This window comes from Ruegeria sp. YKSF070, assembly GCF_059612725.1.
On record NZ_JBXWRD010000039.1, the window covers coordinates 1 to 45032 of the forward strand.

A 45032-nucleotide genomic window follows, 5' to 3' on the forward strand; every position below is an offset into this window, starting at 1 on the left:
GCTTATCGTCTGAAATGTCGGGAAAGAAACTCGCCAGAGAATTCCAGAGGAGAACCAGACACATGAAAACCTACTTCAAATCCAGGACTGCCGGTTTGGCGGCATTGTTGCTGAGCGCGTCGATCGCGCTGCCTGTCGCCGCGGCCGAAAGGGTCACCGTCGACAACTTCGAGCGCGCCGAAACCGACAGAACCATGCGCGACTATGTCGAGTTGGGCGGTTTCGGGCAGTTCTACCACATCCGCAACCCGGTCCCGATCGACGCGCAGGCGGTGGTCCGGATGCAGGTCGACACGCTCTATTCCTTCGGCGTGTTCGATCTGACCAATCCGGTCACGATCACGCTGCCGGATCCGGGTGAGCGCTTCATGTCGGCGCTGATCATCAATCAGGATCATTCGATGATCCCCGTCGAATACGCGCCGGCGGAAATCACCCTGACGCAGGAACAGATCGGCACCCGCTACGTCATCGTCGCGCTGCGCACCTTCATGGCCGCGACCGACCAGGAAGACATCGCCAAGGCGAACGCGCTGCAGGATCAGGTCAAGGTGAGCCAGGCTGACGTGGGCAACTTCGATGTGCCCGAATGGGACATGGACTCGCTTCTCAAGGTTCGCAACGCTCTCGCAGTTCTGGCTTCGACCGTATCGGACACCAAGGAGTTCTTCGGCGACCGCTCCAGGCTCGACCCGCTGAAATTCAAGATGGGCACGGCGGCCGGCTGGGGTGGCAACCCGAAGGAAGCCGCGATCTACTTCTCGCATTCGCCTACCGTGAACGACGGCACGACGCCCTATTCTGTGACGGTCAAGGACGTTCCGCTGGGTGACAAGGGCTTCTGGTCGATCACGATCTACGGCGAGGACAACTACATGAAGCCGAACGATCTAAACCGGGTTGCCCTGAACAACATCACCGCCGAGAAGAACGCGGATGGCAGCATCACGATCAATGCCGGCGGCTGTGAAGACGGGCGCATCAACTGCATCCCGATCACCGAAGGTTGGAACTACGTGGCACGGACCTATCGCCCCATGCCCGAGATCATTTCGGGTGAATGGGTCTTTCCGGAAATGCAGCCCGCTGAGTGAAATTCGTATTTCCTTGTTTGGCTGCACGTTGCTCTTGACCTACAACGTTCAGCCCGTCTGCCATCGGTAAAACATGAAGAACTATTCCATGAAAACAGCGCTCGTGTTGCTTCTCGTAACGATGTGTACCGCACCCGTATGCGCGCAAGGCCTTCTGGACAGCGTCAAGAAAGGTGCGGACAAAGTTGGTGAGGTCGCGAAAAAGGGAGCGGATGCCGTCGGAGACGCCGTGGAGTCAACCAGCGACCTCGTGCGCAATGAAGAAACGCCTGAAGCGACAAGAGCCAAACTTGATACGATGGCAAGCGAGGTCCTGGCGCAATTGCTAAGTGAAAACGCTGAAGCTGCCAGAGCCTACGAAATCAGTGCCGGCCATGCGGTTTTTGATATGCGTCGCGTTTCCGTTTTCCCGCTCTCGGCTGGCTATGGCCGCGGTGTTGCCGTTTCGCCGGAGGGCGGCCGGACGTACATGCAGATGGGAACTGGAGGTGTTGGCGCTGCTTTCGGGATTGGCGGTTTTGAATCGCAATTCGTTGTCATGTTTGAGACACCGGTCGACTTCGAACGGTTTGTAAAAAATGGTTACGAGGCGTCAGCAGATGCGGGCGCAATGCAAGGAGACCAACGAACGACGACTGAGGCCAATTTCACGGACGGGCGGTCGTTCTTTGTGCTGAGCAAAACAGGATGGCGCATCAACGCCAATGCTTCGGGAACAAAGTATTGGCAAGATGAGGAGCTGAACTGAGTACAGTTTTCCAACTCAGATCAAGGCTGCTGCATCCGTGAGAAGCACAGAAAGAGCGCTTCCGGTTCGGGGTCGTTGCCTCCACCTGATAGTTTTCGTCAGATTTTGGTGGGGTTTAGAGGGGTGAAGCCAAGGCTTGAACCCTTCGGTTTCGGGCAGCAAAGATGTCGTCGGGTTTGGCACGCCCGACGAATGGCTTGGCCTCGGTTGTGCTGCGTTAGGTGATGAAGCGGTTGAAGGCGGCCTGCAGGTCGACGACCAAATGGAACACGCCATGCTTGAGCCTGCGTCGCCACAGTTTGGCGAAGACTCCCTCGACCACGTTCAGCAAGGAGGGCGATGTCAAGACTAAGTGAAACGTCCAGCGCGGATGCCGCGCCAGACGCAGGTCTTGGACTTGGCCGTGATTGCCATGATCGAAGTTGTTCCGGCACCATCGGCGTTCAGAAGCACGTTGCGGCAACGCAAGACATGCATTTGCGGCGAGGGCGGGTTCGAAATGACCGCCTCAAGTCAGGACCTGTCCTCGCTTGAGACTTTGAACGAATTTCCTGTGCGCTTCAGTATGCCTCGCACAGCCAATGCCGGAACGGACTCCCAATTCGGGCTCCTTCGTCGCATTGGCTCCACTAGATCCTGAACAAAGGTTGCAGCAGCCTTGGCACCAGTGCGTTGAACCGCAAGGGCGCATCCGTCGCAGCAAGGCAGATGCACGGGTCTCCGGCATCGGCAACAGGTGTGTGCTCCAGATCCTCGTCACCGATCTCGACGTCGCCCACGGCAAAACGCCCGGCTTCGTCGCTGAAACTGCCCTGCAGGACAAGCGTCAACTCCAGCCCGTTGTGGCTGTGATCCGGCACCGCCTGTCCGGCCGGAATATATAGCAGCCGCGCCGATCCGCCATCGCCCTCGAACAGGATGCTTTGCCTGACACCCATGCCAAGCGTTTTCCACCGGGGTGCTCCACCTTTGAGGGCTTGCATCACGGGGCCGGGGTAAATCCCGGTGGCATCATAGACCGGTTCAGGTGTGACCGGCTCATCCAGCAGGGCCAAGACATTTGCCTTCAGGTCGCCTGTAATGCTGGCCCGTTCGGACTGTTCCAGCAAAGCGCCACCAGCGCTTTGATGCGCGCCCAGAGCCGCCTGGCATTCGCGACAAAACGACAGATGGCTGGCCACGACCATGGAAAACGCATGCGATAGGTTGCCAGCCGCATAGGCGGCGATCATCGAGTCGGGGATATGGTGGGTGATTGCAGACATTCAGCGCAATCCTTTCAATTCTTTCCGAAGCTGCCCCAGTCCAAGCCGAATGCGGGATTTGACTGTCCCAAGGGGAAGCCCGGTCTGCGCGCTGATCTCCTGATGAGTCAGTTCGCCGATATAGGCCTTTTCGATCATTTCTTTCTGATCCGGTTGAAGCAGCGCGATCGCCTGCTTCAGCTTTTCGGTTTCCTGTTCGAGCGCCAGGATCTGGCTTGCATCATCCTCGGGTTCGGGCGCTTCGCCCAGCTCGTCCGGGATTGGACGCTGCTCTTTCCTGACAATGTCGATATGCCGGTTCCGGGCAATCTGATAGATCCAGGCCGAGGCTTGTGCCTTGCGCGGATCGAATTGTGCCGCCTTCCGCCATATCGTGAGCATTACATCCTGCACGATTTCCTCTGCCAGCGCAGAGCTTGCACCGGAGCGCATGACAAAACCCTTTAGCCGGGGCGCAAGATGGTCGAACAGGTCGCCGAACGCGGCCCGGTCCCGCTGGTCTCGGACCGCAAGCAGCCAAACGGTCAACTGTGAATAACTGGTGTTGTCGGACAATACTGCCTTGCCTCTCGGGAACACCCTTTTCAGAGCGCCCGTGCCGGTTTCTTTTTTCACGTCCAGTGTCACCATGGAAGGGATACGGGTAAAGCCCCAAACTGGATCAGCCGCGTCGCGAAAATTTTCGCGCCACCATGTCAGCACGGATGTCACCCCTGCTTGAGGGTGTCCATACCGGCTCTGTCCGCGGTCACGTTTTCACGGGCGCAGCTGTCCGCTCGGCCCGCAGGCGCGTCAGGAAGGTGCTGACCCGTGCCAGCCCTTCGGTCAGGATCCGGGGGTCGTTGGCATAGCCGATGCGCAGCCAGCCCTCGATATGCAAGGCCGAACCGGGGGTCAACATCACCCCGGTCTCCTCCAGCAGGCGGACGCAGAAATCGCGCGAAGGCATGTCGAAATCGTATTTCAACAGCGCGGTGGTGCCGGCGCGCGGGCGGACCCAAGAGATATCGGGCTCGCGGTCGACCCAGTCGGCCAGAATCTCGATATTGCCACGAGTGATGCGGTGGCTGCGTTCAAGGATTCGATCCTTGGCCTCGAGCGCCATGGCGGCGAAATAGTCGTCCAGCATGCCGACGCTGATAGTGTTGTAATCGCGATGGATCGACACGGCCGAGATCACCTCGGGGTTGGCGGCGATCCAGCCCAACCGCAGACCGGCCAGAGAAAAGGTCTTGGACATGCCGCCGACGCTGATGCCGCGTTCGTAGAGATCGGCGATGGCCGGGGCAAAGCCATCACCCTGATGGTTGGTGCCGCGATAGACCTCGTCGCACAGGATCCAGGTGCCGTGCGGGCGGGCCAGCGCGATGACCTCTTGCAACAGGTCATGTTCCATCAACGCCCCGGTGGGGTTGTTGGGGTTGGCGAAGGCGATCAGCCGGGTTTCGGGCCGGATCAACGCGGCCAATTCCGCCATGTCCGGGAGAAAGCCGTTCTCGGGTCGCAGATCCAAGATGTCGACCGTGGCACCATAGCTTTCGGGGATCGAATAGTGCTGTTGATAGGTTGGGCGGATGGCGATCACGTGATCGCCCGGTTCGACCAGGGTTTCATGCACCAGCGCATTCGCACCGATGGCCCCATGGGTCACCACGATGTTCTGGCGTTTCTGGTTGCGATAGAGGGTCGAGATCGCATCACGCAGCCGGTCGGAGCCTTCAATGGCGCCATAAGTCATCTTCATCGCGCGTAGGTCGCTCATCACGTCGTCATTGCGACCGGCCAGTTCCAGCAGTTCGCCGATGTCGAGCGACGCCACGCAGGTTTCGGCCAGGTTATAGGCGCAGTGGTTTTCGAATTCGTTCATCCAGATTTCGACGCCAAAGGGGTCTATGCGCATGGCTGGCCTTTCTTTCGGTCTGCTCGGCGGTCCGGTCCGCAGGACAGAGTTCCCAGATTTCGACGCCGCTGGCAATCTCAACCAGGGTCGGGATCAGGGTCAGACCGTTGACATAGGGAGAGGGGTTCCGTTTTCCGGGCCGGAAAACGGAACGGAAAATTTGCAATTTTCCGATGCCTCGCCGAAAGGTCGATCAGCTTTCGGCCTCGTCCAGCAGGCGCCGCAACCAGCGTCCGGCCAGCCAGCTGGCCGGAATACCCAGCGGCAGCGACCAGAGGAGCGCTGCCACCGGCCCCAAGGGCGTGCCCCCCAGCACGCGCAGCATCAGCGCCGCCATGAACAGGTTGATCGCCACCGTGGCCGTCACCGCCGGCCACAGCAGCAGCGCCAGTTTCCAGACCGGCCAGCGGCCCTCGATGCCCGGCTCAGTGGCTAGTGCCTTCGGAGAAGGTGATCTTGTTCCAGACATTGTATTTCCCCGAGGGTTTCTTCATCGGCAGGCGGAGCAACTCTTCAAGCGTCGTCGCATCATAGACGATGACCGCGCCATCCTCTTCCCAGACCGAAACAAGTGCATGTTTGCCGTCACGGGTGAACTCCACATGTGCCACCGTCTTGCCCGGCGCCGGGCGCAGGGTGCGCACGATCTCGAGGCTCTGCTTGTCGATCACATGCATCGCGTCCTTGTTGGGGCCAAAGAACACATCGGCCCAGAAATAGGGGGTGTTCTCGTGACTGCGCAGGAAAAATCCGGGACCTTCGGTCTGGATCGTCGCGATGCGGGTCCAGTTTTCGGTGTCGATGACGCTCAGTTTGCCCTCTTTCAGATGCGGCGTGGCCATCACCCGGCGCCCGTCGCGCGCCCAGCTGATGCCCGAGCCCAGATGCGGCATGCCCTCCAGCGGCAGTTCGGCAATCTCGCGCCCGACGTTCAGGTTCACCACCACCCCGCGCACCCCGTCGCGCGCGGCGCCGATCAGGTTGCGGTAATCGTCGGAGAAAAAGAAATCGTCGAGCGGTTCGGATATCTCGATCCGGCGCCGGGCGAACAGGCCCTCGGAGGAGGCGATCGCCTCGACCATCCCTTTTTCGCGGGAATGAATGAAGCCCTCGTAAACCGGGTCGGCGTTGGGGTCGGTCGCCACCTCCCAGATCTCGGGCGCGTCCTTGAGCGCCAGGATAAAGCTCTGGCGTTGCGGCGCCTGATAGACGGCCGAGACCCGGCTGGGCGTGCCATCCTTGGCGGTCACCTTCATGACCCTCGCCACCGACAGATCCTCGGTGCTCAGCAGCGTCAGCGACATCGGCAGGTAATTGGCCACGGCCAGCCATTTGCCGTCATGGCTCATGGCGATGTTGCGGCTGTTGAGCCCCGCGCGCACCCGGCCCACCTGTTGCAACGACCAGAGGTCATACTTCTGCACCCAGCCGTCGCGCGACATGATGAAGACATAACGCCCGTCCGGGCTGAACTTGGGCCCGCCATGCACGGCAAAGGGCGTCTCGAACCGGTCGAGAATGTCGAAGGTGTCGCCATCCAGCACGCTGACATGATGATCGCCGGTTTCCACCACCAGGGTGATGTTCATCGGATCGGCGTCCCAGACCGGTGCGGCAGCAGTCACATAGTCGCTGTCGAGCGTCCGGCTTGCCATGATCTCACCCTCGCCCCAGGCGGGGATATCGGCCAGCGGCTCTTTCACATACTCCGCCAGCGCGGCGATAGCCGCTTCGTCAAGCGTGTCCGAGAACCCCGGCATCTGGGTCGCTGTTCGGCCCTCGCGGATCACGGTGGCCACTTTCGGCCCGCGCATCCGGCCCAGCGTCTCGGGGATCAGCGCCGGGCCAAGCCCACCCAGCCGCCCCGCGCCATGGCAGCTGGCGCAATGCTCTGCGTAGTCCTCGGCCGGTCCCGCCGCCAGCGGACCCGCCAGCAAAAGGGCACAGACCCCATATTTCACTTTGCTCCATATACTCCCGCCGGAGGCTCCTTCGCGCGCGGCAGGCACAGCGGATGCGGCCCCGCATATGCGGTTGTCAAAAGAACTGATGCGCCGGGTCATGTCTCTTTCCTCGGAACGGGGTGACGGTCAGGCGGTCCGAACCCGTCACGCCGATCTCGGCATCCGACAGGTAGCAGGCCGGGTCCTCGGCCCAGGGATCGCCGGTCAGCTGCAAGGCGCGGATGCGGGTATTGCCGCCGCAGACATCCTTGAGCGTGCAAGCGCCGCAGCGGCCCTTGAGCGGGCGGGGGCGGGTGCGCAGCAGCGCCAGCATCGGGTCATCCCCGGTCCAGAGCTGAGAGAACGGCGCCGTCTTCACATTGCCGACGGTGTAGTCGGACCAATAGGTATCGGGATGCACCCGGCCCAGATTGTCGATATTGGCCACGCCCAGCCCGCTGGAATTGCCACCCCAAGCGGCCAGATGGGCGCGGATATGCGCCACTTTCGCGGCATCGAAATTGCGCCGCACCCAGTCCAGGAAATAGCCCGCGTCGGCGTCGTTGTTGCCGGTCACGATATCCAGAGGCATATCCTCGGCCGCGGCCACCCAGGCGCGGTCCAGCAGCAGGTCCATCGCGTGGCGGGTACGCAGATGCGCGGCATCCTCGCGCCGGTTCTTGTCGCCGCGCCCGGCATAGACCAGATGGCTGAGATAGAACTTGTCCACGCCCTCGTCATCGCAGAGCTGAAGCAGATCGGGCAGATGGTGCTGGGTGCCCTCGGTCAGGCAGAAGCGCAGGCCAACCTTGATGCCGCGCTTCTTGCATTCGCGCACCCCGCGCAAGGCATCACCAAAGGCGCCCTCGACGCCGCGGAACCAGTCGTTGGTGGCGCCGATCCCATCGAGCGAGATACCCACATAGCTGAAGCCGACATCGGCGATGCGGTCGGCGGTTTCACGGTGGATCCGGGTGCCGTTGGTCGACAGCGCCAGCATCGGCACCAATTGGCGCGCTCGGGTGGCGATGTCGAAAAAATCGAACCGGTCCAGCGGCTCGCCTCCCGACAGGATGATCGCGGGCACCTTGAACCGGCCCAGATCCTCCAGCGTCTCCATCGCCTGTTCGTGGGTCAGCTCGCCGGGAAAATCCACATCCGCCGATACGGTATAACAGTGGCGGCATTTCAGGTTGCAGCGCCGGGTCAGGTTCCAGATCACCACCGGTTTCACCGGGCCGGGACGGCGCTGGCGCACCGGGGTTGGTGCGATCAGCTGGTGCATGTATTCGGTGAGCCGGAACATGTCAGTTCCTTTCCTTCAGACGCAGCCCGGTCTTTTTCAGGATGCGGGTGGAATAGAGGATGTCATGCCCCCGGCAGGCGGTGCCCAGCAGGGCGGCGATTTCGCTGCGCTTGGCCTCGACCTCGTCCCGGTCGGCGCCATGCACCATGGCAAACAGGTTATAGGGCCAGTCGGGCAGGGCGCGGGGGCGTTCATAGCAATGGGTGACAAAGGGCAGCGCGCCCACGCGCGCGCCCAGATCGGAGATGCGGGCATCGTCCACGTCCCAGACGGTCATGCCATTGGAGGTCATGCCCAGCTTGTAGTGGTTGGGCGCAGCGGCGATGCGACGGATCACGCCGCGCGCCTTCAGGGCGGCGATACGTTCCATCAGTTCGGGTTCGGGCAGGGCCAGGTCGGTGGCGACCCGGGCAAAGGGGGCGGACACCAGCGGCAGGCCCTCCTGCATGGCCGCGATAATGCGTCTGTCTGTCTCGTCGATCATGCCGCCACCCGGAAGCCGATGAAGAATTCCTGAAATTTCGGAAAGCGCAGGACCGCAATCCCGGTTTCCGTCTCGATCGCATCGGCGGTGGCCGCGATCCCCTGGGGGGTTTCGGTGGCCAGCACGAACCACATGTTCAGCCGGTGCGTGCGTTCATAATTATGCGCCACCTCCGGGTGGGCATTGACTTTGGTCAGGACACTTTCGAGTTCCGCCTCGGGCACCGCCATTGCACACAGGCAAAAGGCCCCGCCCATGGCGGCGGCGTCGAAAAACGGGCCGAAACGGGTGATCAACCGTGCCGCCTTCATCCGGGTCAGCCGCTCCAGCAATTCACCCTCGGCAAGACCCAGTTCGGCGGCAACGGCGGCATAGGGATGCGCCGTCAGCGGCAGATCCTCCTGCATGCGGTTGAGGATGCGGCGGTCGGTTGCGTCGGGGGTCATGCGGCCTCCTCCTTGCGGGGTTTGATCAGCGCGCCGGTCTGTTTGAAACAGCGGGTCGAGAACAGCACCTTGTGCGGGGCACCGACCAGTTCGGGCAGGGCCATGGCGCTGTCCAGCACCGCCAGCGCCTCGCGGCGCGAGCGGGCGTGGATCATGGAATAGAGCCGGTAGGGCCAGACACCCGGTACCGGGCGTCGCTCGTAGCAAAGGGTCACGCCGGGATGCGCGGCCAACACCGGACCGGCGAGATCAACACTCTCGGAGGGCAGGTCCCAGACTACCATCGCGTTCGACGACCATCCAAGCGCCCGATGCCGCACGATGACCCCAAGGCGCGAGATCACCCCGGCCTGCTGCAACAGTGCGATCCGCTCCATTGCCTCGCCCGGGTTCAGGCCCAGCCGGGCCGCAAGCCCGGCATAGGGTGTGGGAACCAGCGGCAGGCCCTGGGTCAGCGCCTGCAACAGGTCGGTATCGCCGGGTCGCAGCACGCTGGCATCTACCACCCTTCGTGTAGGAACACGTGGCGTTCTGGCGCCCATGCGAAAACCCAGATCGACGTTGAAGGGCCGCAGCAAGGGCAGATCGAGCACCCGCAGCCCGCTGGCCGCTCCGATCCGCGCCAGTGTTGCGTCCACATGCACCCGGTCGGGTCCGGTGGCGACGAACCAGAGGTTCCAGTCATCCTCGCGCTGGTAATTGTGGTTCACTCCCGGCTCGGCGCCGATCATCCCGGCGATCTCTTCGATCCGGTCCTCGGGGGCGGCAACCGCGGCGAGGGTGCTGGCAGAGGCGCTGCCGGGCGCGATGGTGGCACCCACCCGCGTGATCCGCCCCGCCGCCTGCATCCGGGCAAGGCGGGTGATGACCTCGTGCTCCGAGACGCCCAGCTGTTCGGCCAGGCCCAGGAACGGGCGGTCGGTGATGGGAAAATCGCGCTGCCAGTCATCCAGTAGGGCGCGGTCGACGGGATCGGTGATCTGGCACATGCGCGTCACAGCCCCGTCCGATGGGCGCGCGCGGTAAAGAAGATGCCCGACGGGCTGTCTGCCTCGATTTCGCGCAGTTTCTCAAAGGTGCGGGTGTCGTAGACCATCACCTTGCCCGCGTCGCGAACGCTGATCCAGACCTCGTGCCCGCGCGGCGTGAATTCCATATGCAGCACGGCGGGGCCGGGTTTGAACTGGTGGATCACCTCTTTGCTGACCGTGTCGATAACCTGAATGGTGTCGTTCAGCGGATGGGCAAAGTTGACCCAGACCTGCCGCCCGTCGGGCCGCGCCATGGCGAATACCGGCTGGCCATGGGTGGTGGTGCGCCCGGTCTCGGTCAATGTGTCGGCATCGACCCACAGGACCTGCGCGTGGCCCACGGCGGGCAGCACGAATTCGCGGCCTGTCAGCGCCCAGCCTTCGAGATGCGGCATCTTGTAGACCGGCATTTCCTGCTCACCCCGGCCATAGCCGGGTAGAACGCGGATCGGCTGGGGCGTCTCGTCCCACAGGTCAAGCGCGGTCAGCCCGTCCTCGCCAAAAAGGCCGGTGATATAGGTGCGGCCATTGCCGGTGATCAGCGCGTCATAGGGATTCTTGCCCATGCCGGGGATGGTGGTGATCTGCGGTGGCGTTTGGGTGAAGTCGGTGATCCATGTCTCGCCCGTATCCCAGACGGTAAATACGAACCGACGGCCCGGCGCATCTACCAGCCCGATGGTCTTGCCGCCAGTGGGGATGTCGGCAACCATCTCCAGCGTGTCGGCGTCAAAGACGCGCACGCCGCCCGGTTCGTAGTTGGACACGGCCACCAGTCGCCCATCGTCGGATATGGCGCCGCCGATGGCATTGCCCGATTGCAGGACACGGTTCACGATCTGGCGGGTGGTGATATCGAGTTTGGTCAACCCGCCGTCGCGACCGAACACATAGGCGAAGCGTTCGTCGGGGGAATAGACCAGCGAGGCATGCGAGAGATCGCCCAGCCCCTCGATCCGGGCGAGCGCGGCGCGGTCGGACTGATCGACCAGCAGGACCGAGCCGGTGGCCCGTTCGATCACCAGGCCCAGATCGCCGGTGGCAACTGTCTGGGCGCCGGCGGTGCCCGCCATCAGCGCAGCGACAAGGGTCAGGACAAGCGGTTTCATCTGGCCTCCGGGTCTTGCAGGTAACGGGCGATCCATTCGGCCTCTTCCTCGGTCAGAAGCGGGCGCCAAGGGGGCATGGCGGTGTCGGGGATGCCGTCCAGAATGACGCCGGTCAGCACCTCGCGGTCGAAATGGCCGAGCGCCTCGGGCCGGATATCGGGGCCAAGCCCGCCCTTGAGGGTCAGCCCGTGGCACGAGCCGCAATCCTGCTGCACCAGCCGCCTGAGCGCGTCCGGGTCGAGGGTTTCGGCGGCAAAGGCGGTGGTGGCCAGAAATGCGGCAACGGTCAGCAGGGCCCTGCCCGTTCCGACTGCGGTACCGCTCTGAAAGCGGGGGAAGAAGCTGGTGTCAGCCATGGGCCACCGCCTGTTCCAGCAGATCGGTAACCGGCTGCTCGGCATAAAGCGAGACCACCTTGCCGATGATAAAGAGGGTCGGCGCCTCAAGCGCCGCCGTGCGCGCATCCGCCGCGATCCGGTCAAGCCGCGACAGCAGGCGGCGTTCACCCGGCGTGGTGGCGCGGCTGATCGCCAGAACCGGAGTAGTGGCGGGCAGGTTCTCGGTCATCAGTCCGATCGCGATCTGGCCAATATTGGCCACGCCCATATAGACCACCAGCGTGGTGTCGGGATCGGCCAGGCGTTTCCAGTCGAGGTCTAGCACCTGACCCGCCTGCCGGTGGCCTGTGACATACTGCACGCCTGTCGCCAGACCACGATGGGTCAGCGGCACGCCGCTCGCGCTCGAGGCCCCCTGCGCGGCGGTGATACCGGGAGCGTAGTCGACCCGCACCCCGTGGGCCATGAGAAAGGCCGCCTCTTCCGAGCCGCGGCCAAAGATCATCGGGTCGCCACCCTTGAGCCGGGCCACCACATGGCCCGCACGGGCCTCTTCCAGCAGGATCCGGTTGATCCGGTCCTGCGGCACGGGATGGCATTTGGGCGACTTGCCCACCGGGATCATCCGGGCCCCATTGGGTGCCATGGCCACGATGCGGGGATCGACCAGCCGGTCATAGACCACCACCTGGGCCTCTTGCAGCAGGCGCAGGGCGCGCAGGGTGAGCAGTTCGGGATCTCCTGGTCCTGCTCCGATCAGGTGGACATGTCCGGTGAGTGTCATGGCGTGCTCCGTCAGGTTGGGGCTGGCGAGAGAGGGGAAGGGGATGGGCGGGCCCCGGGACGCAACCGGGCCCGCCCGACGGACCGGCGTCAGTAGACGTCGGACCGGGTGTTGTAGACGTTGAACTTGCCGGTCGGAGTGATCAGGCGCGGGTCCTTGATCACGGCCTTGAGTTCCAGCGTCTTGTCGTCGACAACGACGATGGCGCTTTCCAGGTCCTTGGCGTTCCAGACCGAGAACCAGATCTCGTTGCCTTCCTGGTTGAACTCGCCCTGCACGACGCGGGGCTGGCCCTCGCCGATCTCGGCCCATTCCACGATCGGAAGAACGGTGTATTCCGGCTCTTCCTGTGCCAGATCACCCAGTTTGAAGACCGCGACCGAGCCCGAGATTTCCGCATCCGGGTTCAGCGGCGCATCGACATAAAGGTGTTCCGAGGTCGGGTGCGATTTCACGAAGAGCGAACCGCCGCCCTGGGCATAGAGGGTCTGCACGACCTTCCAGGCGTTGTCCGGATGCCCTTCGGGGTCGGTGCCGATCAGCGCGACGGTCTCATCCCCCAGGTGCGAGGTTGCCCAGACCGGACCATAGGTCGGGTGCATCAGGTTGGCGCCCCGGCCCGGGTGCGGTGTCTGGCCGCCGGTCTCGACCAGCGCGGTCAGGGTGCTGTCCTTGGTGTCAACCACGGCCACCTTGCCACGGGCGTTGGCCGCAACCAGGAAGTACCGCTTGGAACTGTCGAACCCGCCATCATGCAAAAAGCGTTCGGCCTCGATCTCGGTCACCTTCAGGTTCTTGATGTCCGAATAGTCGATCATCAGGATCTTGCCGGTTTCCTTAACGTTGACGATGAACTCGGGGTTGTAGTGCGACGCCACGATGGAGGCCACGCGCGGTTCGGGGTGATAGCTTTGATCGTCATAGACCATGCCGCGGGTCGACTTGATCTTGAGCGGCTCAAGCGTATCGCCGTCCATGATCACGTATTGCGGCGGCCAGTAGGAACCGGCGATGGCATATTTGTCCTCGAACCCCTTGAACTTCGAGGTCTCGATCGAGCGCGCTTCGGAGCCGACCTTGATCTGGGCCACGGTGGCGGGGGTTTCCATCCACAGGTCGATCATGTTCACAAGCGCGTCGCGCCCGATCACGAACAGATAGCGGCCCGAGGCCGAGATCCGGCTGATATGCACCGCGTAACCGGTGTCGATCACCGCGTGGATCTTGTAGCTGGCACCGTCGATCAGAGCAACCTGACCCGAGTCGCGCAAGGTGACCGAGAACAGGTTGTCGATGTCGATATCGTTCATCTTCTCGGTCGGGCGATCCTCGGGCGCGACCAGCACTTTCCAGGTCTCGCGCATCTCGGCCATGCCGAATTCCGGCGGCGAGGCCGGATCGAGCAGGATGTAGCGCGCCATGATGTCGATTTCTTCTTCGCTCATCTCACCCGACGTGCCCCAGTTGGGCATCCCGGCGGGCGAGCCGTAGGTGATGAAATCGCGCAGGTATTCATAGCCCACGTCACGGGTGATGTCGGTGGTCAGCGGCTTGCCGGTGGCACCTTTGCGCAGCACGCCGTGGCAACCGGCGCAACGTTCGAAATAGATCTTGTTACCGATGTTGTATTCTTCCTGGGTCATCACCGGGTCGCCTTCGCGACGGCCAGGAATTTCCAGGTTCAGGGCACCAAGGGTGGTCATGCTGGGCTGATAGGCGGCGCCGGCATCCGACCCGTGGCTGTCCTGAGCGGCAACCATGGGTGCGGCCAGGCCCAGGGCCATGGCGGCACTGGTCAGAAGCAGGGTTCTGCGAATGGCGGGGGTTGGTTTCATAACGGTATCTCCGTCGAAGGCTGGTGAGGCATGACCGACTCTGGCAGCCCTCGCAGGGCGGCTCCTTGACTTTCGTTAAGGTCACGCATTGTCGTCGCCGCTAGCGTGGTGGAACTGAGCGAACGGATCCCGCGCGCAACGCATGCGGGCAGGAGGCAAGAGATGACCGCGCTGGCGCGACTTTTTTCCGAAGGGTTTCGGGTATTTTTCCTCGCGGCGGGCCTTTACGGCCTGTTCGCCGGGGCGATCTGGGTTCTTTTTCTTGCAGGCGACGGACCTGCGCTGGCGCAGGTGCCCAGTCAGTGGCACGCCCATGAGATGGTGTTCGGCTATGCCACCGCCGCGCTTGGGGGGTTCTTTCTGACAGCAGTGCCCAACTGGACCGGCGCGCCCGGCGCGCGTCAGAGCTTCATCGCGCTGGCGGCGGGGCTGTGGCTGGCCGGGCGGTTGGCGGTCTGGTACGCGGGCGCACTGCCGCCGGTCTGGGTGGCATTGCTTGATCTGGCCTTTCTGCCGGTGCTGTCGCTCAAGATCGTGACCCAGCTGCTGAAACGACCCAAGCCGCAGAACCTGATGTTCCTTTTGTTCCTGGCCTATCTGTGGGCCGCGAATCTGTGGTTGCATCTGGACTGGATCGGCACAGGCTATGGCGATGCCGAAACCGGGCTGCGCGCCGGTCTGGCGGTGCTGTGTGCGCTGATTTCGGTGCTGGGCGGGCGGATCACCCCGGCCTTTACCCGCAACGCGATGAAACGCGCAGGCGTGACCGAAACGCTTTGGCCCGTCAGCCGGGCGCTGCTCGAACGGGCGGCGGTGGTGTTGGCCCTGCTGCTGCCGGGCATGGTGCTTGGCGGCGCGCCTGCGGGGCTGAGTGGCAAGGTCGCGCTGGCCTTTGGCGTGGTGCAGGCGCTGCGGCTGATGCGCTGGGGCGGACTCTGGTGCCTGTCGCAGCCGATCCTGTGGGCGCTTCACCTGGCGCTGGCGATGCTGGCGGCGGGCATGATCCTGTGGGGGCTGGCCGGGCTGGGCCTGGGCAACGAACTGGCGGCATTGCATCTGCTGGGCATCGGCTGTGTCGGCGGCATGACGCTGGCGGTGATGAGCCGCGCGGCGCTTGGTCATTCCGGCCGTCCGCTGGTGGCGCCGGGACCGATGGTGCTGGGCTATGGGCTGATGGCGGCAGCGGCGCTGACGCGTTGGGCGGGCTCCGGCGTCGAAGCGCTTTACCTTCCGGCTATGCTGCTCGCGGGGTTGTTGTGGACGGCCGCGTTCACTACCTATCTTGCGGCGATGTGGCCAGCGCTGATTGGTCCGCGCGCGGGTTCCGCCGGATAAGGCGGTCGGCTCACAGCCATCTCAGCAGCCGGAACAGCAACACGATGGCAAGGCCCAGCAGGGCCGAGGCGCCAGCCAGCAGCCAGAAGGCCAGCGGTGATCCGGTGCCCGGCATACCCGCGATATTGACCCCGAAAAGACCGGTGAGAAACCCAAGCGGCAGGAACACGGCGGCCACCACCGACAAAACGAAACTGTTGCGGCCCAGCAGACGCACCTGTTCCGAGGCGATCTGATCCTGCACCGCGGCCAGCCGGTCGCGGGTCGCATCCAGTTCCTCGATGGTGCGACGGGTGCGATCGACAGCTTCGCGCAGCAGAACCAGCCCGGCGGGATCGAACAGCCCGGCCTCATTGCGCAAGAGCGCATCCAGCGCCTCGCGCTGTGGATGCAGATAGCGGCGCAGCTTGATTGCCTCCAGTCGCAGCGCGCTGAGCTTGTCATTCACGTCACCGGCGCCTTCCAGCGCCTCTTCCTCAATCCCGTCGGTCCGGTCGTCCAGTTCCAGCGAAACGATCTCGATCCTGTGCGACAGTCCGTGCAGCAACTCGGACAGAAACAGGGCGATACTGTCCGGCCCGCGCCCGCTGTCGGATTGCTGGCGCAATTCATCCGTGGCGCGGATACGGCGGATGCGGGCGGTGACGACAAGAGAGGGCGTCACCCAGAGCCGCAGCGAAACCATGTCTTCGCGCGCCGATCCCGGGTTCAGGTTGACGCCGCGCAGGTTGAGCAGGATGCCATCGGCCAGCGGGTCGCAGCGGGGACGGGTCTCGGTCTGGGTCAGTGCGCTGGCGGCAACCGGTGGAAGATGCGCACGAAGCCAGTCGGCGCTGGCGGGGTCCGAAAGGTCGAGATGCAGCCAGCGAAACCCGGTGCCCGCGACGGGCGCAGGCGCCGGCCAACTCTCGGTGACGGGGCTGGCATGACCAGCGTCGAAATCGAACGCGTGGATTGGGGCGAGGATTTTTGCGGGCATGGTGATCGGCCTGTTTTGCACCAAGAGTGACCCGCACCCGCACCCGCTGTCCAGCGTAAATGCGGGCAGTTTCTCCGCCATTTCGGGCGCCCTCGCTGGGTGTCACAACGAGGCCCGCAAGGGCCGATGAGCCGCATTCGGCGCCAGTCTTGACTTTGGTTAAGGCATCTTTCTCCCCGCCCGCCATTGTCGCCCCATCAGAAACGCGGCGCAAAGGAGAGCGCGATGCGCGAAGTCATGACCAAAAGCATGGCCCGCAACATATTCTATGGCGGGTCCCTCTTCTTCATCCTCATCTTCCTGGCCCTGTCGGCCCATTCCCACCTGTATATCAGGTCGACTTCGACCAATGCCGAAACGCTGACCGCCAGTGTCGCCGACGGCAAACATGTCTGGGAGAAACACGCCTGCATCAACTGCCATTCGATCCTGGGCGAGGGTGCCTATTTCGCCCCGGAACTGGGCAACGTGATGACGCGCTGGGGGGTGCAGGACGATCCCGATGCCGCCTTTGAGATGCTCAAGGGCTGGATGGAGGCACAACCCACCGGCATCGAAGGCCGCCGCCAGATGCCGCGCTTCGACCTCAGCGACACGGAGATGCGGAACCTGTCCGATTTCCTGCTGTGGACGAACACGATCGACACCCAGGGCTGGCCCCCCAACGACGCCGGCTGAGAAGGGAGCACAGAGATGAAATACGAATCCCAGAAAATCGCCCTCGTCTACTTTGCCGTAGCGATGGGCCTGTTTGCGATCCAGGTGCTGGGCGGTCTGCTCGCCGGCTGGATCTATGTGGCCCCCAACACGCTGAGCGAGCTGTTGCCGTTCAACATCGTGCGGATGCTGCACACCAACTCACTCATCGTCTGGCTGATCCTCGGATTCTTCGGGGCGGCCTATTTCCTGATCCCCGAAGAGGCCGAGCGCGAGATCCACTCGACCAAACTGGCCTATATCCAGCTGGCGATCCTGGTTCTGGGCACGCTGGGCGTGGTTGTGACCTATGTGTTCAACCTGTTCGAGGGCCACTGGCTCTTGGGCAAAGAGGGGCGCGAGTTCATCGAACAGCCCAAATGGGTCAAGGCGGGCATCGTCGTGGCGGCGCTGATCTTCCTCTTCAACGTCTCGATGACGGTGCTGAAGGGCAAGAAGACCGCGATCACGAACATCCTGCTTCTGGGCCTCTGGGGTCTGGCGCTCTTGTTCCTGTTCAGCTTCTACAACCCGTCGAACCTGGCGCTGGACAAGCAGTACTGGTGGTACATCGTGCACCTCTGGGTCGAAGGCGTGTGGGAGCTGATCATGGCCTCGATCCTGGCCTATCTGATGCTGAAACTGACCGGCGTAGACCGTGAAGTGGTCGAGAAATGGCTGTATGTCATCGTCGCCGCCGCGCTGTTCTCGGGCATTCTGGGCACTGGCCACCACTATTACTGGATCGGGACGCCGGGGTACTGGCAGTGGATCGGGTCGATCTTCTCCTCGCTCGAGGTCATCCCCTTCTTCGCGATGATGGCCTTTGCCTTTGTCATGGTCTGGAAGGGCCGCCGGGACCACCCGAACAAGGCCGCTCTGCTGTGGTCGCTGGGATGTGCCACGCTCGCCTTCTTTGGCGCCGGGGTCTGGGGCTTCCTGCACACGCTGCACGGGGTGAACTATTACACCCACGGCACCCAGATCACCGCCGCCCACGGGCACCTGGCGTTCTTTGGGGCCTACGTGTCGCTGAACCTGGCGATCTTCAGCTATGCGATGCCGATCCTGTTGAACCGCGATCCCTATAACCAGGTGCTCAACATGGCGTCCTTCTGGCTGATGAGCAGCGGCATGGTCTTCATGACCTTCGTGCTGACCTTTGCCGGCACCATCCAGACCCACCTGCAACGGGTCATGGGCGACTACTTCATGGACGTGCAGGACCAGGTGGCGATCTTCTACTGGATGCGCTTTGGCTCTGGTCTGGTGGTGGTGATCGGTGCGCTGCTGTTCATCTATGCCATGTGGGTGCCGCGCAAGGAAATCATCGCACGCGGCGCAACTGAAGCACCGGCCGAGTAATGGATATGGATGGAACAATGAACATCGGAACGGGGGCGGCAGACGCCCCCTTCTACCTCGCCCAGGGTGATGAATGCGATATCTTCACTGCCGCTTATGACAACAATCTGCCGGTCTTGCTGAAGGGGCCGACGGGCTGCGGCAAGACCCGGTTTGTGGCCCATATGGCGGCAAAACTGGGGCGGCCGCTTTACACCGTAGCCTGTCATGACGATCTGGCCGCCGCCGATCTGATCGGGCGCTATCTGCTCAAGGGTGGCGAGACGGTCTGGGTCGACGGGCCGCTGACCCGCGCGGTGCGCGAGGGGGCGATCTGTTACCTCGACGAGGTGGTCGAGGCCCGCAAGGACGTGACCGTTGTGCTGCACCCGCTGACCGATGATCGCCGCATCCTGCCGATCGACCGTACCGGCGAAGAGCTGGAAGCCGCACCCGGCTTCATGCTGGTCGCATCCTACAACCCCGGTTACCAGAACATCCTCAAGACCCTGAAACCCTCGACCCGGCAACGCTTTCTGTCGCTGGAATTCGACTTCCCCGCGCCCGAGTTGGAGGCGCGCGTCGTGTCGCAGGAAAGCGGCCTGTCGCTGGAGCGGTGCAAGCCGCTGATCCGGTTGGCGGGCAAGCTGCGCGGGCTCAAGGGTCAGGATCTGGAGGAAGGGGTCTCTACCCGCCTCGTTGTCTATGCCGCGACCCTGATCGCGCAGGGCATGCCGACCGAACGCGCCATCCTGGCCGCCATGGTCGAACCTCTCACAGATGACGAGGATATCAAACGCGGGCTCCTCGATCTGACCACCGCCGTCTTTGGGTGAGGCCGGCGATGGTCCAGATCGACTTCGAGCCATGGGAACCCGAGGAGACAATCGGGAAACTGTGGCATAGCCTTGCCAGCCGTCTCGACGCACCATTGGTGCACGAAGGAGCCGCGGTCGACCTGTCAGAGGTCGCGGGACGGCTGGCCGTTCTTTTCCGGGGTCTGGGTGGCAGCGCCGGGGTCGAGCTGCGCCCGGTCTCGCCCGAGATCTCGCGCCACCGGTTGAGTTGGCGCCGCCGTCTGGGCACCGAGGCCGAGGCGCTGCCACGTGCCAGTTTCGACGGCGAGGTGCTGCGCCTGCCGGACCGGCTGGCGGTGTTCCCGATGCGCGCGGCCAACGGGGCGCTTTATGTCTGGTTGGCCGCCGCCACCGCCCATGCCGGCACCCGTGTCGAAGAGGATGACCCGCTACGCGCCGATCTGCGGACGCTGTCAGCGGCACAGGCAATGGTGGCGGCAACGTTATCCGACGCACCCGGCCTGCGCCCGCTTTACGCCGAACTGTGCAAGGGCCTGTTACAGCAGCGCGACCTGCCGAACCTACCCCCTGCCGAGGCCGCGGTCGAAGAGTTGATCCGCCAGATGCTGGGCGACCCGCAACCGCTCTCGACGCGGGCTGCGCAGTTTCAGGCGATGGACGAGACCCTCACCGCCCCGCGCGGCTATCAGCCATTTCGCCCGGTGCCGCTCTGGCCCGAGCTGCGCGCAGTGGCCCTGTCCGAACATCACGAGGCCGAAAGCCGCGATACCGAGGGGCCGCCCGAGGAATCGGGCGAAAAGACCCACCGCGCCCGGCGCCGCAAATCCGACATGGCCGCGCGCCACGACAGTTTCATCCTGCACAAGTTCGAAGCGATCCTGAGCTGGGCCGAGTTCCTGAACCTCAACCGCCGGGTCGATGACGATGATCCCGACAATGCCAAAAAGGCCGCCGACGATCAGGACGAGATCGGTTTGGGTCAGATTTCCAAGGCGCCGCCGACGCGGCTGAAACTGCATCTGGATCTCGCACCCGAAGATGTGGACCGCGAGCGGCTGTCGGGCCGGGTGCTTTATCCCGAATGGGACGTGCGCACCGGTGCCTATCTGCCCGACCATGTCAATGTCCTGACCTCCGAGGCCGAGATCCGTGGCGGTGTCGAGGCCTTTACCCATGATCCGGCCACCGCGCGCCGAATCCGCGCGGTCAAGCGCCAGTTCGAGGCATTACGCCCGGGCCGGATGATGACGCGCGGCCATCTGGACGGCGACCAGCTGGATGTCGAGGCCGCCGTGCGCGGCCACCTGGACCGGCTCGCCAATGGCGAGGGCAGCGAGCGCATCTGGATGCAGTCGCGCCCGGTGGCGCGCGATCTAGCGGTGTCGATCCTGCTCGATGTCTCGCGCTCGACCGAAAGCGCGGTCTCGGGCCGCGCGGTGATCGACATCGAACGCGAGGCGCTGGCGGCGCTGGCCTGGGGGCTGGATGCCTGCGGCGACGATTTCGCCATCCACGCCTTCAGCTCGCTGAAACGCGCGCGGGTCTATGTGCAGCGCTGCAAGGGATTCGGCGAGGCGATGAGCACACAGGTCGAGGCGCGTATCGCCTCGCTGCGACCCGGCTTCTACACCCGGCTTGGCGCCGCGATCCGCCATGCCTCGGCCGATCTGGCCGGGCAGGGGCGCAAGCGGCGGCTGCTGTTGGTGATCACCGATGGCAAGCCCAACGATCTGGACCACTACGAGGGCCGCCACGGCATCGAAGATACCGCCATGGCGGTGCGCGAGGCGCGCCGCGCCGGACAATCGGTGTTTGGTGTCACCATCGATAAATCCGGTAAAAGCTGGTTCCCCCGCATGTTCGGGCAGGGCGGATTTGCCGTGATCCCCGACCCCCACCGGCTGACACTGGCCCTGCCGCAGATCTATCGGCATCTGGTCGGGGCATGAACGAGCGTTCGCTGATCGACGAGTTGCCGGGCGAACTCATGATGTGGGTTCTGATCCTGTCCGAGCTATTGGTGTTCGGTGCCGGGCTGGTGGCGTTGCTGGCGGTACGGCTGAGCGATCCGGCAGGCTTTGCCGAGGCGCAGGACCATCTCCACCGCACTGGGGCCGCTCTCAACACCTTGGTGCTGGTCACGTCGGGTTACCTCGCGGCTTGTGCGCTCCATTGGCGCCGCGCGGGTCTGCGCGCACGGCCGAGGTGGGCCTTGGCGGGCGCGGCGGCGCTGGGGGCGCTGTTTCTGGTGATCAAGGGCGCGGAATATGCCGGCAAGGCGGCCCAGGGGATCAGCTATGACTCTCATCCGTTTTTCATGTTCTACTATCTGCTGACCGGGTTTCACGCGGCGCATGTTCTGGCCGGGGTCGCGATCCTGCTGCTGGTGGCCTGGCGCGATGCGCCTCGCAATATCGAGGCGGGCGCGCAGTTCTGGCATATGGTCGATCTTGTCTGGGTCTTGCTCTACCCGGTCGTCTATCTGGCAGGGTAAGGGGATGCGCGCGTTTCTCTCCGACCCATTGAACCGCGCCTGGCTGGCGCTGCTGGCGTTGAGCCTTGCGGGCGCGCTTCTGACACTGGCGCCGGTGCCGCAGGCGCTGATCGGCGCAGGTGTACTGATGCTGGCGCTGGTCAAGGCCCGTCTGATCCTGTCGCGCTATCTGGAACTGGGGCAAAGCCCGGCCTGGATGCGCGGCATCGGAACAGTCCTGACCGGGTTTGTACTGCTGTTGCTGGTGCTATCCTTACTCTGATCGCCATTTCGTGACCGTCTTTGCCCGGAAAATACCGGTTTTGTGGGTTTGGCCATTGCACGTTTGCGCAAACAAAGGCAGCTTGGGTCAATTCTGGACCCCGGCCTGTTGAGTCTCACATCTTTCCGAGAGCGGCGGGGGCCACTCGGACACAAGACAAGGAGCCCGCCAAGTTGAACCGCCCCCTGCACCTCCGCGCGACCTGCCCCGAAGGCTGAGCGATGGCGATCTTTTCCTTTCTGATCAGCCTTGCGGGCGCGACGATGCTGTTGCTGTTTGCGGTGCGGATGGTGCGCACCGGGATCGAGCGCGCCTATGGCTCGTCGTTCCAGCGGGTGATGACCGGCAATAGCGGCGTGATGCGGGCCGGGGCGGTGGGACTGGTCATGGCGGTGGTGCTGCAAAGCTCGGCCGCGGTGGCGCTGCTGACTTCGGGCTTTGCCGGGGCGGGGCTGATGGGGTTCGGTCAGGGGCTGGCGATCGTGCTGGGCGGCGATTTGGGCTCGGCGCTGGTGATCCAGATCCTGTCCTGGCGGCTGGACTGGCTGGTACCGCTGCTCTTGGCGGTGGGCGGCTGGCTGTTCGTCAAGACCGAACAGCGCAAGGCGCGTCAGTTCGGGCGCATCCTGATGGGTATCGCCTTTATCCTGATCTCGCTGCGGTTCCTGCGCGAGGCGATGGACCCGATCCGAGACAGCGCCTTTCTACCCGCCATCGCCGACTATCTGGCGCGCGACTATGTCACCGCCTTTATCGTCGGTGGCGCGCTGGCCTTTGTTATGCATTCGTCGGTTGCGGCGATCCTGATGTGCGTGACGCTGGTTCAGATCGGCGCGATTCCCTTTGCCGCGGGCCTGTCGCTGGTGCTGGGGGCAAATTTCGGCAGCGCCTTCATCCCGGTCTGGCTGTCGCGCGGCATGACGATGCCCGCCCGGCGCATCCCATTCGCCAATCTGGCGCTGCGCGGCACCTGGGCGGTGCTGTGCCTTTTTGCGGTCAACCTGGCGCTGCGCAACGGTCTGGGCGCCGGTGAGCATGGCGGGCAGGAGCTGGTCTATGCGCATCTGGCATTCAACGCGTCGCTGTTGGTGCTGGCGCTGCCATTCTGCAACCTGCTGGCCGCGCCCTTGACCCGGCTGTTGCCGGACCCGGCGCAGCCGGTCGATGCGGACACACTGGCGCGCCCGGCCTCCAGCCTCGACCCCGCCCATATCGGCAGCCCGGCGCAGGCGGTGTCGAGCCTGAAGCGCGAATTGCTGCGCATGGCCGATCTGGTCGAGGCGATGTTCCGCCCCGTTCTGGGCCTCTATCGCGATGGCGACAAGACCCGGATCAAGGCGGTGCAATCGCTGGACAAAGAGGTGAATGCCTGCCTGTCGGGCATCCGCCGTTATGTTGCCGCGCTGCCCGCCGATCAGATCGGCAAGGACGCGGCGCGCAGCGCGCGTGACATGCTGGAATATGCGGTGCGGCTGGAAACCGCCGGTGACGTGGTGGCCGGGCGGCTTTGCGTTCTGGCGGGCGATCTGCGCAAGACCGGCAACCAGTTCTCGAAAGAGGGCTGGTCGGAGTTGCAGCAGATGCACGAGACCATTCTGGCCAACATGAAACTGGCCTCGAACGTGTTGATCTCGGACGATCTGGAAAGCGCGCGCCTGTTGAGCCTGGAAAAGACCGAGCTGAAACGCGCCGAGCGCAGCAGCCGCAAGCGGCATTTCCGGCGCTTGCAGAATGGCGAGGTGCAGAGTTTCGACACCAGCGACTGTCATCTGGAAACCCTGCGTGCCCTGCGCGAATTCAACAGCCATATCTCGGCCGTGGCCTATCCGATCCTCTATGCCAACGGTCAACTGCTAGAGACCCGCCTGATCGAAACCCTGCCAGCAACGCAGGACGAGGACTGAGATGTCGGCGGGCATCGTCGCCATCATCCTGTCGGCGGCCCTGTTGCACGCGATCTGGAACGCCATTGTCAAAAGCGCGGCGGACCGCACCACGATGCTGGGCCTTGTCGCCTCGGGCCATGTGCTGGCGGGCGCGGTCATGGTTACGCTGCTGCCACTGCCCGCGCCCGAAAGCCTGCCCTATATCCTGCTCTCGACGGTGATCCATTTCGGCTATTACTACATGCTGGGGCAGGCCTATCGTCACGGCGATCTGAGCGTGGTCTATCCCATCGCGCGCGGCATCGTGCCGGCGCTGGTGGCGCTTTGGGCGCTGCTCTTGCTAGGTGAAACCCTGCCGGTCCAGGCCTGGGTGGGCATCGCCACCATCGCCGCCGGTATCCAGCTGAGCAGCTGGTCGGCGCTGCGCCTCGGGGTCGGGCGCGCGGCGCTGGGGTTTGCGGTGGGCACGGGCCTGTGTATCTCGGCCTATTCCGTGGTCGACGGGATTGGGGTGCGGCTGTCGCAGAACACGCTGTCCTATTGGGCCTGGGGGGCGTTCCTGCATCTCTTCATCGCGGGTTTTGTGGCGATCCGAAAACGGGACACGCTGGCCGGGTTGAAGCCAAAGGTCTGGGCCACCGGCATCCTGGGCGGGTTGGTGTCGATGGCGGCCTATGGGCTGGTCCTTTATGCCAAGAACTTTGCCCCCCTTGGCGCGGTGTCCGCGCTGCGCGAAACCTCGGTGATCTTTGCCGCCCTGATCGGCTTTGTCTTTCTGGGGGAAGGCAACTGGAAACGCCGTCTGGGGGCGGCGGCGCTGATGGCGGCAGGGGTGGCGCTGATCGGCACGGCGGGCTGAAATAACAGGCGTTCAAAAATTTGATCATATCTGGCAGGCCTCTGAATTTGCTGCTATAGCAGGCTTTGAAACAGGGGATGAGATGATGGACCTGCTGACCGTAAACGACCGCCCCGGCGAATACCCGCCGTCATACTACGCCGCGCAGGCAAAAAAGCTGGACCCGTTCCCTCAGGCGAAGGGCGCGCTGACTTGTGATGTCTGCGTTGTGGGCGGCGGGTTCACCGGGCTGTCGGCGGCACTGCACTTGGCGCAGCGCGGTTATGACGTGGTCCTGCTCGAGGCGCAGCGCGTGGGATTCGGCGCCTCTGGCCGCAATGGCGGCCAGGTGGGGCAGGGCCAGCGGCTGGAACAGGAAGAGTTGGAAAAGTTGCTGGGCCGCGACCATGCCCATGCCCTGTGGCAGGTGGCGCGGCAATCGGTCGATCTGGTGCGCGACCTGGCGGCCTCGGATCTGGTGCATGCCGATTTCCATCCCGGCATCATCCATGCTGATCACCGCGAACGTTTCGTGTCGCACAGCCACGACCATGTCCGCCACATGCGCGAGGAATACGGCTATACCGCGATCCGGGCGCTTGACCGGGAGGAGATGCGGCACCTGGTGGCCTCGGACGCCTATCACGGCGGGTCGATTTACGAGGATGCGGGCCATATCGACCCGCTGGAACTGGTGCTGGGTCTGGCCCGGATGGCGGTGGCCGCAGGCGCGCGTATCTTCGAGCGCTCGAAAGTGACCGCACTAACCGAGGGCGATCCCGCCTATCTGCGCACCGATCAGGCCGAGATCACAGCGCGCCATGTGGTGTTGGGCTGCAACGGTTATCTGGGCCGTCTTGATGACCGGGTGGCGGCGCGGGTCATGCCGATCAACAACTATATCATCGCCACCGAACCATTGGGGCCCGAACGGCAAGAGGCACTGATCCGCAACAATCACGCGGTGGCCGACAGCAAGTTCGTGATCAATTATTTCCGGTTCTCCGACGATCACCGGCTGCTGTTCGGTGGCACCGAAAGCTATGGCTATCGCTTTCCCTCCGACATCGCCGCCAAGGTGCGCAAGCCGATGCTCGAGATCTTTCCGCAACTGGCCGATGTGCGGATCGACCATGCCTGGGGCGGGACGCTTGGCATCACCATGAACCGGATGCCGCATTTCGAACGGCTGTCGGGCAATGTGCTGAGCCTGTCGGGCTTCTCGGGTCATGGTGTGGCGCTGGCGACGCTGGCGGGGCAGATCGCGGCGGAAACCATCGCCGGACAGGCGGAAAGGTTCGACCTGATGGCACGCGTGCCCGGGCGCCCGTTTCCTGGCGGCCCGGCACTGCGCACACCGCTGCTGATCCTGGCGATGCTGTGGTTCAGCCTGCGCGACCGGTTGTGACAGAGACATCTCAGGGGTAGAGCCGGTTCAGATTTTTCGACCTAAGCGAGAGAACCGATTGCAAAATACGGGGCGGCTCTCTTACGATACCCCCAGATATTCTCTGTTTAGGACATAGCCGTGCTTTGGTATGATAGTCGTGCGCAACGTTTGCGCGAAAAATCCGCAGTTTGGGCCGTAAATCAAAAGACCGACCCCAGTTTTCAGGGGCTTCCGCCGAAATACGCCAAAGAGCTTCAAAAGAACATCCTGGGCACCGTGGTGCTGCCCGGCGACCCTGAATACAACGCCGACCGGATGCTGTCGAACCCCCGGTTCTCGGCCTATCCGCAGGTCATCGTCTATTGCGAGGTCGAGACCGACGTGGCCGAATGCCTGCGGGTGGCGCGGGCGCTGTCGATGGCGGTCGTGGTGCGCTCGGGCGGGCACAGCACGGCGGGCTTCTCGTCGCAGAACGGGTTCCTGATCGACGTCAGCCGGATGAACGATGTCTGCATCAGCCCCGAGGCGCTGCGCGCCTGGGTCGGGCCGGGCACCAATTTCGGCAAGTTCAACGCCAAGCTTCTGGTCTATGATCTGCACACGCCCGGTGGTGCCTGCCCCGATGTCTGTGTCGGCGGCTACATGCAGGGTGGCGGATACGGTTTTACCGCGCGCATCTTCGGCATGAACTGCGATCAGGTCGAGGAAATCCGCGTGATGATGACCGACGGTCGCATCGTGCATGCCAATGCCGAGCTGAACCCCGATCTGTTCTGGGCGGTGCGCGGCGGCACAGGCAGCAACTTTGGCGTACTGCTGGGGGTCAAGTACCGGCTGTATCGCGGTTCGACCTTCTCGGGCTTTTCCGTGCGCTGGTCGATGCAGACCGACGCGGGCGTGCAGGATACCGCGACCTCGCTGGCCTGGCTGCAAGAGAACTTCATGCGCACCGGCGCGCCCGACACCATGGGTTATCAGATGATCTGGGCCTTCGAGGGGCCCGAGGGGCAGACCAAGGAACCGGTGCTGCTGATGCGCGGGATGTATCGCGGCACCCGCGAGGAGTTGCAGGAGAAACTGGCCCCGGTGCTGGCGCTCCCCGGCGCCACCTTGCAGGCGCTTTACGATCCGCAGCAATATATCGACCTCAACCGTATCCTGCTGAGCGAACCCTACGAGGTGCCGGAATTCCCCGCCGACATGACGCCGATGCCGCCTCCCGAGGCAAAGATCAGCCGTTATGTCGCCAAGCCGATCGACGCTGCAGGCTGGAAGGTACTGCTGGACTATTTCCGAACCTCACCCAGCCCCTATACGATCGCCGCGATGGAGATCTATGGCGGCGCCATCGCCCGCATGCCAAAGGGCGAAAACGCCTTCTTTCACCGGGATGTGTATTGCGACCTGTTCTTTGACGTGTTCTGGCTGACGGAACAGGAGAAGGAAACCATGCTGGCGTTCATCGCGGGTTGGGAGGCAGCCTTTGCCCCGCATTGGACCGGGCAGAGCTATCAGAACTATCCCAGCCCGGACAATCCCGGCTTTGCCGACGAATACTGGGGCGATACCTATTGGCTGCTGCGTTTGATCAAGCACAAATACGACCCGCTCAACCTGCTGCGCTTCCCGCAAAGCATCGAGCCGCTGGAATGGCATCCGCCGGGGCCGGGATTCCCGCCGGGTTTCCATGGCTTCGAGGAACCGATCAAGGCGATCACCGGATAACGGAGAAATGACTGAAATGTCCCGAACCATCGGCTCTGTCACCTCATGGCTGGCCGATATCGGCCTGGAGGTTTATGCCGAGCGGTTCGAACAGGCCGATATCGACCTGGAGGTGCTGGAGCATTTGTCGGATCAGGATCTGACGGATCTCGGGGTGATCTCTCTGGGACACAGGCGCAAGATCCTGGCACGCATCGCCGACCTGCGCGATGCGCCTGACGTCGTTGTGCCATCCGCCCCGGTCGAGGACCAGAGCGAGCGCCTCTATCTGACCGTGGTGTTCTGCGATCTGGTCGGATCGACCCAACTTGCCCATTCTCTGGGCGAGGAACGGTTCACCGACCTGCTTGGCGAATTCTACCGTGCGGTGGACGGCGCGGTAGATCGATATGGCGGCCATGTGGCGCAGTATCACGGCGACGGAGTGCTGATCTATTTCGGCTATCCGCAGGCACTGGAGGATGCGGCGCTGCGCGGCGTGATGGCCGCCTGCGAGTCCTGCCGCCGCGTCGGCGCCATCGCGGTGCCGGGGGCGCGGCCGATGCAGGTGCGGGTCGGGGTCGCCTCGGGGCCGGTGGTGATCGGGGACCGGCACCTCAGCCAGCACGCGCGGGGCGGGCGGGCCTATGGCGCGGTGGTCAATCTGGCCGCGCGACTTCAGGCCGAGGCGCAACCGGGCGGTGTCGTGGTCTCGGACACCACGGCGGCGCTCATCAAGCATCATTTCGAGTTGAATTTCCTGGGCCTCAGGCAGCTCAAGGGGATCGACGAACCCGCGCCGGTCTACGCGGTCGAGGCACGCCGGACCCCCGATCTGGGCGTGGCGCTGTTGGCCCGTCCCGACCGGGTGCCCTTTGTCAATCGGAAAGCGGAACTGGCGCGGCTGTCGGCCTGCTGGAACGCAGTCGCGATGGGGGCGTTCAACCTGATCACCGTGGCCGGTGAGCACGGCATCGGAAAATCGCGGTTGGTGGGAGAGTTCCTTGACCGGCTGCGGCACGAGGACCGGCCGGTCCGCCATGTCAACTGTCCCCAGCAGGGCCGCGACACACCCTATGGCGCCTTCCGGCTGCTGTTGGATCACGATCCCGATCTGCCTGCCGCAACGACCCTGCGGGCCGAGCTGGAGGCCGTTCCCAGAGCAACCCAGGCCGAGCGCCGCCAGCGCCGGGCACGTGTGATCAGCCTCTTGGCGGATCACTTCGGCAGAACCGAATCCGGGCCCAAGGTTTTGTGGATAGACGATCTGCAATGGGCCGACCCCTCGACCATCGACGTTCTGCTGACACTGGCCTCGCGCCGCCCGCCGGGCCTGATGCTGATTGTCAGCGCCCGCAACGCGCTGCCAGACCAGCGGTTGATGCATGTGGACGGATCGGTGCCGATTTCGCTGGGGTTGATGTCGCCGGAACATACCAACAGCATCGTGCGCGAGGTCCTTGGAGATGCGAAGGGCGCCGAAGCTCTGGTGGCGCCGCTGGTGGCAAGGGCCGAGGGCATCCCCGTCTTTGCCGAGGAACTGGCGTTGGAGATGCGGGCGCGGCTGGCGGGACCCGAGGATGTGGATGCCGACAACCTGCCGGACATGTCGGTACCCTCCAGCCTGCAACAGAGCCTTCAGGCACGTATTCGTCGGCTGGCGCGCGCGCGTCCACTGCTGCGGCTGGTGGCAAGCATCGGGCGCGAGGCGCCCTTGCCGCTGCTGCGCGACCTCTGGCCTGGCCCCGGCTCCATCGAAGAGGCGCTGGACGAGCTGATCGCGGCGGGGCTGGCGGAACTGCACCTTGCCCGCGACAGCCAACACGAAAACCGGCTGATCCTGCGTCACCAGCTTCTTCAGGATTGTGCCTATGACATCATCCTGACCCGCGACCGCGAGCGCATCCACACCGCTATCGCCGAAGCGTTGGCGCGCCGCCGCGCCGAAGGGCAGGCGGTGGAACCGACGTTGATGGCCGATCAGCTTGAACGGGCCGGGCGGTTGCGTCCTGCCGCAGAACTGTGGGCCGAGGCCGGGCGTGGCGCCGCCGCACAATCGGCTGATGCCGAGGCCGTGGCCCTGTTCCGCCGGGCGCTGGCGCTGGTGCCCCGGATCGGCGCCACCGAAGGCGACTGGAGCGACCAGTTCGAGGCCGACACCTTGCTGGCGCTGTTCCCGGCGCTGATCGGGGCCAAGGGCTATCGCGCAGCGGGCGAGGATGTGCTGGGCCGGATCAACGCGCTGATCGAACGTACTGGTGGCAGCCAGCGGGTGTTCTCGACCATGTTCTTTCGCTGGATCGACATCTGCGTGCAGGGCGATATCGACGCGGGCCACGAATTTGCCGTGGGGCTGGCCGATATCGCGCGCTCGGATCCGACCGGCCTGCATGCGCTGGTGCTCGACCGGATGCTGGGCTCGAGCCACATGTTCCGGGGGGAGTTCGACGACGCGCGACAGTATCTGGACCGGTTCCTCGCCACCTATGACCCGACCCTTCATGCCGAGCCGTTGCGGCCGTTCGGCGCCACCGACAATCACGCCACCGTTCTGTGTTGCATTGCAGCGATCGAGGCCTTCACCGGCACCCCCGAGGATACCCGCGTCGCCACGGCGGCGGCGCTGGCCTCAGCACGCGCCTCCGAGATGACCCACACGTTGTGCCACACGCTGACCTTCGGCGCCGCCTTTCCGGCGGCGATCCGTCGCGACTGGGGGGCATTTCGCGACCACGCCAGCGAGTTGAAGCAGCTGGCCCAGAGCAGGCAACTGGCCTTTTGGCTTGTCTATGCCCGGATGCTGACCGGCATCGGGGATATTGCCGCGGGACGGGTCGACGAGGGCCAGGCCGAGTTCGCCTATGGCAGCAGGGTTCTGGGCGAGCAGGGGTTCGAATTCCTGCAACCCACCTTTCGGGTGATCCATGCCATGGCTGAGGAAACCGCGCTGCGGGACGGGCCAAGCGGCGATCTGGCTGCGCTGGAGCGCGCAATTCGTTCGGGCGAGCGCTGGATGCTGCCCGAATGCCTGCGGCTCAAGGAGCGCTGGGGCAGGTCATAGCCCTTCGAACAGCTGCTCGATATCCGCGATTTCGAGCCGCCGTCGCCCGGTCTCGATCACTCCGGCGGCGGCAAGCCGCGCCATCACGCGGCTGACCGCCTCGCGGGTGGCACCGATATAGTTGGCGATCACGTCATGCGTGGGGCTGGGATCGAGCACACCGCCCGGTTTGAGTTGCTGCGCCGCCTGCGCTTGCTGAATCAGCAGCGCCCGCACCCGCTTGTCCACGTCGTGCACCACCAAGCCAAACACTCGTTCGGTCAGCGCCCGGTTGCGCTCGGCCAGGTCGATGGCCAGGTTATGGGCCAGCCGCGGTTCCCGCGCCATCCATTCAAGCAACCGCTGCGCTGGCATCCGCGCCAGAATCGTGGTTTCGGCGGCAGAGATGGTGAGCGAGCGCGGCCGCCCGTCCAACGCCGACAATTCCCCGAAATAGCGACCTGAGGTGATCTCGGTAAACGCCACCTCCTTGCCGTTGGGCGACAACAAAAGACCGACCAGACGACCTCGCACAACCACGTACATCTCGGTCGAGGTTTCGCCCTGCTCCATCACGGTCTGGCCGGTATAGACAGTGACCAGCTCCAGATCGGCCGCGAATTCGGCCAGAACCTCGGTCTCGAGCCCGGCCAGCAGCGAAACGCCCGTCAAGACGGTTTCAAGTGGCGGAATGGTTTTTCGGTTCGTGGGGCGCACGCGCTGCCTTCCTTCTCGACCGAGACTTGTAAATCCAAGGGGTTATAACGTCTATCTGGACAGAGGAGTACTGCGTCGACGCCCGATTGCCAAGTCCCGTGCGCGGGGCGGTCCGAGAACCGATTGCACAACGCAAGGTAATGCCCGCGCCCCATATGCCCGCAGGGCGCGAGGGTTTTTCTTCAAATCACGGGGCGTCGGTGCTATTGTTGCGGAATATTTGAGACCTGATTTCCCATTCGCATATTGAAGGAGACCGCCATGCTGGACCTGTTGAAAGCCGCGGCACGGGTTGCAACACCCACGGGGCGAGAGGCGCTGCCGACCGATATCCTGTCCTTTACGCTGGAATATCCCGAACCGGTCACCGCCGAGGCCGCGCGGGGCGCCATCGCGACGCTGCTGGAAGGGGACCGGTTCGACCTGTTCCGCGCGACCCAGGCGGATGAGGACATGCTGGTCCTGCAATTCCCGGGCGTTCCGATCGAGCAATCGCCCGGATACCTCTTTGCCGAGGCGGCGGCGTTGAAAGAGGCGCTGGGTCTGGTTTCGGTCACACCCGATATCCTGCCACCCTTCACCGATGCCGAAAGCGTGCCGCCCCCGGTCGAAAACGTGGGCGATGTGATCTGGGACCTGTGCCGGGCGCATACGCCGCCGCTGGCGGATCGCAACTGGGCGCTGCGGTTGATCCGGGCGGACAGGGCGATGTCGCGGTTCGGGGTTACCGGCGCCGGTCAGCGGATCGGCCAGCCCGATACCGGCGTGGCCGCCCATAACGAACTGGATCACGGTATCGACATGGCGCGGGGCTACAATTTTGTCGACAACACGCCGGACCCGACCGATCCCCTGTTGCCCTCGATGGGATCGCCAGGCCATGGCACCGGCACCGCATCGCTGGTGATCAGCCGCCGGTCGGGCCGGGTAAACGGCAGTGCGCCGCGCGCCTCGCTGGTACCGTTGCGGACCAATAACGCGGTCGTGGTCGGGTCCTGGGTTCCGGTGGCGCGCGCGCTTGATCATGCGCGAGCCCAGGGCTGCCGGATCGTGACCATGAGCTTGGGCAGCGGCTTTGGCCCACGGGTGATGCGCCGGGCTGTGGCGCGCGCGGTCTCGGCGGACATGATCGTGATGGCGGCGGCGGGCAATTGCGTGCGTTTCGTCACCTATCCCGCCTTTGACCGCAACGTGATCGCGGTGGCCGGGGTCGACCATGCCGGGCAGCGCTGGCGCGGCTCGTGCCGGGGCCCCGAGGTCGACGTCTCGGCCCCGGCCGAGAACCTGCATGTCGCTCGCCGTCGCCCGGGCCAGACCGATCTGAGCGATGTGACCGATACCGGGCAGGGCACCTCCTTTGCCGTTGCACTGACGGCCGGGGTGGCGGCGCTGTGGCTGGAGCATCATGGCTGGAGCGCGCTGCGGCAGGAGGCGCATCGTCGTGGCTGGCCGCTGCAAGAACTGTTCCGCGCCGCGCTGCGTCAGACCGCGCACGCGCCCGCAGGCTGGGATCACGGCCTGATGGGCGCAGGCATCGTCGATGCCGAGGCGCTGCTGGCACTGGACCCAGCCGACATCGTCGCGGGTGCGGTCTCGGAAAGCGCAGGTCCCGCCGAGCTGCTGTTCGGCGCCGATTTCAACGCAGGCGGCTTGCAGGCCGAGGCGGAATACCTGGCCTTCGACTGGCGGCTGCGCGAACAGCCCGAAGCCTCGGTCACGGTCGAGAACGCGATGCGCGAAATGCCGTCTCCGGCGCTGGCTGCGCTGCTGGGTGATCGCCAGCCGCTGGGTGAACCGGGGCTGGTGCTGGCCCCCGCCGCGCCACCCGCGCCGCTGGACCACGCCTTTCGCCGCTTGGCTGCCGGGCGCGGCGGCACGACTGAGAGCGCCGCTGACCTCAGCTATGAGGCCTCGGTCGACCGGCTCAGGGGCGAGGGGCTGGAAACCGTGATGGAAACGGTCAACGACTTGTTCAAGGCGCGGGCCGAGTCCGCGCCCGATCTGGTCGATACCGCCATGCAGGCCGAAGCGGCAGACAAGATCCGGCAGGCGGTGCAATCGCATCTCGACCCGGACCGCGATGTTCAGCTCAGTCCGGGCGAGGTGGGTTTTGCGCTCGAGGCGCTGGTCAAGCTCAGCGGCCGACCCGCGATCCGGGTTCAGGCGGACGGGTCCGAACTGTTCGATCCGCTGCTGGGCAGTTGGCGCGCCGATCTGTTGACGGCGGTAAACCGCTGGCAACCGCTGGTCCGCGCAGTGGGCCGTATCGACGCCCGCAACCCGCAAGGGGTCTGGGTGCACGTGGGCACCGGGTTCCTGCTGTCGGACGGGCTGGTGATGACCAACCGTCACGTGATCGACGCCTTTGCCGAACCAATGCCCGAGGAAAACGGCCGGCGCCCGTTCAAGCTGCGCTTTCCGGTCTCGATCATCTTTGATCCCGAGGCCGCCGACGAGACCACCCGCTATACCCTGACCGAGGTGGCGACGGCGGGCGCGGCGCGTATCGGGCGGACGGTCAACATGGCGCGGCTTGACATGGCGCTTATGCGGATCGAACCCAACAATGGTCATGCGCCCCCACCAGATCCGATCGACCGGGGCCTGATCTCGACCACTGATCCGGCGCTGACCAAGATACTGGTCGCGGGTTATCCGGCCGAGCCGCGCAATGTGCGCGGACCCGATCCGCGCGAGGACCAGGACACCTATCTGGCCTTCTGGGCGCGGCTGGGCGAGCTTTATGGCGATCGCTACGGGGTGAAATACATCAGCCCCGGCATGATCGAGGCGCGCCCCGGCGCGGTGGCGGGCGATCCGCGCGGCTGGGCCTTCAGCCATGATGCGACCACCTTGCCCGGTAACTCGGGTTCGGCCATCCTGTCGCTGCACAATCCGGGCCAGCTCTGCGGGCTGCATTTCGGCGGGCAGACGATGGAGACCAACCTGGCGCATGATATTCAGGCGGTGCTGGGGATGGGCGACGGGGCTTTTGCCACCGGATTGCTGAACGGGCAGGGGGAATGACGGAACAGGACTGGACCGAAGAACGGCTGATCTCTTGCGTGTTGGGCGTGGTGCGGGGGCTGCATTTCGCCCGCCCGCAATTGCGCGGCTGGTACGATAGCTGGCTGTCCGCCCGGCGTCTGCCGGGGGCACCGGTCAGCTTTGCCCATGCGATGGTGGTGACAGGGCGCGGCGGCGGGTTGGACCCGGCCCGCGACGCCGATGCGCTGTGCCTGGCGCTGGCCGCACTTGGCGGGCCGCAAGCGGTGGCCGACTGTTTCGCCGCCGCCGTGTCGGCGGGCCTTTTCGATATCGGAGCCGAGGCGCCCTTGCCGGTGCACCGTCGTCAACTGGCGCAAAAGATGATCAGCGCGCTGGGGTTGAAGCGCGCCCATGCCACGCTGCAACGGGCCAATACCGAGTCCCTCGTGAACGAAACCGCGTTCTGGACCGATCCCGGCAACATCCTGCCCGGCATCATCCTGGGACGCAGACGGCTTTGCCGGGTCGAAGCCCGGAATGATATGGGCGATCGGGTCACCGGCAGCGGGTTTCTGATCGGCCCCTCCATGGTCCTGACCAATTTCCACGTGATCAAGGATGTCATCGAACTGGACCTGGAACCGGGCGATCTTCAAATACGTTTCGACTATTCGTCGACCACTGGCATCGAAGAGGGCAAGGGCGCCGTGTTCGACGTGGCCGAGGACTGGCTGGTCGCCCACAGCGAGACCGGGCCCGTTCTGGAGGAAGATTACGCCTGGGACAAGCTGGCCAAGCGGCGTGGCTGGCTGAACGCGGTCGAAGGGTTCTGGGATTATGCTGTCATCCGGCTGACCGGAGCGCCGGGCCTGCAACGGGGTTGGTTCGATCTGGCGCGGGTAACACAGGACGTGCCGAACGGGGTCTGGATCCTGCATCATCCGGGCTCTGAGGAACACACCATCACCGGCGGCAAGGTGGTCTATGGCCAACCGCGCCAGCACCGGCTGTTCCATCAGGCGACCACGGCGCACGGCTCATCGGGCGGGCTGGCACTGGACCAGAATGGCCAACCGGTGGCGCTGCACTATCTGGGACTCGAGGCCCTGACCCCGCCGCCCGATGCCCGTCATCACCGCGCGCTCAACGTGGCGGTGCCGCTCTCCTCGATCGCCGCGGATCTGACGGCCAAGGGGATGCTGGGCAAGCTGGCCGAGATCCCCGGTCTCAGCCCAGTGGGGGGCTGTCTGGACGGGCGCCGCCCGGTCTTTGGCCGGGCCGATTACATCGCCGCGCTGGAGAAGCTGTGGAAGGGCGACCGCCGTATTCTGCGGGTACATGTGGAGAACGATGAAGACGTGCCGGTCACCCGCCCCGGCAAGAGCTTCTCGGTCGAGATCCTGCGCGCACTCTTTGCCTCGCCCGAGCATCACCATATCGTGTTTCGCGCCGGGGACGTGCAGGTCGACGCCTATCGCATGGCCTGCGATACGCTGGCCAGCTTTGCCCCCGATGCAGTGGCCAGCCTGCCCGAAGCGCCCGACACGACAACGCCCGCCTATGTCAAACGGCTGGTGTCGAAATTCATGCAGCAAGTCAACGAGCGGCTGGGCGACCGCATGGTCTGGATCCTGCTCGACGATCTGGACCGGCACGACCTGTCCGATGCCTCGGGGCGCGAATTCCTGTCGACGCTCTATGACCAGATCGGGCGGCAGGACAATCTGCGGCTGGTGCTGATCGGCCTGCGCGAAGATATCCAGATCAACGGGCTCGACCCCAGTCTTGTGTTGAAATCGGCAATCCGCACTCGGGATCTGGCCGATCCGGGACAGGTATTCCGTCAGTGGCTGAACATGCGCGGGGCGCGGGACAAGCCCTTTGACGAGACCAGCCTTGGTTTTCTCAGCAATATCGTCGCCTCGCTCGCTGGCGCGAACGCGCCGCTGGAGCGGATGTCGGAGTTTGTCGAAACCCATGTGGCGGGTGCGGCGGATGCGCTGTTTGGACGGGTCGGCGCACGGGTGGGAGAGGACGAGTAATGCGAGAGGCCCTGATCGATCTGGCACACGAGCTGAGCGCGGTTTGCGGCTGCTACGAACCTGACGAGCTGTGCGACGCACTCGGGGTCGACGGACGGCCCGACCTGCGCCACGACGTGCTGGGCGCGCTGTCGCGCGGCGTGACCGAGGTTCTATGCCCGGCGCCGGGGGCGGCGCCCCGCTATGGCTGGATGCTGGCACCCGATCCGCGCAACGCCGCGCTGCGCGGGTTTCTCACGCGGGCGCAACTGGATCAGGCGTTGGAACTGGCACCGGCGCCTTGGCATGACGACCTGTTCGGACAGATGCTACACCAACTCTTGGCTGGCGCGCAGGTCGAGGTGGCCCGACCCAAGGGCAGCGATGACGAGACTCGCCTGCTGAGCCATCTGCGCCACAACGCCGCCATCCTGGACGCGGTCCAGTTTGCCCGCGCGGTGCCAGCGTTGGAAAACGCCGGGTTCGAGGCGCTGGAAAGCGAGGCCAAACGGCAAATCCAGGAGGTGCAGAAATGGCGCGATCTGGTCATCGTGCTGCCGCGCCGCCATTTCGGCTATGACAATGTCCGTCGCCGCCTGTCCCGTTTTCTGCGTGGCAAGACCGTGGATACGCGCCCGCTGCTGCTCACCGGTACCGGGGGCATCGGCAAATCGGCGGTGCTGGCGCGACTGTTGCAGGATTGGCAGACCCGCCGTGACGCGCCGATCACCGTGATCCTCGATTTCGACCGGCCGCAACTGAAATCCGGGGCACCGTTCCAGATTGCCCGCGAGATTCTGAACCAGATCGCCGTGGGCGTGACCCGCACATTGGAACCACCCGAGGCCGCTGCGAATGTGTCCAAGCAACTGCGGGCACGGCGGGCAGCCCTGTCCTCGACCGATCTGATGGGCGAGGTGCGCGATCATGGCGCCCAGGCCGATTTCCTGGAAAGCCAGCTGCCCGGCTGGTTCCGGGGCGACTGGGCGCATGGTTTGCGCTCGCAGCCCATCGCGCTGGCCTTTGACAGTTTCGAGGCGGTCGACCGGCAGGGCGGCGAGGTGGTGCGCCTGATCCTCGACGTCGAGGAACAGTTCCGCCGCGAGCTGCCCGGCCTGCGCTGTGTTCTGTCGGGCCGCGCTGAACCGCTGGAGGGCGACGAGCTGGACGACCGCTTTGGCCCGGCTTCGCGACGCATCCCACTGGAGGGCCTCTCGGTCGAGGCGGGCGCGCAGCTGATCGAGGAAGAGGACCGGCGCCTGTCCGAGGAGGACATGCAGCGCAAGGGCCTCGACCGCGCCCCGGTATTGACCGACGAGAGCTTGCGTCACACGGTCAGCCGCCTGCTCAAGGGGCATCCGTTGGCGCTGCTGATCTTTGTGCAATACGCGCGCGGCCACGACGGCGATATCGCCGATCTGATTGCAGACCTCGAAGAGGATGGCGCCGAAGCGTTCCGCTCGGAATTCGCCCATCGCTTCCTCTATGAACGCATCCTCGACCGGATCGACGACCCCGAATTGCGCAGCCTGGCCCATCCCGGTCTGGTGCTGCGGCAGATCAATACCGACCTGATCCGCTTTGTGCTGGCGGTGCCCTGTCTGGGCCTGCCGCAGGGCACCGTGCTGCCGCAGGGCAGGGCCGAGGCATTGCGCGAAAAGCTGGAGAACGAATACTGGCTGGTCGAGCCGGGCGAGCCGCCCTTTGCCCTGCGTCACCGGGCCGATGTGCGGCGGATGATGGTGGCCGGCCTCTTTGCCGGCCCGCGCGAGGCCGATACCGACGCCGACCGCAAGCGCAAGGCGCGGTTGCGCGAGGATGCGCTGGCGGTCTGTTCCGCCGCGCGCGACTATTTCCGGCTGGGTCCGCCCGATGGCGCCGATCAGGGCGCCCGCCAAAGGTGGGAGCGGATGGACCCCGAGATGTGCGACCTTCAGGCGCTCTATTACGAGGCGTTTCTGTCGCCGCGCGACGTACCGGAATTCGATGCCGTTACCGCGCGCGCGCTGGACCTGTCGCTGGGCGAGGATCTGGACACTCTGCCCGCCGCCTGGCGGGCGCGGGTCAATGTGCTGCTGGGCCGGGTGCTGAGCAAGGAAGAGGCGTTCGATCTGGGCGATGACCTGCGCGAACTGGCCGAGAAACAGGAATTCACTTCGGCCGCGCAGCACGGGCTGAGCACGGCAGACGAGGATTTCACCACCGTCAGCGAAGCCAGTCAAAGCCGCGCCGCTGATCCGCTGGGTGTGCGGACGCATGAGGATGTCTATCGCCCCGACGGGTCCGACTGGCGATCGGCCTCGCGGCTGTCGCGCGATATCCAGCGCGCCTTTGCCGCCGCCCGCTTTGCCGAGGTGGCCGATCTGGCGCCGCGCTATTTCGAAGCATTGCAGACCCGCGGCAAGGGTGAGGCAGAAGAAGATAAGGCAAGCGCCTTGCAGCGCGGATATTGGAGGCATCCGATCTGGCAATGTCTGCTGGTGGCAGGAAGCGGTATGGATACCGCTGCGATGGCCGAGAGCGCACAGAGCCAAATCAATGACAGCCCTGGCTTTGTCGATCACCACCCCTCGGTACTGAGCTCGATTGCCTATACCCATACGGAGTCCGATGCGCAGGTTGCCGAAGGGTTTGAAAGCCTGCGTTACTCGGGGTTTCGATCCTATATCGACGCTTACCGCCTGTCCGAGGGGCGGTTGGATGAATGGTTTGGCCGATGCTGGCCAAGCCCATTTCTGAGCGAACGGTATGTAAAGCCTGGAAATATGATTGCACCCTCTCCCCGCGCACTGGCGTTGGCCGCGGGGCGGGTTACGCGTGCTGCCGACGAATTTGGAACCCTTGTCGAGGCCGCCCCCGACCTGGCCGGTCGATTGGAGAAATTCTGGTCCCATGGCGCGCCGGGGATTTCGGATATCGCCAACCTCTACCGGCGCTTCGGCGAAGAAGAGGACCTGACCCGGTTGCTGGCCAGCGATACGCTGCCGCAAACGGACCTGGCGTTTCGCATGTTCCGGGGGGTGAACCCCGACCTCTATCCGCCCTTGCGGCGCATCCTTGAGGAGCAGGAGGGCGAGGTGGTGCTGCGTGTGGCCGAGGCGCTGGCCCAGCGGGCCCGTCACTGGCCCGAAGAACTGCGGATGTCGGCGCTGAGCGGGTACAGCCGCAACCAGTCGGCAACGCTGGTCGAAGTGGCCGATCAATGCGGCGAGCTGGGCACGCTCTGCGCCTGTCTCGCGGAATTCGACAGCCGCGCGGGGACCGTGCGCGAGATGTTCAACAGCCTCACCGCCTGGTTCTTTCCCTTTGCCCGCGATCTGGAGATCTAGCCGTTCAACCGGTCAAGCCGGGCCTGAACCGAAAGGCCGTGCGCCTCGAGGCTTTCCGAACGCGCCAACTGCGCGGCCGCCGGGCCGATGGCGCGCAACGCCTCGGGGGTCATCCGCGACATTGTGGTGCGCTTGAGGAAGTCCATCACGCTCAGCCCTGACGAAAACCGCGCTGAGCGCGCGGTGGGCAGCACGTGGTTCGGGCCACCCACGTAATCGCCGATCGCCTCGGGCGTGTACTGACCCAGGAAGATAGCGCCGGCATGCACGGTTTTGGCCGCCAGCGCCTCGGGATCGGCGACGCACAGTTCCAGATGCTCGGGCGCGATCCGGTTCGACAGCGCCGCCGCCTCGTCCAGATCCGCCACGGTGATGACGGCGCCGAAGTCGCGCCAGCTGACACCGGCGATGGCGCGGCGTTCCAGTGTCTCGAGCCGCTTCTCCACCGCATCGGCCACCGCCCGGCCAAAACCGGCGTCATCGGTGATCAGGATCGACTGGGCGCTCTCGTCATGTTCCGCCTGAGAGAGCAGATCGAGCGCGATCCAGTCGGGGTCGTTATCGCGGTCTGCAATCACCAGAATCTCGGAAGGGCCGGCGATCATGTCGATGCCCACCTTGCCGAACACCCGCCGCTTGGCCGCTGCAACAAAGGCGTTGCCGGGGCCGGTGATCTTGTCGACAGGTGCGATGGTATCGGTGCCATAGGCGAGCGCGGCAATCGCCTGTGCACCGCCGATGCGATAGACCTCGTCAACGCCCGAGATCTGCGCGGCCAACAAGACCAGCGGGTTGACCTGCCCATCCGGCGTGGGCACGGCGATGGCCAGACGACCCACGCCCGCCACCTTGGCCGGGATCGCATTCATCAGCACCGACGAAGGGTAGGAGGCCAGACCACCCGGCACATACAGCCCCGCCGCCGAGACCGCCGACCAGCGCCAGCCCAGCCGCGCGCCGGTGTCGTCGGTCCAGTCCGCGTCCTGCGGCATCTGCCGCTCATGATAGGCCCGGATCCGCGCGGCGGCCAGTTCCAGCGCGGCGCGTTCGGGGGCGGGCACCTCATCGACCGCTTGCGCGATCTCTTCGGCGGAGAACCGCAGCGTCTGTGGCGTCAGCGCGATCCGGTCGAACCGCTCGGTCAGTTCGATCACCGCCGCATCGCCGCGGGCGCGCACATCGGCGATGATCCCGGCCACCACCGCATCGACATCCGGGCTGTCCTCGCGCTTGGCACCCAGGAGGGCGGCAAAGGCGGGCTCGAAATCGGGCTGACGGCTGTCGAGGAACTGGGGCATCTGGCTCTCCTTTGGCGATGACATAACCGGAGTGCCCGCCCGCCTCAAGCTTCACTCGCTGCGGCGCGGCAGCGCGCGGCGGGCTTTATCGTCGACAGCGTTCAGCGGGCGAGTGTCTTGGTCATTGGATGGCCCAATATCCAACGACCTTGCCGAGCTGGGCCATCGGCCTGCCAGCCGCGCGACAGGTAGAAATCGCGCGCCGTCGCAGTGCTGGTCAAAACCCCGCGCGTGACGCCCTGATCGCTCAACCGCGCCTCCATCCCCGCCAGCAGGGCCGTGCTGGCGCCCTGTCCCCGACAGGCGGGATCGACATAGTTGAGCGTGATGCGCCCGGTACCAGCGCCCCGGTCGATCTCGGCCAACGCGCCTACGGCCGCAATCTGACCAGCGCGGATGAGCAGCCAGAACTCCCAACCCTCTGCCATCATCTGCGCGCGCAGCGCCTGCGGCGTCTTGTTGGCGCACCAGCGCGCAATCGCCGCTGCATCACCGCCATGATCGGCAGTGCACAGCTGGCTGATCGAGCGGGTCAGCACCCGCGACATGTCGAAAAGGTCAAAGGGGGTGGCCCGGCGCAACAGCTCGCCCCCGGTGCCTGCGGGGGAAAAGGCCTGCGATATCCCCCGCTTGTTCTGCATCAGTCCGAGTGATGCGGAGCCTGGCGCGAGGGGGCCAGATAGGGCCGGGTCACGTCCTTGAGCGTGACATCCACCGCCTCGACCATCAGCCGGATGGCACCGTCGCCCGCCAGCGTCAGCAGAACCTGCCCGGCGCCATCAGTGTCCGGCTCGAATGTCACGGACAGCAGCGACAGAACGGTATCGGTGTCGGTCCGGTCGATACCCTGACTGGCGACACCCAGCACTGTGTCGATCACCAGCAGCGACTGGACCCGCTCATAGTCGCGCCCGCGCTTGTCGGCGGCGACGCGATCCTCCCACCGGAACCGGTTCAGCAGCAGGGCAAACCGGCGCGAGCCGGGGCGCCAGGACATTTCGGTGATCGGAAACACCGCGTCCTGTACCAGGGTCGAGATGATCTTGAGGTCCTCGCCATCCTCGGCGCCCAGGTTCAGCGGCGCCTCGCGCCCGTCCTTGAATGTTGCGTCCGACATCAGCCTTTGATCCGTTCGATTTTGGCGCCCACCGCTTCGAGCTTTTGCACCACATGCTCATATCCGCGGTCCAGATGATAGACCCGGCTGACCAGCGTTTCCCCTTCGGCGGCCAGCCCCGCCAGGATCAGCGACACGCTGGCGCGCAGGTCGGTGGCCATCACCGGCGCCCCCTTCAGCCGTTCAACCCCGCGCACGGTAGCTGTCCCGCCATGTACCTCGATCCGGGCGCCCATGCGGGTAAGTTCGGGCGCATGCATGAAGCGGTTCTCGAATATCTTCTCCTCCAGCACGCTGGTGCCGTCGGCCGTACACAAGAGCGCCATCATCTGCGCCTGCAAATCGGTGGGAAACCCGGGGAACGGTTCGGTGGTGACATCGACGGCCGAGACACGGCCATTGCGGCGGCTGACCTTGAGGCCCTTGTCGGTCTCTGCAACGTCGATACCGGCGGCGTCCAGCTTTTCTACAAAGGCACCGATCAGGTCGAGCCTGCCGCCCAAGAGCTCGACCTCGCCGCCGCAAATGGCGGGGGCCAGCATATAGGTGCCCAGTTCGATCCGGTCGGTCACCACCTGATGGGTGGCCCCATGCAGCCGGTCAACGCCCTGGATTTCGATAGTCGGGGTGCCCTCGCCCTCGATCTGCGCACCCATCGCGCGCAGGCAACGCACCAGATCGACGATCTCGGGTTCGCGGGCAGCGTTCTTGAGCACCGTGGTGCCCTTGGCCAGGGTGGCGGCCATCACCATGTTCTCGGTCGCGCCGACCGAGGCAAAGCGCATCTCGTGCACGGCCCCTTTCAGCCCGCCGGGCGCCTTGGCGTGCAGATAGCCGTCGCGCAGCTCGATCTCGGCCCCCAACGCCTCCAGAGCCTCGATATGCAGGTCCATCGGGCGGGCGCCAATGGCGCAACCACCCGGCAGAGAAACCACCGCATGACCCAGCCGTGCCAGCATCGGTCCCAGCACCAAATTCGAGGCACGCATCTTGCGCACGATGTCATAATCGGCGGTATGGCTGGTCAGGTCGTGGCTGGACATCGCCAGCACCTTGCCATCCTGCAAGGCCGACACTTCGGCTCCCAGCGATTGCAGAAGCAGCGTCATCGTCTTGATATCGGACAATCGCGGCGCATTGGTCAGCGTCAGCGGTTCTTCGCTGAGCAGCGTGGCGGGCATCAGCGTGAGGCAGGCATTCTTTGCCCCTGCAATCGGAATCTGGCCACTAAGCGGCCCGTTGCCGGTAACGAGAATCGAATCCATCTGCTCTTAACCTTTGTTGTCGTTTTCCGCGTCGGCCTGCGCGGTTCGCGCCTTGGCCTGTGCCTTGCGCCGGGCCAGATTGGCCTTGAGCGCGGCCTTGAGCCTGTCCTTGCGGCCCGCCGGTGCGGATTTGCTTTTTGAAGGGGTTTTTTGCTCTGCCATACCCTTTCTCTACAGGAGGCGAAAAAAACCGTCCAGATGCCCTTGCGCCGCGTTTCGTTTGAGTCTAATCACCCGCTCACCGCGACGCTGTGCCCCGACAGACGGGGCCGCCGCGCCGGTACAGCGGGCTGCCGTAGCTCAGGGGTAGAGCACTCCCTTGGTAAGGGAGAGGTCGAGAGTTCAAATCTCTCCGGCAGCACCATTTCACTTTCTGACTCCGAAAATCTCCCTAAGCAGTTGAAAAGGGATCGATTATTTTGGGCCATCACACACCGCATTCGACCGCATTGAAGAGGCTCAATGCAGGCCAATCCGAGCACTGTTCGGCGCACAGAGAAGTGACGATTTATTAATACAATACTAGGACTTGTTAGAACCCACCAAGAGAGTTCAATACAGCCCTCCAGCCGTCCTTTCGGTCACACGGATTTGTTGATCTTCTCCTGCAGGACCAGTTTGCCGCTCTAGTTTCTCGATACGCGCTTCGTATCCCTGGCATCGACCCTGCGCGAAACGCCGGTGACGAACAGAATGCCGCCGCAGACTTGTCTCGGCAAAAAGACCCTGAACGCGATTGCCCGCTGCATAATCGACGACCTAGGTCGATAGAGACATGGATCGGGCCATATGGGCTTGATCCGGGGTCTCTCAAAAAACCACCGCGGCGGGTGCCACGGTGGCGCTGGTCTTGGACAGCGACTCCGGAGGATGGAAACCGGGCAGGCTGACGCATGCCCGATAGCCGATGCCCGACCTTTTGACCTCAGACCAACGGCAGATCCCAGATCCGCACATCCTGATCGTCGAACCGGAAGTATTCCACGTCGATCAGGCTGTCGTTGCCATCCGGGCCAACAACCGTCACGCGGTTATCGGCGGTCCGTGTCAGGGTGTAGTCGGCCAGATCGCCATCGAACAGCGCATAGTCCGAAGACCCACCACCATCGATGGTGTCATTGCCGGCGCCCCCCTTGAGATAGTCGATATTGCCGTATCCGAACAGGAAGTCGTCCCCATCGAGACCCGAAAGCTGGTTCCGGTCGGCAGAACCGGTCAGATGGTCGCC

The 45032-nt window shown here is 64.4% G+C and carries 38 protein-coding genes, 1 tRNA gene and 2 pseudogenes; 18 read left to right on the forward strand and 23 right to left on the reverse strand.

The features are described from left to right. Nucleotides 1–62: 62 nt before the first annotated feature. Nucleotides 63–1094, forward strand: a complete 1032-nt coding sequence (locus AC2FL1_RS17230) for a DUF1214 domain-containing protein (RefSeq protein ID WP_496829759.1) — start codon at nucleotides 63–65, stop codon at nucleotides 1092–1094. Nucleotides 1095–1167: 73 nt separating this feature from the next. Next, a complete protein-coding gene (locus AC2FL1_RS17235; protein WP_496829757.1) occupies nucleotides 1168–1842 on the forward strand; it encodes a lipid-binding SYLF domain-containing protein in 675 nt (224 codons plus the stop codon). A gap of 115 nt (nucleotides 1843–1957) precedes the next feature. Here AC2FL1_RS17235 and AC2FL1_RS17240 read toward each other — a convergent pair. From AC2FL1_RS17240 to AC2FL1_RS17310, 15 genes and pseudogenes are all read right to left on the reverse strand, one after another. Then, nucleotides 1958–2224, reverse strand: a pseudogene (locus tag AC2FL1_RS17240) (IS630 family transposase); the annotation flags it as partial. Next, nucleotides 2191–2319, reverse strand: coding sequence for a hypothetical protein (locus AC2FL1_RS17245; protein ID WP_496829796.1), 129 nt, complete (start codon nucleotides 2317–2319; stop codon nucleotides 2191–2193). The gene AC2FL1_RS17245 and the pseudogene AC2FL1_RS17240, both read right to left, overlap by 34 nt. Nucleotides 2320–2471: 152 nt before the next feature. Then, nucleotides 2472–3107, reverse strand: a complete 636-nt coding sequence (locus AC2FL1_RS17250; protein ID WP_496829754.1) for a ChrR family anti-sigma-E factor — start codon at nucleotides 3105–3107, stop codon at nucleotides 2472–2474. Continuing rightward, nucleotides 3108–3809 (reverse strand): sigma-70 family RNA polymerase sigma factor, encoded by a 702-nt coding sequence (locus AC2FL1_RS17255; protein WP_496829752.1) that lies wholly within the window; start codon nucleotides 3807–3809, stop codon nucleotides 3108–3110. 46 nt (nucleotides 3810–3855) lie between these two features. Then, the gene (locus AC2FL1_RS17260) at nucleotides 3856–5007 is read right to left on the reverse strand and encodes an aminotransferase (protein ID WP_496877745.1); all 1152 of its coding nucleotides are present in this window, start codon (nucleotides 5005–5007) and stop codon (nucleotides 3856–3858) included. A 193-nt stretch (nucleotides 5008–5200) separates the two neighbouring features. Then, on the reverse strand, nucleotides 5201–5476 hold the full coding sequence (locus AC2FL1_RS17265) for a hypothetical protein (RefSeq protein ID WP_496829747.1): 276 nt from the start codon (nucleotides 5474–5476) through the stop codon (nucleotides 5201–5203). Beyond that, nucleotides 5433–7070, reverse strand: coding sequence for a cytochrome D1 domain-containing protein (locus tag AC2FL1_RS17270; RefSeq protein WP_496877746.1), 1638 nt, complete (start codon nucleotides 7068–7070; stop codon nucleotides 5433–5435). The genes AC2FL1_RS17265 and AC2FL1_RS17270 overlap by 44 nt, the downstream gene beginning before the upstream one ends. Continuing rightward, complete coding sequence (gene nirJ / locus AC2FL1_RS17275) at nucleotides 7045–8256, reverse strand: heme d1 biosynthesis radical SAM protein NirJ (protein WP_496877747.1); 1212 nt, start codon at nucleotides 8254–8256, stop codon at nucleotides 7045–7047. Before nirJ ends, AC2FL1_RS17270 begins: the two co-directional genes overlap by 26 nt. A gap of 1 nt (nucleotide 8257) precedes the next feature. Further along, on the reverse strand, nucleotides 8258–8740 hold the full coding sequence (gene ahbB / locus AC2FL1_RS17280; RefSeq protein ID WP_496877748.1) for a siroheme decarboxylase subunit beta: 483 nt from the start codon (nucleotides 8738–8740) through the stop codon (nucleotides 8258–8260). Then, entirely contained in the window at nucleotides 8737–9186 is a 450-nt protein-coding gene (locus AC2FL1_RS17285; protein ID WP_496877749.1) for an Lrp/AsnC family transcriptional regulator, read from the reverse strand. The genes ahbB (AC2FL1_RS17280) and AC2FL1_RS17285 overlap by 4 nt, the downstream gene beginning before the upstream one ends. After that, nucleotides 9183–10175, reverse strand: a complete 993-nt coding sequence (gene ahbB / locus AC2FL1_RS17290; RefSeq protein WP_496877750.1) for a siroheme decarboxylase subunit beta — start codon at nucleotides 10173–10175, stop codon at nucleotides 9183–9185. The genes AC2FL1_RS17285 and ahbB (AC2FL1_RS17290) overlap by 4 nt, the downstream gene beginning before the upstream one ends. A gap of 5 nt (nucleotides 10176–10180) precedes the next feature. Then, nucleotides 10181–11326 (reverse strand): cytochrome D1 domain-containing protein, encoded by a 1146-nt coding sequence (locus AC2FL1_RS17295; protein WP_496877751.1) that lies wholly within the window; start codon nucleotides 11324–11326, stop codon nucleotides 10181–10183. Next, nucleotides 11323–11682 (reverse strand): c-type cytochrome, encoded by a 360-nt coding sequence (locus tag AC2FL1_RS17300; RefSeq protein WP_496877752.1) that lies wholly within the window; start codon nucleotides 11680–11682, stop codon nucleotides 11323–11325. The genes AC2FL1_RS17295 and AC2FL1_RS17300 overlap by 4 nt, the downstream gene beginning before the upstream one ends. Then, nucleotides 11675–12448 carry a uroporphyrinogen-III C-methyltransferase gene (cobA, locus tag AC2FL1_RS17305; RefSeq protein ID WP_496877753.1) on the reverse strand — a complete coding sequence of 258 codons (774 nt, stop codon included), beginning with the start codon at nucleotides 12446–12448 and terminating at the stop codon, nucleotides 11675–11677. The genes AC2FL1_RS17300 and cobA overlap by 8 nt, the downstream gene beginning before the upstream one ends. Nucleotides 12449–12537: 89 nt before the next feature. Beyond that, nucleotides 12538–14283, reverse strand: a complete 1746-nt coding sequence (locus AC2FL1_RS17310) for a cytochrome D1 domain-containing protein (protein ID WP_496877754.1) — start codon at nucleotides 14281–14283, stop codon at nucleotides 12538–12540. Between the two features lie 162 nt (nucleotides 14284–14445). Between AC2FL1_RS17310 and AC2FL1_RS17315 the strand changes: the two genes are divergently transcribed. After that, nucleotides 14446–15618 (forward strand): NnrS family protein, encoded by a 1173-nt coding sequence (locus AC2FL1_RS17315; protein ID WP_496877755.1) that lies wholly within the window; start codon nucleotides 14446–14448, stop codon nucleotides 15616–15618. Between the two features lie 10 nt (nucleotides 15619–15628). Here AC2FL1_RS17315 and AC2FL1_RS17320 read toward each other — a convergent pair whose 3' ends face one another. Beyond that, the gene (locus tag AC2FL1_RS17320; protein WP_496829725.1) at nucleotides 15629–16597 is read right to left on the reverse strand and encodes a zinc transporter ZntB; all 969 of its coding nucleotides are present in this window, start codon (nucleotides 16595–16597) and stop codon (nucleotides 15629–15631) included. A gap of 225 nt (nucleotides 16598–16822) precedes the next feature. Between AC2FL1_RS17320 and AC2FL1_RS17325 the strand changes: the two genes are divergently transcribed. The 11 genes from AC2FL1_RS17325 (at nucleotide 16823) to AC2FL1_RS17375 (ending at nucleotide 31090) form a co-directional block, all read left to right on the forward strand. Continuing rightward, nucleotides 16823–17275, forward strand: coding sequence for a c-type cytochrome (locus tag AC2FL1_RS17325; protein WP_234140177.1), 453 nt, complete (start codon nucleotides 16823–16825; stop codon nucleotides 17273–17275). 15 nt (nucleotides 17276–17290) lie between these two features. Continuing rightward, nucleotides 17291–18658 carry a cbb3-type cytochrome c oxidase subunit I gene (locus AC2FL1_RS17330; protein ID WP_496877756.1) on the forward strand — a complete coding sequence of 456 codons (1368 nt, stop codon included), beginning with the start codon at nucleotides 17291–17293 and terminating at the stop codon, nucleotides 18656–18658. 5 nt (nucleotides 18659–18663) lie between these two features. Beyond that, nucleotides 18664–19473, forward strand: coding sequence for a CbbQ/NirQ/NorQ/GpvN family protein (locus tag AC2FL1_RS17335; RefSeq protein ID WP_496877766.1), 810 nt, complete (start codon nucleotides 18664–18666; stop codon nucleotides 19471–19473). An 8-nt stretch (nucleotides 19474–19481) separates the two neighbouring features. Then, on the forward strand, nucleotides 19482–21404 hold the full coding sequence (locus tag AC2FL1_RS17340) for a nitric oxide reductase activation protein NorD (RefSeq protein ID WP_496877757.1): 1923 nt from the start codon (nucleotides 19482–19484) through the stop codon (nucleotides 21402–21404). Beyond that, nucleotides 21401–21949 carry a cytochrome c oxidase subunit 3 gene (locus AC2FL1_RS17345; protein ID WP_496829717.1) on the forward strand — a complete coding sequence of 183 codons (549 nt, stop codon included), beginning with the start codon at nucleotides 21401–21403 and terminating at the stop codon, nucleotides 21947–21949. Before AC2FL1_RS17340 ends, AC2FL1_RS17345 begins: the two co-directional genes overlap by 4 nt. Before the next feature lie 4 nt (nucleotides 21950–21953). Further along, nucleotides 21954–22211: a cytochrome C oxidase subunit IV family protein gene (locus tag AC2FL1_RS17350; protein WP_496829715.1), complete on the forward strand. Its 258-nt coding sequence runs from the start codon at nucleotides 21954–21956 to the stop codon at nucleotides 22209–22211. A 221-nt stretch (nucleotides 22212–22432) separates the two neighbouring features. Beyond that, nucleotides 22433–24115, forward strand: a complete 1683-nt coding sequence (locus tag AC2FL1_RS17355; protein ID WP_496877758.1) for a Na/Pi cotransporter family protein — start codon at nucleotides 22433–22435, stop codon at nucleotides 24113–24115. A gap of 1 nt (nucleotide 24116) precedes the next feature. After that, nucleotides 24117–24956: an EamA family transporter gene (locus tag AC2FL1_RS17360; protein WP_496877759.1), complete on the forward strand. Its 840-nt coding sequence runs from the start codon at nucleotides 24117–24119 to the stop codon at nucleotides 24954–24956. A gap of 85 nt (nucleotides 24957–25041) precedes the next feature. After that, nucleotides 25042–26343, forward strand: a complete 1302-nt coding sequence (locus tag AC2FL1_RS17365) for an NAD(P)/FAD-dependent oxidoreductase (protein WP_496877767.1) — start codon at nucleotides 25042–25044, stop codon at nucleotides 26341–26343. 120 nt (nucleotides 26344–26463) lie between these two features. After that, nucleotides 26464–28050 (forward strand): FAD-binding oxidoreductase, encoded by a 1587-nt coding sequence (locus AC2FL1_RS17370; RefSeq protein ID WP_496877760.1) that lies wholly within the window; start codon nucleotides 26464–26466, stop codon nucleotides 28048–28050. Nucleotides 28051–28066: 16 nt separating this feature from the next. Beyond that, on the forward strand, nucleotides 28067–31090 hold the full coding sequence (locus AC2FL1_RS17375) for an adenylate/guanylate cyclase domain-containing protein (RefSeq protein ID WP_496877761.1): 3024 nt from the start codon (nucleotides 28067–28069) through the stop codon (nucleotides 31088–31090). Here AC2FL1_RS17375 and AC2FL1_RS17380 read toward each other — a convergent pair. Further along, complete coding sequence (locus tag AC2FL1_RS17380) at nucleotides 31085–31741, reverse strand: Crp/Fnr family transcriptional regulator (RefSeq protein ID WP_496829707.1); 657 nt, start codon at nucleotides 31739–31741, stop codon at nucleotides 31085–31087. The two genes, AC2FL1_RS17375 and AC2FL1_RS17380, sit on opposite strands and share 6 nt — an antisense overlap. Nucleotides 31742–32047: 306 nt before the next feature. Here AC2FL1_RS17380 and AC2FL1_RS17385 point away from each other — a divergent pair, with 306 nt between their 5' ends. Genes AC2FL1_RS17385 through AC2FL1_RS17395 form a run of 3 tightly spaced genes read left to right on the forward strand, consistent with a single transcriptional unit; the run spans nucleotide 32048 to nucleotide 40124 of the window. Beyond that, complete coding sequence (locus AC2FL1_RS17385) at nucleotides 32048–34813, forward strand: S8 family serine peptidase (RefSeq protein WP_496877762.1); 2766 nt, start codon at nucleotides 32048–32050, stop codon at nucleotides 34811–34813. Next, nucleotides 34810–36816, forward strand: coding sequence for a trypsin-like serine peptidase (locus AC2FL1_RS17390; protein WP_496877763.1), 2007 nt, complete (start codon nucleotides 34810–34812; stop codon nucleotides 36814–36816). The genes AC2FL1_RS17385 and AC2FL1_RS17390 overlap by 4 nt, the downstream gene beginning before the upstream one ends. Then, the gene (locus AC2FL1_RS17395) at nucleotides 36816–40124 is read left to right on the forward strand and encodes a hypothetical protein (protein ID WP_496877764.1); all 3309 of its coding nucleotides are present in this window, start codon (nucleotides 36816–36818) and stop codon (nucleotides 40122–40124) included. The genes AC2FL1_RS17390 and AC2FL1_RS17395 overlap by 1 nt, the downstream gene beginning before the upstream one ends. On the opposite strand, the gene hisD is transcribed toward AC2FL1_RS17395, so the two are convergent. From hisD to AC2FL1_RS17420, 5 genes are all read right to left on the reverse strand, one after another. Further along, nucleotides 40121–41422 (reverse strand): histidinol dehydrogenase, encoded by a 1302-nt coding sequence (gene hisD, locus AC2FL1_RS17400; RefSeq protein ID WP_496829698.1) that lies wholly within the window; start codon nucleotides 41420–41422, stop codon nucleotides 40121–40123. The two genes, AC2FL1_RS17395 and hisD, sit on opposite strands and share 4 nt — an antisense overlap. A 101-nt stretch (nucleotides 41423–41523) precedes the next feature. Beyond that, nucleotides 41524–42063 carry a GNAT family N-acetyltransferase gene (locus tag AC2FL1_RS17405; RefSeq protein ID WP_496829696.1) on the reverse strand — a complete coding sequence of 180 codons (540 nt, stop codon included), beginning with the start codon at nucleotides 42061–42063 and terminating at the stop codon, nucleotides 41524–41526. Continuing rightward, a complete protein-coding gene (locus AC2FL1_RS17410; protein ID WP_496829694.1) occupies nucleotides 42063–42539 on the reverse strand; it encodes a DUF2948 family protein in 477 nt (158 codons plus the stop codon). The genes AC2FL1_RS17405 and AC2FL1_RS17410 overlap by 1 nt, the downstream gene beginning before the upstream one ends. After that, nucleotides 42539–43804: a UDP-N-acetylglucosamine 1-carboxyvinyltransferase gene (gene murA / locus AC2FL1_RS17415; RefSeq protein WP_496829692.1), complete on the reverse strand. Its 1266-nt coding sequence runs from the start codon at nucleotides 43802–43804 to the stop codon at nucleotides 42539–42541. The genes AC2FL1_RS17410 and murA overlap by 1 nt, the downstream gene beginning before the upstream one ends. 6 nt (nucleotides 43805–43810) lie before the next feature. Beyond that, nucleotides 43811–43966, reverse strand: coding sequence for a hypothetical protein (locus AC2FL1_RS17420; RefSeq protein WP_496877765.1), 156 nt, complete (start codon nucleotides 43964–43966; stop codon nucleotides 43811–43813). 127 nt (nucleotides 43967–44093) lie between these two features. On the opposite strand from AC2FL1_RS17420, the gene AC2FL1_RS17425 reads away from it, so the two are divergent. Beyond that, a tRNA-Thr gene (locus AC2FL1_RS17425) sits at nucleotides 44094–44168 on the forward strand. Nucleotides 44169–44729: 561 nt separating this feature from the next. Here the strand turns inward: AC2FL1_RS17425 and AC2FL1_RS17430 are convergent. Beyond that, nucleotides 44730–45032, reverse strand: a pseudogene (locus AC2FL1_RS17430) (hypothetical protein); the annotation flags it as partial.

Bases quoted from the DNA above. Each gene is read 5' to 3' on its own strand.
- AC2FL1_RS17390 (WP_496877763.1), top strand. From the start codon at position 34,810: ATGACGGAACAGGACTGGACCGAAGAACGGCTGATCTCTTGCGTGTTG.
- AC2FL1_RS17335 (WP_496877766.1), top strand. From the start codon at position 18,664: ATGGATGGAACAATGAACATCGGAACGGGGGCGGCAGACGCCCCCTTC.
- AC2FL1_RS17410 (WP_496829694.1), bottom strand. From the start codon at position 42,539: ATGTCGGACGCAACATTCAAGGACGGGCGCGAGGCGCCGCTGAACCTG.
- murA (WP_496829692.1), bottom strand. From the start codon at position 43,804: ATGGATTCGATTCTCGTTACCGGCAACGGGCCGCTTAGTGGCCAGATT.
- AC2FL1_RS17360 (WP_496877759.1), top strand. From the start codon at position 24,117: ATGTCGGCGGGCATCGTCGCCATCATCCTGTCGGCGGCCCTGTTGCAC.
- AC2FL1_RS17295 (WP_496877751.1), bottom strand. From the start codon at position 11,326: ATGAAACCGCTTGTCCTGACCCTTGTCGCTGCGCTGATGGCGGGCACC.
- AC2FL1_RS17315 (WP_496877755.1), top strand. From the start codon at position 14,446: ATGACCGCGCTGGCGCGACTTTTTTCCGAAGGGTTTCGGGTATTTTTC.
- AC2FL1_RS17250 (WP_496829754.1), bottom strand. From the start codon at position 3,107: ATGTCTGCAATCACCCACCATATCCCCGACTCGATGATCGCCGCCTAT.
- AC2FL1_RS17340 (WP_496877757.1), top strand. From the start codon at position 19,482: ATGGTCCAGATCGACTTCGAGCCATGGGAACCCGAGGAGACAATCGGG.
- AC2FL1_RS17405 (WP_496829696.1), bottom strand. From the start codon at position 42,063: ATGCAGAACAAGCGGGGGATATCGCAGGCCTTTTCCCCCGCAGGCACC.
- AC2FL1_RS17355 (WP_496877758.1), top strand. From the start codon at position 22,433: ATGGCGATCTTTTCCTTTCTGATCAGCCTTGCGGGCGCGACGATGCTG.
- AC2FL1_RS17260 (WP_496877745.1), bottom strand. From the start codon at position 5,007: ATGCGCATAGACCCCTTTGGCGTCGAAATCTGGATGAACGAATTCGAA.
- ahbB (WP_496877750.1), bottom strand. From the start codon at position 10,175: ATGTGCCAGATCACCGATCCCGTCGACCGCGCCCTACTGGATGACTGG.
- AC2FL1_RS17285 (WP_496877749.1), bottom strand. From the start codon at position 9,186: ATGACCCCCGACGCAACCGACCGCCGCATCCTCAACCGCATGCAGGAG.
- AC2FL1_RS17375 (WP_496877761.1), top strand. From the start codon at position 28,067: ATGTCCCGAACCATCGGCTCTGTCACCTCATGGCTGGCCGATATCGGC.
- AC2FL1_RS17320 (WP_496829725.1), bottom strand. From the start codon at position 16,597: ATGCCCGCAAAAATCCTCGCCCCAATCCACGCGTTCGATTTCGACGCT.
- AC2FL1_RS17235 (WP_496829757.1), top strand. From the start codon at position 1,168: ATGAAGAACTATTCCATGAAAACAGCGCTCGTGTTGCTTCTCGTAACG.
- AC2FL1_RS17265 (WP_496829747.1), bottom strand. From the start codon at position 5,476: ATGTCTGGAACAAGATCACCTTCTCCGAAGGCACTAGCCACTGAGCCG.
- AC2FL1_RS17420 (WP_496877765.1), bottom strand. From the start codon at position 43,966: ATGGCAGAGCAAAAAACCCCTTCAAAAAGCAAATCCGCACCGGCGGGC.
- AC2FL1_RS17230 (WP_496829759.1), top strand. From the start codon at position 63: ATGAAAACCTACTTCAAATCCAGGACTGCCGGTTTGGCGGCATTGTTG.
- AC2FL1_RS17350 (WP_496829715.1), top strand. From the start codon at position 21,954: ATGCGCGCGTTTCTCTCCGACCCATTGAACCGCGCCTGGCTGGCGCTG.
- AC2FL1_RS17345 (WP_496829717.1), top strand. From the start codon at position 21,401: ATGAACGAGCGTTCGCTGATCGACGAGTTGCCGGGCGAACTCATGATG.
- nirJ (WP_496877747.1), bottom strand. From the start codon at position 8,256: ATGTTCCGGCTCACCGAATACATGCACCAGCTGATCGCACCAACCCCG.
- cobA (WP_496877753.1), bottom strand. From the start codon at position 12,448: ATGACACTCACCGGACATGTCCACCTGATCGGAGCAGGACCAGGAGAT.
- AC2FL1_RS17270 (WP_496877746.1), bottom strand. From the start codon at position 7,070: ATGACCCGGCGCATCAGTTCTTTTGACAACCGCATATGCGGGGCCGCA.
- AC2FL1_RS17245 (WP_496829796.1), bottom strand. From the start codon at position 2,319: ATGCATGTCTTGCGTTGCCGCAACGTGCTTCTGAACGCCGATGGTGCC.
- hisD (WP_496829698.1), bottom strand. From the start codon at position 41,422: ATGCCCCAGTTCCTCGACAGCCGTCAGCCCGATTTCGAGCCCGCCTTT.
- AC2FL1_RS17310 (WP_496877754.1), bottom strand. From the start codon at position 14,283: ATGAAACCAACCCCCGCCATTCGCAGAACCCTGCTTCTGACCAGTGCC.
- AC2FL1_RS17300 (WP_496877752.1), bottom strand. From the start codon at position 11,682: ATGGCTGACACCAGCTTCTTCCCCCGCTTTCAGAGCGGTACCGCAGTC.
- AC2FL1_RS17395 (WP_496877764.1), top strand. From the start codon at position 36,816: ATGCGAGAGGCCCTGATCGATCTGGCACACGAGCTGAGCGCGGTTTGC.
- ahbB (WP_496877748.1), bottom strand. From the start codon at position 8,740: ATGATCGACGAGACAGACAGACGCATTATCGCGGCCATGCAGGAGGGC.
- AC2FL1_RS17385 (WP_496877762.1), top strand. From the start codon at position 32,048: ATGCTGGACCTGTTGAAAGCCGCGGCACGGGTTGCAACACCCACGGGG.
- AC2FL1_RS17365 (WP_496877767.1), top strand. From the start codon at position 25,042: ATGGACCTGCTGACCGTAAACGACCGCCCCGGCGAATACCCGCCGTCA.
- AC2FL1_RS17330 (WP_496877756.1), top strand. From the start codon at position 17,291: ATGAAATACGAATCCCAGAAAATCGCCCTCGTCTACTTTGCCGTAGCG.
- AC2FL1_RS17325 (WP_234140177.1), top strand. From the start codon at position 16,823: ATGCGCGAAGTCATGACCAAAAGCATGGCCCGCAACATATTCTATGGC.